Raw genomic sequence first — 56,956 nt, forward strand, 5'->3', positions numbered from 1 at the left:
CAGAAAGAGCAGAAGCGCTCGGCGTGGAAATCTATCCAGGCTTCGCAGCAGCTGAAGTGCTTTATGACGATTCCGGCAAGGTGATCGGCGTTGCAACGGGTGATATGGGCGTTGCGCGTGATGGATCTCACAAAGACGGCTACATGCGCGGCATGGCGCTGCTCGGCAAGTACACGTTGATCGCCGAAGGTGTCCGTGGCTCGCTTGCAAAGACGCTGGTAGACAAGTTTGACCTTGACCGCGACAGTGATCATCCGAAATTCGGTATTGGTATCAAAGAGCTGTGGGAAGTGGACCCATCCAAGCATAAACCGGGTCTGGTTCAGCACTCCATGGGTTGGCCGCTGGACGGTAAAACCCAGGGCGGGTCTTTCCTCTACCATCTGGAAGACAATCAGGTTGCTGTTGGGTTCGTAGTAAACCTCAATTACCAGAACCCGTATATCTCTCCGTTTGATGAGTTCCAGCGTTTCAAAACCCATGCGGGTGTGAAGGACGTGTTTGAAGGCGGTAAGCGCATTTCGTACGGTGCTCGTGCTATCTCCGAAGGGGGATATCAGTCCGTACCGAAGCTGTCTTTCCCAGGTGGTCTTCTCATCGGGTGTTCCGCTGGCTTCGTTAACGTGCCGCGTATCAAAGGCTCTCACAACGCTGTTCTCTCCGGTATTCTGGCTGCGGATATGGTCGTTGAATCGCTGGGTCGTGGTGAAGCACACGAAGAGTTGGACCAGTTCGACGGCGCATGGCGCAATTCCGAAATCGGCAAGGATCTCTGGAAGGTACGCAATGTAAAACCATTGCAGACCAAGTTCGGCAGCTTGCTGGGCATGGTCTTCGGTGGCCTCGACATGTGGACCAATGAGCTGATGGGCTTCTCTTTCTTCGGCACCATGAAGCACGGCAAAACCGATGCTGCGAGCCTGAAGCCAGCGAAGGATTGCAAGAAGATCAATTACCCGAAACCAGACGGGAAGATCTCTTTCGACAAACTGTCCTCTGTCTTCCTCTCCAACACCAACCACGAGGAAGACCAGCCGATCCATCTGAAGCTGCGCGACGAGACTTTGCAGAAGCTTTCCGAGCACGATGTCTACGCTGGTCCGTCGAACCGTTATTGTCCCGCTGGTGTGTATGAGTGGGTGGAAGAAAACGGCGAACCACCACGCTTTCAGATCAACGCTCAAAACTGCGTTCACTGTAAGACCTGTGACATCAAAGACCCGAACGGCAACATCACCTGGACCGTTCCGGAAGGCACAGGCGGACCGAACTATCCAAACATGTAAGGTGTTGGATAAAATCAGAACAAGAAAAAGGCCCGGTCATCAGATCGGGCCATTTTTAATGGTGAATAGGTAGAAGAAAATCCTATCTTGATGATTAGCATTAAGCTCGTAAGAGAGACTAAGATGGATATTTCTTGATAAGAAGTGCCTTTTCTTTTGTCGCTGATGTGAGAATGCCTAGAGCAAAGCAGAGAAATTATGAATTACATTGTTCTCTATGTAGTGAGCATTTTAATGGTTATATTCTTTTATTTTATGTGCTCATTTGGTGCGAATATTCAGAATATTTCTAAAAAGAAAGAAGAAGATAATAAGTTATATAATTTTCTTCAGTTTTTTACGGATAAGATTTGCTGCCATTTGAATATTAAGAATACTGCCACCAATAAAGCTGCAGTTAATCTCGCAATATGCGCAGCAATAATCTTGTTTGGTCGGTTTTTTATCGCAAACGTTGGTCCTCTAGTGAGCAGCTGACTTAGTAGAGGCCAAACGCTCTAACGTCTAGTCGATCTCAATATCGAGCCCAAGATCCAAAATAGGAGCTGAGTGCGTGATCCAGCCGGACGAGATGATATCAACGCCAGCTTCCGCAATCGCCTGAATGGTCGAAAGTGTAATCGTACCAGACGCTTCCAGTACGGCTTGACCCTTGTTGATCTCAACCGCCTGTGCCAGAAGCTCAGGCCCCATATTGTCCAGCATTACCACATCAGGCTTGGCTGTGAGTGCTTCCTTCAGTTGGTCGAGTGTATCCACTTCAACCTCAATGCGCACAAGGTGGCCGGCAAACGCGCGGGCACTCTCAATGGCGGGGACAACCCCACCGGCAACGGCGATGTGGTTGTCCTTAATTAGGATCGCATCATCCAGACCAAACCGGTGGTTCATACCGCCGCCACAGCGCACCGCATACTTCTCGAAACTACGCAGTCCCGGAGTGGTTTTTCGGGTGCAAACCACTTTTGCGTTGGTATGTGAAATTTTGCGTTGAAATGCGTTCGTAGCGCTCGCAATGCCCGAAAGATGGCTCAAAAAGTTCAGGGCCACACGCTCCGCCTCCAGCAGTGCACGAGCGGGACCGTGAATGCGGGCGATAATGGTACCCGGCTCCAACTTATCCCCGTCCTGCGCCAGCACGGTAACATCGAGAGTAGGATCAACCTGACGAAATGCGGAAAGAGCCAGATCAATGCCAGCCAGCACGCCATCCTTACGAGCCGCAATCACACCCGTTGCAACAGCATCAGCCGGAATGGTCGCCTGCGAGGTGATGTCACCCGCGCGGCCAAAGTCCTCAAGCAAAGCAGCTTTGACGGCATCATCGACCATGATCAACGAAAGCTCGGGCAATGAAGACGGACGGCTCATAGCATGTCTTCCTCTTCAACAGCCTGCTGGCCAACATCGCTGGCAGCAGCCTCGCTCGCCAGCTTCTCAATTTGTGCAAGCTTCACAAAGGAGCGCTTGGCAACCTCCGCCTTCTGCGGGAAGTCAGAACGGAAATGACCGCCTCGGCTTTCTTCGCGAAGCAGAGCAGACCCTGTAATCAGCTTGGCTGCAATCACCATGTTGAGAATGGAGTCGCGGCGGCACAGCGTCTCAGCGTTCTGCAACCGTGCAAGGGTCCTTGTCAGCCCTTCTGCATCACGAACCACACCAACATGGCGGGACATGGCAGAACGAACCATGGAAACGACTGCACGTTCCTGCGGATTGCGTGTGGAGGCCTGATCATCAACATCATCGATTTCAGCCCAATGATGCACCCGGTGATGCGGCATGAGGGCCTGAATGTCTTCTGCAATGTGACCTGCAAACACAACAGCTTCAAGCAAAGAGTTGGATGCCAGACGGTTGGCACCATGGGCGCCCGTCGCCGCAACTTCACCAGCTGCCCAAAGGTTGTCGACAGAGGTACGACCAGAGGCATCGGTCAGCACACCACCCATGTGGTAATGTGCTGCCGGAGCAACAGGGATCAAACCATTGATCGGATCAATACCAGCCTTCTCGCAGGCTGCATAAACGCGGGTAAAGTGCTCAGGGAAGCTTGCACCAATGGCCTCTCGGCAATCAAGGAAAGCACCACGGCCAGCCGCAAGTTCTGTATGGATCGCGCGCGCAACAATATCACGAGGGGCCAGCTCAAGATCAGGATGGATGCCATCCATAAAGCGATGACCGTCATTATTGATGAGGATCGCACCATCACCGCGGATTGCTTCACTTGCAAGCGGGGCAGGGTCCTGCTCAACATTGAGAGCTGTTGGGTGGAACTGAACAAACTCGGCATCAGAAACCAGCGCACCTGCACGGGCAGCCATCGCAAGGCCATGTCCGTTTGCTTCACCTGGATTGGTGGTTGTTGAGTAAAGATGCCCAACACCACCGGAGGCCAACACAACAGCTTTTGCAGGAATGGTAATGCGCTGCGTCCCACCACGGCGACGCGCAGTAATGCCGGTGACATACCGGCCTTCTGCGATCAGTTGACAACCAATGTATCCTTCGATGATGCGGATAGACGGTGTCTTGTAGGCCGCATCAACAAGCGCCTGCATAATGGCTTCACCAGCCATGTCACCACGCACACGCACAACACGGTGGCTGGAGTGGGCAGCCTCGCGGGAAAGAGCCAGCTTGCCAGCAAGGTCTTTGTCAAAGGGCACGCCATAACCCAGTAGATCGTGAATGCGGTCAGACGCTTCACGGGTCATGCCTTCAACAATGGCTTCTTCGCAAATGCCGTCACCTGCTGTCAGCGTATCCTTCGTATGGGCAGAGTGGTGATCACCCTCGGCCACAGCAGCAGCAATGCCACCTTGTGCCCATGCAGAAGAGGTGCCACCGCCAATGGGCGCGTTGGTCACAATGGTCACTGGCCGCGGCGCAAGCTTGAGCGCGCAAAACAGGCCAGCAAGGCCACCACCTAAGATAACAACATCATCCACGCCGTTCAGAGCAACAGCAGGGGCGAGAGAAGAACCGAACTGAGACATTTCAGAGATTATTCCAGACTATGGGGACCTGATCTAAAAGGCCCGCTGCCGTTAAAGGCAGCAGGGTGCACTGAAGACTTTTCAATATGCCAGCTACACGAAAGCCTCTAGTTCTTCAAGTTGATCATGCGTTCTACGGAGGCACGAGCGCGATCCGCCACACTTTCATCAACAATCACTTCACCAGACATATCGAGCAAACAGTCTAGAATTTTGGTGAGGGTGATGCGCTTCATGTGTGGGCACAGGTTGCAGGGGCGAATGTAGTTGACGCCAGGTGTAGAGGAGGCAACATTGTCTGCCATGGAGCACTCGGTGATCATCATCACCTTCTCAGGGCTGTTGTCCTTCACCCAGTCAATCATATGAGATGTTGAACCAGCAAAGTCAGCTTCTGCAACAACTTCCGGCGGGCACTCAGGGTGCGCAATGATCTTCACATCAGGGTCAATGGCACGGTAGTCGCGCAGCTCTTCCGCCGTAAAGCGCTCATGCACTTCGCATGAGCCGGCATAGGTCAACACATCAACATCAGTCTGGTTGTTCACGTTGGCTGCAAGGTACTGATCAGGGATCAGCAGCACCTTGTCAGTGCCCATGGCTTCAACAACCTGAACCGCGTTGGAAGAGGTGCAGCAAATATCGCACTCAGCCTTCACATCAGCGGAGGTGTTTACATATGTGATGATCGGAACGCCCGGATTGGCTTCACGCAGCTTTCGTACATCTGCACCTGTGATGGATTCTGCAAGGGAGCAACCTGCATCCATATCCGGGATCAAAACGGTCTTTTCCGGAGACAGGATCTTGGAAGTCTCAGCCATGAAGTGCACACCGCACTGAACGATAACCTGAGATTCAGTCTTCGCAGCTTCTTTCGCCAGCTGCAGGCTGTCGCCAACAATATCAGCCACACCGTGGAAGATATCCGGGGTCATATAATTGTGCGCCAGAATAACGGCGTCGCGCTCTTTCTTCACCTTGTTGATCGCAAAAATCAACGGAGCAAGAGCAGCCCATTCAATCGCAGGAATGAAGTCCTTTACCTTCTCATAGGCCTCTGCTGTCGCTTCTGCGACCTCGGGCGTGTAGGCAAGGTCTGGACGCTCCAAAGGGGCATACTGTTTTTGTGCTGGTGCGCCAGCTTGAACAGCAGCACCCTCAATGCCGGCAGTAATGTCATTGACAGCAAGGCTGTCTGCTTCAGCGAATGTAGTCGTGGCGGACATGCGCTATCCCTTATTCTGCCGGCCTGAAACCGGATTATACTCAATGTGAGTATAAGGGGTCTATAAAAAAACACGGCCATAATGCCGATGCCAACCCTTATGCTCATTTTGAGTTTTTATAGACCTCTTCCCTCGCGTCGACAACCTATTCTTTTGCCGGATGCATATGATTGCTGCGTTTAAGCTCGATTTAGCCTTACTGAGTAATCACTTAATTTCCTAAATTTGCAGGGTACAAATGAGAAAAGCCCGACATTTCCGCTTAATCAGAGGAAACGTCGGGCTCACATTACTTGAGAGCAGAAAAGGGCTCTTACTTGGCTGGGACGTAGCTGGATGGGTTACCATTAGCGCCCTGATTGACCATGTAGTACTGGTTCTCACCGCTGTCGAACACGAGGAAACCATCCTGATCAGCAGGCTTGGTCTGTGTGCCCCATGGAGATTGAATGATCACTTCAGCAGCTGGGGCATAACCGATGGCAGACATGCGCACCATCTCAACCGGAACGGTCTTCAGCGCGCCAGTCAGGCCAGCGTCTTTTGCGTTAAACAGCGCAAGAACTTCCGGAGCCATATCCAAACGCTTTACAAGGCGGGTGTTTTTGGCAGCGACTTCTTCCAGACCAACCATCTCGTATTTGGAGGTGAACGTCTCTTTGCCAATCACGTAAAAATCAGGGCCGGTCTTGCTCATCTGCAACGCAACCACAGAACCAACGTTCTTGGCGATGTAAGCATCATCGTAGCTGGTGGAATCTACAGAACCCAACGGGTCACGGATCGCTTCTGGCAGGTCTGCCAGTGTGTCGCCAGTAATCTTCCAGCCGAGGATTGGGCGGTCCTTGATGTAAAGCTCTTTGGCAGGTGCATGCTTTTCAACGCGTGCAGTCAGCTCAGCTTGGCTCTGCACATCGTCCTGCGCAGAAGCTGCCAAAGGTGCGCTTACAGCAAAGGCAAGCAGGCCTGCAGCGAGTGTTTTTCCGAAAGAAAATGAGTAGGTCATGGTCGGCCCCTAAATGTTGACGGGGGAATTAGGTCAGGACCCAAATCAAAGTCAAGCGACTCCGCCAGTTTCGCTAGCATTTTGAAATATATTAGTATTCTCACATATGCCTGCATTTGATCAGAGAAAGTTTTCCAGCAAAATGCCTTAGGGATAAAGACTCATTCCAATTGCTGATGGATGACCTAAGTAATTTCAATTATTGCAGAACGGAAAATTAGATTAAACCTGATTATTCCCCGCTGCTCAGCGAAAAACGGACACCATTGGTCCAGCGTCTGGCCGAAACTCTCTGCCGGATGCAGGAAAGGAAATTGCATGTCTCAAGCGACCCAGGTCGAGAACCAATCCTCTGTCCGGCGCGGCCCCAACGTCCCGCTTATAATCATCAGCGGATGTATCATCGGCATTCTCTCGTTTGGACCACGGGCAACCCTTGGATTGTTCCTGACGCCTATGTCCTCAGAGTTTGGCTGGGGCAGGGATGTGTTTGCCTTTGCGCTGGCACTTCAAAACCTCGTTTGGGGTGCTGCACAACCTTTCGCTGGGATGATGGCAGATAAATTCGGCACAGGAAGAACTCTGGTGCTCGGCGCGATCATCTACGCCATCGGCCTCTATCTTATGAGCCTGTCAGACACGCCACTCTTACTACAGGTCTCCGCAGGTGTTTTGATCGGTCTGGGTGTTGCCTTCACATCCTTCTCGCTTGTTTTGGCTGCCTTCGCGCGGTCTGTTCAGCCCCAATACCACGGCATCGCCTTCGGCATGGGCACAGCTGCCAGCTCCTTCGGCCAGTTTCTCTTTGCACCGCTGGGCCTGGGCCTGATCGAAAACTATGGCTGGTCCAGCGCGCTGATCTATATGGCAGCTGTCGTCGCCATCGTACCCCTGTTCGCTTATATCCTGCGTGGCCGTTCCGCAGCTCCAGCTGCTGGCAGCTCTGCCAACCCGCAGGACAGCATGACCCTTTCTCAAACATTGGGTCTGGCTTTCAAAACCAGAGACTACATCCTGCTGGTCTTCGGCTTTTTCGTCTGTGGTTTCCACGTGGCGTTCATCACCGTGCACATGCCGACCTTTATCGTGGATCAGGGTTTTGACGTTTCCGTCGGTGCATGGGCGCTGGCTTTGATCGGCCTGTTCAACATTGTTGGCTCCATGTCCTCCGGTGTGTTGGGGTCACGCGTTCCGAAACAATACTTGCTGTCATTTATCTATATTGCCCGTGCCATCGCCATCACGCTCTACATCACACTGCCAATCTCAGAAATGTCGACACTGATCTTCGCAGCCACCATGGGCATTTTGTGGCTCTCCACCGTTCCGCCAACTTCAGGGCTCGTCGCTGTCATGTTCGGCCCACGTTACATGGGAACGCTGTTCGGCATCGTGTTCTTCTCTCACCAGATAGGATCTTTCCTGGGAGTATATCTGGGCGGTGTGCTTTATGAGCGAAGCGGCAACTACGATGCCATCTGGTGGCTCGGAATCGCGCTCGGCATTTTCGCAGCCATCGTGCACTGGCCAATCCGCGAACAGTCCGCCACCGCAGGGCGTCTGGTCGCCAAGCCTGCGTAAGACGCCTATTAGGTGAACTAGCTAGGTTTGTCAGTGTGTTACACCGGAATATTGCCTAGCGTTATTTTCTTGCCTTATGGCCCTCCTTCTGCCAGCTTTCATGCAACATGAATTGGCGAGAAGGATTGGCCATGAGCGAGTTTGATGCCCTCTGGATTGAAGCAGATGAAAGCGGCCGCAAGCCACTACCTGCCAAGTGGAACAAAGTCAGTGTTGATCAGCTCTCTGCAGGAGACGTGACAGTCAAAGTCACGCACACCACCATCAACTACAAGGATGGGATGGCCCTCGCAGGCGCACCGGGCATCACCCGCAAGTTCCCGATGGTGCCGGGTATCGATGTGGTTGGCGAAGTGCTTACCAGCGAAAGCAACCGCTTCAAACCGGGCGATCAAGTCCTCCTCAACGGCTATGGTGTTGGTGAAGTCCACACCGGTGCCTACGCGCAAGTCGCCCGCTTGAAGTCCGAATGCCTTCTACATCGCCCGGAAGAAATCTCTGCCGCCCGCGCAGCTGCCATTGGCACCGCAGGTTACACAGCCATGCTCTGCGTTATGGCGCTGGAAAAATACGGCCTGACACCGGACCACGGACCAATCGCAGTCTCTGGCGCATCTGGTGGTGTTGGGTCTGTTGCCATCAGCCTGCTGTCCAAACTCGGCTTCGAGACCATCGCCTTCACAGGGCGCACCGAGGAAGCTGACTTCCTCAAGAGCCTCGGTGCAACAGAAGTGCTTGATCGGGCTGAGCTGGTCGAAAAAGGCAAACCGTTCGGCAAGGAACGCTGGGCTGGGGCGGTTGATGTCGCGGGCAGTCATACACTTGCAAACCTGCTGGCACAGACCAACTACGGCGGTGCTGTTGCTGCGTGTGGTCTGGCGCAGGGCATGGACCTGCCAGCATCTGTCATGCCGTTCATTCTGCGCGGTGTAGCTCTGCTCGGCGTGGATTCCGTTATGGCGCCTATGGCCCTGCGTGAGCAGGCTTACCGCCGACTGGTGCAGGATCTCGATCTTGCCAAGCTGGACACTCTGTCTGAGACCATAAAGCTGGCAGATGTTGAAGAACGCGCTGCAAAGCTGCTCAAAGGGCAAGTACGCGGTCGTACCGTCGTGGAAGTCGAGTAACGCTACAACAAGCAGGTTTAGACAAAAAGAAACCCCGCATCAGCCAGTCGCCGGTGCGGGGTTTAAAATTGGAGCGGTCAGGCCACCAAATTCTTCTCACATATGAGGTCGTGGATTAGCTCCAGCCACCTCGGTAGGTCTTGTAGAAGATGTGCTTACCAATGCGCTTCTTACGCTGCATGGTCGGTGCCCAGTTCGGGCGAACATAAGTTGCATGGTAATGAGTGGAGGCATCAACAGCTGGAATGCTGACCTCACCCTTTACAATCTGCTGCGCGATCTTCTTCGCTTTGGCCCAGGGACCAGCCTCAGTCACGCGCTCTGGAATGCCATCACAAGCAAACGAGAACTGGCAGGCGTTCTTCATGCCTTTGTTCTGATAAACCACACCGCACACCGTGTTCGGATAAGCTGGGTTCTTCAGACGGTTGAGAACAACCTGCGCAACAGCAATCTGCCCGTCACGCGGTTCACTGCGTGCTTCAAAATAGATCGCCTCAGCCAGACAGCGCATTTCCTTCTTGGATTTTCTCACAGAGCTCGGCAACTGGCGCATGTACCACCAGTGCGGATTGGTCTCTGAAGTAGAGGCCAGCTCTTTGTCTGAAAGAGTTGGCTTGCCGGAAGGCGTAATCGAAACTTTAGGCTTGCTCAACAGCGCATCAAACGGTGCTTTGTTGGTTTGCGGTGTGGCTGGAGCATAAGCAGTTGCCAAAGCAATTTCGTTTTGCTTGGCGATGGAAAGGGTCGCTGGCTTAACTGTCTTCTGCGCAATTTGTTTGCGAGCTGCCAGTGCTGCACGGCGTGCCGCCTTGCCGAGTGGAGACGTGTCGGCCTGCCCATTGTTGTCGGCAAGACCGGCTAGTGCATCCCCACCATAATGGCCATTGAACGCCATTTGCGGCAGCTGGGAAACAAATCGGTCGGAACTCTTCGGTTTGCCTGCATTTTGAATGAAAGCCACAACACGGCTCGGCAGAGTAGTGACGAGCATGTCACTCTTACCGGTGCGGTTCACCGCATGGCGCTGCGGAGTTTTCTTCTCAGGAGCTACGAAGTACTTTGCAAATTTCTGGCTATCCCGTGCGGAGACAGATTGCATCCATCGCGGCGTTTCCTCGTCGAGGTTCCCGGTCAGTGCCGGAATATCCTGCAACGCTACTGGAGATGCAGCAAAGGTTCCAACTGCAAGCCCTGCAGCTAGAATAGGGTACTTAAAGTACATGAGGACAGCACGGCGTCCTGCATTCTTCTTCATCCCATGGCCCGACATACGCAATCTACTCCAAATCAACGCCCAAAAACTCAGCGTCTCTCACTCCCTGAAAAGGGAACCCCAAACTCTGAGATCGACAGGATGAAGAAGCCCGATAAAACACTCCCGCCCGTCACTTTTCCGGATGAGTGCATTTTTCGCTTTTAACCTTGATATAAAGTTAAGCCCGCCAAAACCCCAGTTATTCTGCCACAGTTCACGCCGCTGACAGCCAGCATATGGTTAATATGCAGGGACGGTACTCACCAAAAAACTAGGGCTATTTCATGTCTGGGTGGATTTTTCAGTTGGCCAAAAATCATAGGAAACAAAAGGCTTCATGCAGAAAATGACACCTGTGATATCTTGGTGTGGCTGTAGGATATCAACACAATCAAAATCTTAACAAGATTAACCATAAGGCTCCCTGCTAAATCCACAACTCCGTTTTTCCTATGAATTTTTGCCGAGAAAAAACTCAAAAAAATTGTAGATAACCTTACGTCACTTAAGGCTAAAATGTGAATCAGAGCAAGCTAACGCGCAATCCCGGGGCCGGGCGCTCTTTCAAAATGTCTCTTCTGAACCGATAAAGGGCTGCAGGACGCCCGCCCGTCGCGGTTGAAGTTCTGCCCGTCTGCTCAACCAGCTGTCCCGTTTCCACCAGACGGCGGAAGTTCTGTTTGTGAATATGCCGGCCAGAAATCGCCTCTACCGTCTGCTGCAGATCGGTCAGGGTAAACTCAGGTGGCATCAATTCGAAGACAACGGGTCGATACTTCAGTTTTGCCCGCAACCGGGAAAGTGCCGTTGCCAGAATACGGCGGTGATCATGGGCAAGGCCCTCGCCAAGGTCTGGCAAGGTGCTGCGTTCCAGTGCAGTTGGCTGTTTATCGCGCAAGGCCTCACGCATAAGACCGGAGCCATAAAGCAACTCGTAACGGTCCAAAACGCGTTCCTCATCCCATTTCAGAGAGCCCACACCAAAGGCGAGCTGATAACGATCTCTCCGGCTCAGCTCATGGTAGGTCTTGGCATCATCGTCCGGGGCCTTGCTGAAGGTCTCCATGCTGGGATGAATAATCTCTTCCAGCATCTTCGGCTGACCGCCACGCCAGTCTTCCCAGGGAAAAAAGTCATACCAGGGACGCCAGCGAGCACCTTGTCTGGCAAGCAGCCGCTCAGATTCTGGTGTCTGGCGTGTCAATGCCAGATAGCCGACAGAAACCATATGCGGTTCACCAACCCGCGCCAGAGAATACCTGTCGCGGTCACCAAAGGTGTAAAGCTGTTCCACATGGCCAATATGAAGGGCAGTCTGTTCTTCAACAAACGCACGCAAACCCAGCTCAAAGGTGCGGTGTACGCGTGGGTCAAACGGGCCGGAGGGCAGGCCAGACAACTCGTCAGGCACTTTTTGCGGCACAGTCAAAACAAAGGGCACTTTGTCTTTTACGGAAACAATGACAGCACTCAGACCAATGCCAAGCTGGACAGGCTCCATGTCAGCACCGCGTTGGGCTGCATTTCCTGTTTCCACTGCATTGCTCATCAATGTTTGCTCCGTATCCGTCATGCCAGTTCAACAAGTGCGGCAGGATCAAGCGAGAACAGGTTGCCCTCAAAAGTCTCTGCACCACGACCAAGCTCGATGATTGATTGTATCATGCGCCCATTTCGCTGCAAAAGAGTGTCTGCCAAAGAGATAAGCAGCGGATTGGGTGTGGCTACAGGAGAAACCTGGCGCAAATGTTGGGCCAGCGCACGTTCATCTGTATCCGGCATAATCGCACAGGCAATGATGTAGGCAGCAGCTGTAGACCGGCTGACACCGGCCCAGCAATGCACCAGTAAAGAGCCGTTCCATGCAGCATCACGGGAAAAATCCAGCAGTTGCTCTACATGCGTCGCATTGGGGGCAAGCAGACCTTCACGTGCTTCAGTAATGTCGTTGAACTCCAGCACCAGATGGTGAGCAGGCTTTGTCTCAGAAGGCAAGATCACCTCTGTTCCCGGAGAAACGAGAGAGAGCACATGGCTCGGCCTTGCTGAGGTCAACGTGTCTTCCAGCTTGGAAAGTGGACAGACATGCAGCATCAGCGGCCTCCAACTTTCTTGCGAGCGTCATCAAGCTCAGCAAACCGGGCCAGAAAGACCTCTTGCGCATCCTTGGTTGGCAGCGGCTCAATGCTTGCTGCCAAGGTGTCCAGTTGCTCCGCAGTAACCTTTGCAGGCTTTCCGAAAATCTTGTCAGCTTCTTCCTTGCTAAAGCCCGCCAGATGGATTGCTTCCAGATAGGCGCTGATAATGTCAGCCTTCTTGGCAAGCTTGGCAATGCTGACTGGCAAGTCGGGGGGCAGGTTGAACGCCCTGTGAATGGCATGGTGCAGCCGCTCTTCAACAGCCTTGTAGGTGCCACCCATCACGTTCTTGAAAGGGGAGATCATATCCCCGATCACATACTCAGGCGCGTCATGCAGCAAGACTGCCATACGCCATTGAATATCAAGATCAGGCTTGAGCATCAGCGCAATCTCTTCCACCACCACACAGTGCTGGGCAACAGAGAACGCATGATCGCCAATTGTCTGCCCATTCCACCGTGCAACACGCGCAAGGCCGTGCGCTATATCAGAGAGTTCCACATCCAACGGAGACGGATCAAGAAGATTAAGTCTTCTGCCAGAAAGCATCCGCTGCCAGGCACGGGGGGAAGATGAGGAAAGCTCTGCACACATTAGTCAATCAAGCCAGTCGTCAAGGTTAAGGTGGTGTCTACAGTGTATTTCCGAAAAGTGGAAACCGGTTTTCGGATAAAGATACGCAAAACAAAGGCTAAAGCAGTTCATATGTTCCAGCTTAAATGCGAACCGCTTTAGCTGTTTCTCTTAATCAGATGAAGGCCAGTTGAAACTTGCCCATTCTTGAATGGAAGGGGTGAGGGGAACACCATCACATGTCAGCGACACACCTGCATCCATCGCAGTTTTCACACGGTCCAGTCGCAGCAATGCCAATCCGTTGTCGCCTTGGGAGGATCCCAATGTACCAACGCTCTTCTCTCCAGCCAGAACATCACTACCGGCGGCAGGCAGTGCACTGTCTGCGGAAACTTTGATGATACGTTTGCGGGCTGTTCCACGGTGCTTCATGCGGGAAACAACCTCTTGCCCGATAAAGCAACCTTTGGAGAAAGCCACACCATTGAGACTGTCCATATCTGTATCATGCGGAAACACGTCTGCCAGCTGAAAGTCCAACCCACTCTGCGGAATGCCAAGTTTGATACGATGCGCATGATAGTCAGCTTCTGAGGCAGTCTCTGCAACTTCGCCGGAGGAAACATAACGAACGCCCATATCAACATGGCGAGGATCGCGCGGTTTATCCGCTGGCAAATCATCTCCCCAGTCTGCGATCACAAGCATGGTCTCATCAGCAGGCTCCACAGTCACCTTGGCGCGAAGCTTGTAAAAACCAAGACGCTTGGCAAACGCATCAAGTTCATCAGCGCTCACATCAATCAGGAAACCGCCTGTGCTCTCATCTGCAAACACAATGAAGTCCCAGAGGATTTTCCCCTGAGGCGTAAGAAGAGCACCAAATGCGCTGGATGTTGCATTAATCTCGCTGGTGTCACAGCTGACGAGATTTTGCAGAAACTCCTTGGCATCTTCGCCAAAAACCTTCACGAGCCGACGCGAAGTGAGAATGGTACGTTGTGATGCCATGGGTCCGTCCTTCCAATGAATAAAACAACAAGAGTGTTTCATAACCCATCAGCTATGCGCACACCACGGAAAAAGAATAGTTTCTGTGGGTGACGAGGGAGCTCCTCGCCTGCGCCCTGACACCTGCGTGTGGGAGGAAAAACGCAAAATATGAGGCAGGTAAATAGAAATGTAAGTGCACTGAGTTGTTTACCGGAACATTCCAGTATTGCCGCGTTTTCAAGATCTTTCTGCAGTTACAATCAATGTTTCGACGTCGCAAAACTGTCGTGTGCGTGAACTAACTCTTTATCTCGATTGATTTCAGTTCTTGATTCTGGAGATGCACGTGACATCAACTATCAGGCAGTCAAAAAAACGTTTGGATCGTGCAGTACATCGTTCAAAACTGATCTCCATGGAAGGCGCGTTGGAACGTCTGTTCACCTTCGCATTTAAGGGGCTGGTATATCCGCAAATCTGGGAGGATCCGGAGGTGGATATGCAGGCACTGCAACTCAAGCCCCATTCGAAAATGGTGACAATTGCTTCCGGCGGCTGCAATGTCATGTCCTACCTCACAGCAAACCCGCAGGAGATTACGGCAGTCGACCTCAACCGCGCGCATGTGGCTTTGAACCGCCTGAAGTTGACCGCGCTGGAAGAGTTCCCCGATTACGAGACGTTCTATCGGTTCTTTGGTGAGGCTGATGAAAAAGCCAATATTGCCGCCTATGAGAAGTATCTGAAGCCCGCCATTGATCCTGAAACCATGGCCTACTGGGAAGGGCGGGACATGACAGCGTGGGGCCGCAAGCGCATCACCCTGTTCTCACGAGACCTCTACCATCATGGCATGCTCGGCTACTTCATTGGTCTTGGTCACCTCATTGCAAAAATCTACGGCGTTGACCTGCGCAAATTGGCAGACGCACGTGATCTGAACGAACAGCGATCATATTTCGACAAGGTTCTGGCACCGCTCTTTGATAAACGCCTGATCCGCTGGGCAACCTCCAAAAAGATGTCGCTCTACGGCCTCGGCATCCCTCCTGCGCAATATGAGAGTCTTGCCGCAGAAGGCGGTGGCAATATGGCGGGCGTTCTCAAACAACGCTTGGAAAAGCTGGCCTGCGACTTTCCAATGGAAGACAACTACTTCGCCTGGCAAGCTTTCACTCGCGGATATGCGCCCTCTCATACACACAGCGGAACCGGTCTTTCCGGCCCTTTACCGCCCTATCTGAAGCCGCAACACTTCCCGGAAATTCGGAAAAGAGCCTCTCATGTGCGCGTTGTTAATCGGTCTTTCACAGAGCATCTGGATAATCAGGATGCAAACAGCCTTGATGCCTACGTCCTGCTGGATGCGCAGGACTGGATGACAGACAGGCAGCTGAACGATCTATGGGCAGGAATATCCCGAACGGCACGACAAGGAGCGCGCGTCATCTTCAGAACGGCTGGCGAGCCAAGTATTCTGCCGGGGCGGGTCAATAACGAAATACTGGGGCAGTGGACCTATGAGGCGGCTGAAAGTGCACGCCTCAACAAGTTGGACCGCTCCTCCATCTACGGTGGTTTCCACCTCTACATCTATAACTGAACAAGAATAAGTATGTGAGGGAAGTGAAATGGCGAATGTAAAGTCCTCAGCCTCACTGATGGATAAAATCTATAAGAACCAACGGCATTTTTATGATCTGACCAGAAAGCATTACCTTCTTGGCCGGGATCATTTGATCAAACATTTGGCAGCGCCGCGTGGCAGCACAGTGCTGGAGCTCGGCTGCGGCACTGGTCGCAATCTGATTGAGGCAGCAAGGGCTTACCCAACCTGCCAATTCTTTGGCGTCGATATCTCAGCAGAAATGCTGAAGACAGCAGAAGCCAACATTCACAAAGCGGACCTGTCTCACCGGATTCATCTGGCTCAGGGCGATGCAACGAGCTTTGATCCGTTTGAGAAGTTCGGCATCGACACCTTCGACCGTGTCTTCCTGTCCTACTGCGTCTCAATGATCCCGCCATGGGAAGACGCTCTGCGCAACGGCACAAAGCTTCTGGCAAAAGGCGGCCAGTTGTCTGTTGTTGATTTTGGTCAGCAGGAAAAACTGCCCGGCCTGTTCAAGCTGATGCTCAAAAAGTGGCTCGGCAGGTTCCATGTTTTACCGCGTGAGAACTTTCACGAAGTCATGAAAGGGCTGGCCGACGACAACAGAGCCAAACTGCGGTTCCTGCCTCTGTACCGCGGCTATGCCTATTACGCGGAACTCGACAGCAGCTTTTACACCCGCTTCATGGAAAAGCCTGAGCAGATGGACCTGCTGAAAGCGGAAAACGAAAGCCACCGCGAAATCCGCAAGGCGGGGTAACTGAGCAAAGAAAAGCCCACCAGAGCATCTGATGGGCTTTCATCAACCGGTCATCGAAGACGCTCTAATCTCCGGCAATAAAGCTCCGCACATCCCCATTCTTGGAAATGCCAAGGCGATAGAAGGTCCATGCGCCATAATCCAGCATCTCAAAGTAATCAGCTGCAGTGACGATCTGGTACATCTCAACCTTCTGCGAAGGCGTCAGATCATGCAAAGGGTAGCGGGCAAAATAAGGCCAGATGTAAGTCTCTTCTTCCGTTCCCTCATTGAGCCGCAAATATCCGGCTGTCACAATATCCAGTAGGATCGCAAGGATCTCGTGCCCTTCACCATCACCAGAGCTGTCTTTCAAAAAGCTGACCGGATCGCGCACAGGTGTGAACGAAAGTTCCGGCGGTTGCTCCTGCTTGGCAAACAAAGGCGCCAACGCAGCAACATTGCCGCTGCGAGCAATCTTGATCAGCGTCGCGCGGGTTGCTCTGACAGCTTCCGGCAATTCTGTATCGACATAAAAAACGTCCAGCTTTGGCAGCGGAGGTTCCTCTGCAAACTCACTGTCCAGCGCATCTTCACTGCTGGTATCTCTGTTGAAACCTTCATCAAGCAGAGGAAATTGTTCAGCCTTGGGGCGTTGGATGCGAATCGTTTCGGTCTTGATTGCCTGTGTTGCAGCCATAGCCGGAGCTGTAGTGCAAAGTAACCCTATGATGAGTAGGCGAAAATACATGAAGTGCTCCGAAACGGATAAGAGGCGCGTGCTTTGCCCTTAGTTTAAGGGCTTGTTGGGAATCAAGGAAGAAACAGACCCTAACCTATGCACAAGCTAGAGAGCCTTTAGAAAATTTATAGGAAGATCTGACAGGTCTTCTGCGCAGTTGGGAAGTATGGATTAAAGCGTTGAACATTGAACTCTTCATTACAGGCATGATTATCGGGCTCGTCACGTCTGCTCCGATTGGCCCTGTAAACGTGTTGGCGATTAGGAGGGCAGTGCACTACGGCTTCCTTCCAGGCCTTATTGCAGGCTTCGGGGCAGTTCTGGCCGATGGTGTATTTGCAACCGCTGCTGCCTTTGGTGTGACGGCAATATCGGAGTTCGTTGAACGCCACGAGTTCTATATCCAGACGATAGGCGGGTTTCTTCTGATCATCTTCGGCATCGTCGTGTTCCGGTCTCACCCACATTTAAAGGGTGGCAGCGATGGTGGTCCAACAATTTGGCGCGGGATGATTGTCTCCTTCGCCATGACCGTGACCAACCCAGGCGCAATTCTTGGCTTTATCGCTATTTTCGGCTCACTGGGAGAGCATGCGCCCGAGAAGGGGGACTATGTCGGCGCTCTGGCACTCGTGCTGGGCGTGTTGAGTGGCGCACTTTTATGGTGGGCTTGCCTGTCAGCGCTTGTGTCCAAGCTGCGAAATCGCATGAATGACAACTGGCTTTCTAACATTAACCACGGGGCAGGCATCATCCTACTGCTCTTTGCAGCGCTCATCCTTGCCAAGGTTGCAAGTGATTTGATTTTCTAGAGCGCGGTGCGTGAATGCAAATAAACGCTACGTGCTCTAACACACCGGACCGGAATCAAAAAAGCCCCGATCAATCGGGGCTCTTTGAAAAACAGCAGTGCTGAAATTAGTGCAGACGACGTTCCAAAGAGTAGTCACCGCGCTCAACGCGCTGTGGCAATTCCTGCGCAAATTTGGAAACAGCTTCTTCTCCATAAAGAGAAACCAGATCCATCATTGCTGAGAACAGCGCTGCATGCGCAAGAGCTGTACTGTCGATGCCGTGGGAAAGACCATCCTCCCAAGCTTCCTGAATGAAGCTTAGAGCCAGTCGGCGGATGTCTGCATCAGATGCATCGATCTCTTCTGTGAATTCGCCGGCGATAGCGTCGTCCTTGATCATGCTGGCTCTCATGTCCCTCTATGTGCTGCTTCTTGTTATTTGCCGTTACATGTAACGGGCAAACGAAAACAAATGAAGCGTCGCATGCCTTATCTGTTAAACGGAAGTTAACACGCAAAACGGCAGGAACAACCGACTCACTGATGTTTTGGTAAACTCGTCCAGAGCTTCTGTAAGTTATGGTTAATATTTGTGGCGAAGCCGAGTTATCCAAAAAACACGCAATAATTGTCTGTGGAAAACGGTTGCAACCGGCTTTTCTATCAATCGCGGCTGTACTTGCCCGTTACTTCTTGGGTGATAATTACACCTTCATCGGCGAATCTGCGAGAGGCTTCAATAGCCGCTGGAGTGCAGGTTTGATAGACCGATGCGAACCCCCGATAGCTCTGATTAAACCGCTCAACAAGACGCCGGCGTCTCAGCTCATTCTGCACTTCTGCACCCAGCAAGGAGTACATGCGCTGACGCCATTCGTCTGCTTCATCATGACCGCAAAGCGGGCGTAAATAATGGAGGGCACCAAGTATTTCTGAGAGGCGAATAAGCTGTTGCTCGTAGGGAGGTTCTTTCAACTCTGGCTGTACAGGTTGACCCGGAGATTGCGGGGAGCTCTGAGCAAATGCAGCAGGGGCCGCCGCAACACTCAAAAGCATCAGACCAAGGCAAATCCCCCGGCCTGTCGGCCAGGCAGGTTTCGCGAAGTTACGTGTCCAAGCTTTAAGTCTTGCAATGTCAGTCAAGCTACATCCCACAGCATGCTGGTTGCTTCAGATTCTGTAAGGATGGCCGTCTCCCGGCACTCTGTCCACTATGGAACCTTGGGGATTTCCGGTTTTCCCTTGTTGCACAGCAGGCTGCAGGACTGATGCTTGTGCGTATTCTAAAAAAGTAGTTCCGGTTTTCGGATAAGAACACGCGTAAAAATTAAGAAGTCAGAGCTTGAGGCGTCAATGTAAATGCACAGGTTTTGCTCTAACTACATCTTAGAAGATTTAGAATGTGCTGTTGCATGCCGGGCGCGAGAGGCAGGTTCATAGCCTCCTCCCAGGTGTACCAGCCCAGTTCAGCAGCATCAGAGCGTGCTTGTTCCTCACCCTTGACCTGCGTACAGCGAAAGACATGGATGCGATATTGCACCTTGCAGTCTTCCGCAGAAGGGTAGGACACCGTCCATTCCTTCAGGTCTGAGGCGCACAAAGATGTTTCTTCTTTAAACTCTCTTTGTGCGGCATCCTTAAGGTTTTCACTGGGAAGAACCTTACCGCCAGGAAAACTCCAGAGGCCTTTGGAGGGCGACTGGGCTCGTTTTACGAGCAGAACTTTTTCGTTCTGCACACAGGCAACACTGGTTGCCTCAATGTATTCCGGAATAACTTTTTTGCTCATGAGAACAGGGCGTCAACGTCCGCTTGCGTGCTTTCCTCAGTGCTGATTGTCTCATCCGGCAGATGTCCATGGATGATCGACCCGGCTTGCGAAAGTAGGGGCCTGATGACGGTAACGGCTTTATCCTGAACGATTTGCAGCAGTTCACCTGTTACTTCAGCGGAGCCTAGCATTTTTTGTAAGGAGATAACTTCCTGATCAACTTCGCCAATACACTTCTCCAGAGCATTCCGCAGCGGCAAATCAACAGCTCCGTATGCACGGATAGCCAATTCTTTTGCTGAGAATTTAGAGGCACTGAAATGTGTGATATAGTCAGCTGGTTCCCAGGCCAGAACATCTTCTGCACAATCGGGAATATCAGGAAGCATTTCAAGAAGCATAACAACCTCATTGAAATGATTAAGATAGTCAGTTGCAAGGCCCGTGGATGGATTGATGTTTGCATGCGTCAAAAGCTCAGGAGAAAGTTCTCCTACGCCGATTTTATCGCAGTACATATCCATTGCAGCCTCCCAGCTTCCTATCTGTCGCGCGGAACCTATCTCTCGATTGGTTGCAATTTTACTAAAATGCGAACAGAGTAATCTGCATGTGTGGTAGATATAGCCTGTCAGCGTCTCCGGAAGAAGTCAAAGCGTTGTTTGATTATATCGAACAGCCAAATTTTCCACCGAGATACAACATAGCACCGACTCAGCCAATTGCACTCGTAAAACACGAAAATGGTGGGCGCCACTTTGGGTTAGCACGATGGGGCCTGGTCCCGTCATGGGTCAAAGACCCAGCAAGTTTCACGCTTTTGCTCAATGCCAGAGCCGAAACTTTGGAGGAGAAACCCTCGTTTCGTGCAGCGGTGCGTCACCGTAGATGCTTGATACCTGCAAACGGTTTTTACGAGTGGCAACGCAAAGGTGCGGCAAAGCAGCCCTATTGGATTGCCCCAGCGGATGGACGCCTTCTGGCCTTCGCTGGCCTGTGGGAAACTTATTCCCATCCTGATGGCGGAGACATTGATACCGCTGCTGTAATCACCGTCGAGTCGAATATGACGGTGAAACCGGTTCACCACCGGATGCCCGCAATCATCGCGCCGGAGCATTTTGACGACTGGTTGAGCAACGGCACAATCATGGCTCGAGACGCTATAAAGCTCTTACAACCTGCAGATGAGGGACTGTTAATCACCACGCCTGTTTCAACGCGGGTGAACAGCGTCGCCAATGATGACCCGTCCTTGTGGGAACGGGAGGTCATTCCAGTTCCTCCTGAGCCAGTTAAAACACCTGCCAAGCCAAAACCTCAAAAGAAGGTTGCAGGCGGCTCTTCAAGAAACAACGGGCAGTTAGACTTGTTTTAGCCTCTGAGCAACATACTGGACACCAACATGATGAGACGATGAGGGATCAAGCATGCTGGCGTCGCTTAAAGGTAAATCTGTCATTGTGACGGGTGGTTCTCGAGGGATCGGCTTGGGCATCTCACTGGCTTTTGCTCGCGCCGGAGCCTTTGTCACCATTGCAGCGCGCGGAGAAGAAGCTGGCGCCAACGCTGTGGAGGAAATCGCACTGGCTGGCGGAGCAGGGCAATTCCTTCAGTGTGATGTCACCCAGTGGCAAGCGGTAAAGGCCATGGTCGATGAGACCACAGAAGAAAACGGGCTGGACATTATATGCGCCAACGCAGGCATCTTCCCCAAGCAGACGATTGAGGAGATGGAGCCCGAGCAGTGGGATCATGTGCTTGATACAAACTTGCGCTCCTCCTTCTACTGCGTAAAGGCAGCGCTCCCGCATATGAAACAAGCAGGGCACGGGCGGATTATCCTTACCTCGTCAATAACGGGCCCAATTACAGGGGATGCAGGCTGGTCTCATTATGCAGCCTCCAAAGCGGGGCAACTGGGCCTCATGCGAACAGCTGCCTTGGAGTTGGCCCCGCACAAGATCACAGTGAACTCGGTTCTGCCCGGCAATATCAGGACAGAAGCGCTGGATGATCTCGGTGATGAGTATCTGAAGAAGATGGGGCAGACTATTCCACTTGGCCGATTGGGGGCGCCACAAGACGTGGCAAGTGCTGTGCTCTTCCTCGCCAGCGAGGAGGCAGGCTACATCACCGGACAGCAGATTGTCGTTGATGGAGGACAGGTGCTCCCGGAAGGACTGGAAGCACCTGAACAATAATGTCTAGAGAACACGGCCCGGATTGAACATGTTCGTCGGGTCGAGAGCCTTTTTAACAGAGCGCATCATGTTCATCTCTGTGGCGCTCTTTACCTCCGCCAGCAAATCACGCTTCAAAATGCCGATGCCATGCTCTGCAGAGATTGAGCCGTTGTAACTGGCAACAATCCCATGCACGACACGGTTCACATCATCCCATTTCGCAAGATACTCGGCTTTATCGGCATCCTTCGGCTGGGTGATGTTAAAATGGATATTGCCGTCGCCCATATGGCCAAACGGAACCGGACGACATCCCGGCACAGCCTCTTTAACAGCGGCGATCGCTTCTTCCAGAAACTCGGGAACCTTTGCAACAGGCACAGAGACATCGTGCTTGATGGATCCGCCCTCAAATTTCTGTGCCTCAGAAAGCCCATGCCGCAACCGCCAGAAGTCAGCAGCCTGCGCTTTGCTCTGCGCCAGCAATCCGTCACGCAGCAGATCAGCCTCAAAAGCCTCAGTAAAGATGGTCTCTGTCAGGCTGACAATGTCGATGTCTTTTGTACCCGCCGAGATCTCGATGAGCACATACCATGGATGCTGCTCTTCGAACGGATAGCGCGACTGTTCCATATGCTCACAAACGAACTGCATGCCGGTCTGTGGCATCAACTCAAATCCGGTAAGCATGTTCCCGGCGTGACTTTTTGCCAATGAAAACAGTGAAAGTGCCTTAGCAGGCGAATCTAGCGCGACCAGAGCCACCTCTACCGACGCCGGAGCTGGGTATAATTTGAGGCTGGCACCCGTAATGATCCCCAAAGTGCCCTCTGAGCCGATAAATAATTGTTTCAAATCGTAACCGGTATTGTCTTTGCGCAGGGTCCGAAGCCCTTCCCAGACCTCACCATTTGCGAGCACAACTTCAAGCCCGAGAACAAGATCTCGCGTGTTCCCATAGGACAGGACGGCAGTGCCTCCGGCGTTGGTTGCAATGTTGCCACCAATCTCACAGGAACCTTGCGAAGCGAGCGTCAAAGGGAACAATCGATCATGCTTTTCAGCCGTATCATGAACAGCCTGCAACGTGACGCCCGCATCTGCTACCATCGTATAACCTTCAGGGTCGATGTGGCGAATTTTATTTAATCTAGAAAGGGATAGCACGATTTCGCTACCATCTGGATTAGGGATTTGCCCCCCAACCAAACCCGTGTTGCCACCCTGTGGAACCACAGTGAGACCGTGCTGAGCCGCAAGCTTCACGCACTCTGCAACCTCTGATGTGGAACCGGGCCGCAGCACCATGGGAGTGGCGCCTCGAAATTTGTCCCTCCACTCAACAAGAAATGGGGCCTTGTCCTGGCCGCTGACAAGCACATTTGCGTCCCCAATGATCTTTTGAAACGCGTTCACCAAATTTGGAATAGTCATGTTTCCGTCGCAGTGTTGGAAGTTGATCTGGCTCTAACTATCAGATAATGGGAGCGCAAGAACACGTCCATGTCTGATTGGACTTTTTTCGACGGCTTGAAGCCAAATGAACAGTGTGCCATAGCATTTTGGGGCTGTTCACTAGATTAAGTGATATTCACTCAGGAGAAAAACATGGCAGAAGCGCAAGGATTGATGGCCGGCAAACGTGGTCTCATCATGGGACTGGCCAACAATCGGTCCATCGCTTGGGGTATTGCAACAGCACTACACGATGCCGGAGCTGAAATCGCACTCACCTATCAGGGTGAAGCGCTGAAGAAGCGTGTTGAACCATTAGCAGAAAAGCTCGATGCACTTGTTGTAGGTGATTGTGACGTTACGAACGAAGCAAGCATTGATGCAGCATTTGAAGTTCTGGAGCAAAAATGGGGCAAGATCGACTTCGTCATTCATGCGATCGCTTTCTCTGACAAAGAAGAACTGACTGGCCGTTATCTGGATACCAGCGCAGACAACTTTGCAAAGACGATGCAGATTTCCTGCTACTCGCTGGCATCCGTTGCCCGCCGTGCAGAAAAGCTGATGACCGAAGGTGGTTCCATTGTAACTCTCACCTACTACGGTGCAGAGAAGGTCATGCCAAACTACAACGTCATGGGCGTTGCAAAGGCTGCATTGGAAGCAAGCGTCAAGTACCTCGCAGTTGATCTTGGTCCTAAGAAAATCCGCGTGAACGCGATTTCTGCAGGTCCGATCAAAACATTGGCAGCAGCTGGTATCGGCGATTTCCGTTACATCCTCAAATGGAACGAGTACAACGCACCACTGCGTGAAACCGTAACCATCAATGATGTTGGAAACTCCGCTCTCTACCTCACATCCAACCTGTCCCGTTCTGTCACCGGTGAAACTCACCACGTTGACAGCGGCTACCATGTGGTTGGCATGAAGGCAGTAGACGCGCCGGATATCTCCGTCGTCTAAATTGCTTCAGCAATCAGGTTTGAGAAAAGGCGCTTCTTGGGCGCCTTTTTTGCGCTTGAAAGGCTGGTAAAGGTACATATGACTTAAATCAAGAATGTGTGCATAACTGTTGTTTTCTAACGAGGAATGACACATGTACCTCGTAAGAAGCCGCTACAAAACGGTTGCCGACTAATCTTACGAAGAAGGCTCATGGAATGACTGGCTCGTTGATGCCCCTTGCGAAAACCACACCAACTCCGCTTCTGTATGTCCGTCATGGACAAACAGACTGGAACCTGGAAGGGCGTATGCAGGGCGGTCAGGATATTCCGCTCAACGACACCGGTCGCAAGCAGGCCCGGCGCAACGGTATGGTGATGAAGGATTTCCTTCCAGACCTTGGCAAGACCGCAGATGATTTCATCTTTGTCAGCTCACCCATGATCCGCGCGCGGGAAACCATGGAAATTCTGCGCAAGGAAATGGGGCTCGACCCATACGACTACAAAGTGGATGAGCGTCTTCGTGAAATCACATTTGGCAACGTAGAGGGAATGACCGTTCCTGAAATGATGGTCGAGCGTCCTGAAGTGGTTCGCATGCGGCGCGAAGATAAATGGGGCTATGTGCATCCCGAAGGGGAGAGCTACAAAATGGTCTCTGATCGCATCTTCGAATGGATGTCAGAGCAAAAGGATCCCATGATCATCGTCGCACATGGCGTGGTGATGCGTGTGTTGCGCGGCCTGCTCTGCGGGTATGCACCAGCTGAAATCCCGGATCTGGAGACGCCACAAGACCAGTTCCTTCTCTGGCGGGACGGTTCTGAGGCGTGGATCTAAAGCTCAATGTCTAAAAGAACTCGCAGACACGCAGGTCCATTCTGATTAATGGGCGCATCAATGCGTGCTCTCACGTCCAGCGCTGTACCAAGCCTTTAAGATTGGGGGCTTACAACGCATTTCCTGGTCGTTAAATTGATCAGGTTTTTGCGTCAGCGATAAACTGTGACACATAAAGTGAATACTACAGCAAAGGCAGTCCACGACATTTTGGAGCGCTTTGCTACAATCTGCATAAAGACAAGCTAAACAGGCTACCTAAATCAGTTGTAACTCGTTATTTTTAGGCAACAAGAGCAGAACGCTCACCTATGAAATCTCGACACTCTTAAACTTTTTGGAAGATCTTGATGAAGACGTCTCGACCACTCAAGGCAATCAGCAGCAATACCGTATTTGGAGAGGGCGATGTCTTCGTACTCTTCGGCGAACTTTTTGGTCGCGGATATGCGACTGGCTTGATCGATCAGGCAAAGGCAGCCGGGATGACTGTGATCGGCATTACCGTCGGTCGTCCCGATGAAAACAACAAGCCACGCGCACTCACACCAGAAGAGCTGGCAGAAGCCGAAGCCAATCTGGGCGGCAAAATCATCAACGTACCTCTGCGTGCGGGTTTTGAACTGGACGCACCGGAAGGCACAGCGACACCGACTGATCTGGTCAACGAAATGACCATTAAAGATTGGCAGGACCACAAGCTCGACTGGGACCATGTTGAGATCTGCCGCGGTCTTGGCTCAAACCGTTTCAAAGGCGCTCTTGCTCAGGTCATGGAACAGCTGGGTACCATGATCCCAGCGGGGAAGAACGTCTTCTTCGCCCACACAATGGCAGGCGGTATTCCGCGTGCGAAAGTGTTTATGGCAATCGCGAACCGCATCTACAAAGGCCGCGGTGCACGCTACATGCCGTCTCAGTCTCTTATCGAGAGTGATCTGGGCAAACTGATCCTGCAAAACTTCGAGGAAGTCACCGCAAACAGCTTTGGTTACCTGCTGGAAGCCAGTAAGACGCTCCGCGACCGCGTGGAAGCAGCTGGCGGCGAAGTGCGCTACACCGCATATGGCTATCACGGCACCCGCATTCTGATCGAAGATGAGTATCGCTGGCAGACTTACACAAACTACACGCAGGGCTACGCGAAAATGGCTCTGGAGAAGTTTGCTGAAAGCGCATGGAAAGACGGTGTGAAGGCAACAGTGTTCAACTGCCCTGAAATCCGCACCAACTCTTCAGACGTGTTTGCTGGCATCGAGCTGTCTCTCCTGCCACTGCTGCAAGCCTTCAAGAAAGAAGGTGGCGGCGCATGGGTGGATGCACTCTGGCAGAAGTGCGAAGGCATGCTCAAGCCAGAAGCATCTCTGGAAGAGGTCCTGCAAAAGGTATCCGACTACCAGACCAGTGAGGCAATGCAGCCGTTCTACAACTTCGAAGCTTGGCCAATGCCAAACTCAGCGGAGCAGGTAGACAAGACTGTTGGCACCTCGCAGGAAATTGTAGACCTGCATAAAGAGCGCAATGTTCTGGTCAGCGATGAACTCAGCCAGCATGTTGTTGCAGCAACTGGCATGCTCATGTTTGCTGAAGCCAGCCAGCCAGAAGGTCCGGCTTTGTGGCTCGACCATGATCTGGTTGCAAAACGACTTATTCAGGAACACGGCGCCTAAGGTCTATCCAGGGCCAAAGTTCTCTATGAAAAATTTGAATGAATGAGGAAAGCCCGGGGACGTGACCACCACGTTGCTCGGGCTTTTTGTATGAATTTGAGCTTACGCATTAAAATGGTGGTGCCTGAATGCCCTTTTCACGCCTTGAGATCTCTCATTTGCAGTCCTGAATCTGGGAACAAGCGTAAATCCAGTTTGTTCATTCGGGAAAATTACGCAAGTGCTGCAAGGCTCTCAATTGACCTCTCGCGTGAACCCACCTAAAACCACTAGAATTCTCAGAGCGCGTTCCGTTTGATTGAAGAGAGTCAGCCGGACAGGGCGTGCTCATGCTCTAAAAGTGAACTGCTAGAACATGTCCCACAACACCTTTGGTCATCTGTTTCGCGTAACAACATGGGGCGAAAGCCACGGACCAGCGCTTGGCTGCGTTGTCGATGGTTGTCCGCCTCTGCTTCCAATCACAGCAGAAGAGATTCAGGTGTATCTGGACCAGCGCAAGCCGGGGCAAAACAAGTTTACGACCCAGCGCCGCGAACCGGATCAGGTCAAAATTCTCTCTGGCGTGATGATGGATGAAGACGGCGTACAACGTACGACCGGCACGCCCATCTCTCTGATGATCGAGAACACTGATCAGCGCTCCAAGGATTACTCCGAAATCAAAGAACGCTACCGTCCGGGCCACGCAGATTACGCCTACGATGCCAAGTATGGCATTCGTGATTATCGCGGTGGTGGTCGCTCATCAGCACGCGAGACAGCATCCCGTGTAGCTGCTGGTGGTTTGGCGCGAAAAGTCATCCCGAACATCCTGATCCGCGGCGCTCTGGTCCAGATGGGCCCACATAAGATCAATCGCGACAACTGGGATTGGAACGAGGTGGGCAACAACCCGTTCTTCTGCCCGGATGCGGAAGCTGCCAAGTTCTTTGAAGAATACCTCGATGGCATCCGCAAGGATGGCTCTTCAATTGGTGCTGTGATTGAAGTGGTTGCTGAGCACGTGCCTGTGGGTCTTGGTGCCCCGCTTTATGGCAAGCTTGATCAGGACCTCGCATCAGCCATGATGTCCATCAACGCCGTGAAAGGTGTTGAGATCGGCAACGGTTTTGAAGCAGCATGTTTGACTGGTGAAGAAAACGCTGATGAGATGCGTATGGGCGATGGTGGCAAGCCTGACTTCCTGTCCAATCAGGCAGGCGGCGTGCTGGGCGGCATCTCTTCCGGTGCGCCGGTAGTCGTGCGCTTTGCTGTAAAGCCAACCTCTTCCATCCTGACACCACGCAAATCCATCACCCGCAGCGGGGAAGAGGTGGATGTAATGACCAAAGGTCGTCACGATCCTTGCGTTGGCATCCGCGCAGTTCCGGTTGGAGAAGCTATGATGGCATGTGTTCTGGCAGACCATGTCCTGCGTGACAGAGGCCAGTGCGGCGAACGATAGAGCGAATTCTTGTCGTTTGATTGGATTCAATCAAACGACAAGAATTCGCTCCAACAAGGTGTTAAAGCACGGTGCGTGAATGCAAATGAACGCGACGTGCTCTAAGAGACCGCTCAACCTCTGATTTCATTCTTATTGAAAAGGCGCTGGTAAAACCAGCGCCTTTTTTGTTGTTTGAAAGGGAAGCTGTGGGATGAAAATAAAGTATCACCTCCCCCAAAAAAGAGGGGGAGGCTTTTGCTGGTAATCGCGCAGACTAACACGAGCAAGGCCATGGTTGCCGGACGAAGTGTCCAAAACGCACTAGCGCTCAGAGTGGCTCATCCAACAGTTGAGATACGCTGCCCTCAGATTTTCCTGTTTGAAGACCTTCTTTATGCCGCCTAAACACAACGCTTTGACGAGCATCGAATACTCACTCATTGATTGTAGTAGTCACGCTGGCCGTAGTTTACTTCGCCAAAGCGTGCCTTCGTGACGTTCAAGCTCTGGAAGACATGGAGAGCGACGAAAACAAAATGGCCTGAGACATTCGATGGCGGCTTCCCCTGGCAATTGCACGGGGGTAGATTACTGCTCCACTGTGAAATGAAGTTCTAACCGAAAATGCCTAGATGACGAAGGAGCCGTGGATGTTTCCTATTCCGTTGGACGCTGTAATATTTGATATGGATGGGTTGTTGCTAGACACAGAAAGGCTTTATCGGTCGGCTATCTTTGGCGCATGCGAGGACCTTGGTCATAACATGCATGATATTCTTCATCTCAGCTTGATCGGCACTCCCAAAGAAGTAGGGGACGCGAAGCTGAAGGCACACTTCGGTGATGAATTTGCGATTGATACATACCATGAAAAATGTCGAGATCGGTTTCGCGCCTTGTGCGCGACGAGTATTCCATTGCGTCAGGGGGCGGGCGAAATACTTGATTGGTTGAAGGAGTTTAACATTCCGAGGGCCGTAGCCACCTCCACTCCTCGGGCGCTGGCTCTGGATCATCTGGAAAAAGCGGGCATCCTTGATCGAGTTGATGCTGTCGTAACCCGAACGGATGTCGAATTCGGCAAGCCGCATCCTGAGACTTTCTTAAAGGCTGCTGCCGCAGTGGGTGGCCGTCCTTCACAATGCCTTGCTTTAGAGGATTCCCATACCGGTATCCGCGCGGCTACCGCCGCAGGCATGGTCACGGTCATGGTGCCAGACCTATTGAAGCTAACGGAGGAAACCCGATGTCTGGGCGTTTCTGTCGTTCAGGACCTTGATTGCTTGCTTTCGCAATTGCGGTCCAGCGTCGAACACTCTGAGCGGCATTGCCATCTGTGAACCCGCCCCGGGTTTGCGGAATGAAAATAAAGTATCACCCCCCAAAAAAGGGGCTTTGCTGGTAATTGCACAAACTAATATGAGCAAGGTCATGTTTGCCGGAGGAAGTGTCCAAAACGCACCAGTCCTCAGAGTGATATTTTATTTTTATCCAACAGGAGCGCGCTTCTGTTGGATGAGGCGTTTTTTTACATTGGCCTGCCTTCAAGCTCTGGATGCATTCCAAAAAACTTATCCCCCTGGTTCAAAACCATGCCCATACTAAGCGCATGCCTACGTAACGGGCTGCTGGCGGAGCGACCGTCAGTTTGTCGTAGGCTGGGTTGGGCTGTTGGAAGACGTAACGCACCTTTCAGTGGTCCGGTGAACCGAACTTCAAACGTGACCGCATGGTTTGAGGGGAAGGGCCCAGGACTATAGGGTATCACGCGGTGATAGATACAAGAGCACCGGCAGTAAAACCTGCTTTTGCAACAGTATCTATCAAAGACGGAGGAACTGTTTGGGCATGGAAACGTGTCTGGATAAGCCATTGTCTTTCCGGGAAACCGGCTATCGTGCCTTATAGGCAAAAGAGGCGACGTTGTTCATTATAAAAAGCCCGGGCAAGGCGTGTAGCCAATGCCGAAGAAACTAACTTAACAAACAGCGCAGGTATTGCCTGCCGCCTTGCTCATCCCGACTTCCGGGAACCCTAGCTCACCACTGCATGAGAGGTCATGTGGTGCTGTTGGTGCTTCTTTGATCAGTTTGCGAACTCGGGGCAGGCCCAATGCATGCAATCGAGCGTGTTCGCACAAAGCCGCAAACCGTTTATTCACCTCAAGGTCACCCACAGATACGACCTAGGTAGAAAGCGGTAAGCTTTTTTCGATTTGCCCCTTGATTTCCGAGTTCAAAAGCGCGATTTCAGTATCACTGAAAATTGCAAGGCCAAGGGGCTAGGATTATGCGCTTGACTGAATGGTTAGAAGACGCTGGTGAAAGCAGGAGTGCCTTTGCACGCCGCGCTGGTTTGTCTCCTGCATCTGTAACGGCTCTGTGCAACGACCCAAGCGCATGGATTTCTCGAGAAATGGCCCAGAAAATCGCTGAAGCGACGGGCCATCAGGTGACCCCCAACGATTTTCTCGGACTAAAAGAAAACAAGGAGTACGTCGTGTCTCAAACAAGAGTAGCCGAAGCCCTGCGCGCTTTCGAAAACGGCGAGATGGTTGTTGTAACCGACGATGATGATCGCGAAAACGAAGGTGATCTCATTGTAGCAGCCAACATGATCACCCCTGAGCAGATGGCATTCATTATCCGCCACACCTCCGGGATCGTGTGTGCTCCAATGACGCTCAAAGAAGCAAAGCGCCTGCACCTTGAGCCGATGGTCGCCAACAACGACGCTCCACTGGCAACTGCATTCACCGTCTCCGTTGACTATGCGCCAGGCCTGACGACAGGCATTTCAGCTGAGCAGCGCTGTGCAACAGTTCGTGGCCTTGCCAATCCAAATGCTGGCGCAGCTGATTTCGTCCGTCCGGGCCACATCTTCCCATTGGTCGCAAAAGAGGGCGGCGTCCTCATGCGCTCCGGTCACACGGAAGCAGCAGTCGATCTGTGTAAACTGACTGGCCTGCCGGAAGTTGGCGTCATCAGTGAGTTGGTCAACGATGATGGCACTGTAAAGCGCGGTGAGCAGGTTGAAGACTTCGCCCGTGAGCATAACCTGAAAATGGTTTCTGTCGCGGATCTCATCGCATGGCGTCAGCGTCATGAAAACCTTGTGAGCCGTATCGACGAGTTCGATGTAGAGACCACTGCAGGCAAAGCACGTGCCATCGTGTATTCTACTCCGTTCGACAATGTTGGCCACTTGGCGCTGGTTTACGGCGACGTGCGTGATGGTCAGGATATTCCGGTCAGGCTCCATCTGGAAAACGTTCTGGATGATGTGTTTGGGCAAACCAAACCTCTGGAAGCAATCATGGAAGACTTTGCGGAACGAGGCCGAGGCATTATTGTTTACCTGCGTGAAGGTGCGGTAGGCGTCGCAAGCAAGTCCAACCGTCATCGTGATAATCTGGAAGCTGCTGAGCATGAGCAGCACGATTCCGCTCAAGGCCGGTCTGAGGACTGGCGCGAAGTTGGTCTCGGTGCGCAGATCCTGAAAGATCTGGGAGCCAACTCTATCCGGGTTATTGCATCGCGTGAGCGCCACTATGTTGGCCTTGAAGGCTTCGGCTTGAAAGTTGAAGCAACAGAAACTCCGGCGGACTAAAAAACAGGCCTCCGGCGCAATATGGAAAGTGGCGGGGGCATGTCTCAGTTTGATCTTGATCCATGGCAGGAAGAGCAAAGCTCGGCTGAACCATTCACACTGGGCTATCGAAAAGGGACGGGTGAGCCCGTTGTCTACGGTAGCCTGCTGCTCGGAGCAGCTCTTCTTGGTACGGGCATTGTAAGCGGTTCACTGATCCCTGCATTGGCATCACTACCCGTTTTTCTCAGCGTTCACTGGCACTACCCTTTCGTCGATAAACGCCCTCAAATTGCAGCCAATGAGACCGGGCTCTATCTGGAAAGGCTTGGCGTCCTGCGTTGGTCAGCAATTGCTGAGCTTTCCCTTTACAAAACAGCTGTCCGCACCATGGAATTCAACCAACTGCACATCAAACTCAAAGGTCCGATTGACGACTGCCTCGTAAAGCGAGAGCCCCAGTCTATGCCGCGACGGGCCATGAGAAAGAACTGGCGCTTGAAGCAAGCCAAGTCGAACGCACCAGTACTTGAAGTGGATTTACATCTCCTTGCGTGTGACCCTGAGATCCTCTTGCAAAGAACTAGACAGTTCTGGCGGGGGCAATGATGTTTCTCTGCAACACTGATCTATAAACAATCATTGGGCAGATTAAATACCTCAGAATTCTTTGTTTGGCCGCAAATCCGCTTATCCTGTTACAAGACGTTAACACTCTTAACCTAACTTTTATTAGGAAGGACAGCACCCGGAAGGCAATTATCATGCAGCTGAACCGCACGGAGACAAAGGGAAACACATGCAGCTTTACCAGTCTGGATAAAGATTGGGGGGCAGATGATGACTATCTTTTCAACTTCGCTTGCACGCCGGGTGGAAGCGTTTTGCAAATTGCATGCGGCACAGGTGCGCTGTCCAACGCGCTTTCCAGACAAGGTATAAACACTGTTGGTGTTGACCGAAATCCGAAGAAAATTGCGCAAGCTGTTAAACGCTCAGAGACAGTAACGTGGTTGGAGGCAGATGCCCGTACGGTGCATCTCAATCAGAAATTCGACCGCATCATCATCACTGGCAATGCTTTCCAGGCCTTCGCAACCAACACGGACCAGATCCTCGTCCTCCAAACCATCGCTGCTCACCTCAAACCAAATGGCAAATTCGCATTCGGCATGGAAAATCCGAAGGCACGGCCATGGGAAAAGTGGGGCCAAAAGGGCAAACCGCTTTTGGTGCGCTCGGTTGAAGGGCAAAGAGTATCGCTGTGGCAGGACACAGCAGGGCCAGATAAAAACGGTCTCGTGTCCATGCAGACCCACTACGACAGCGACGGGCAGCATTACTCCAGAAACAACATGCGCCGCTTCGTGCATCGCGATCATATCCGCGACCTGTTGGAAGCCGTCGGCCTGCGGGCAACAGCCTCCTATGGAGATTGGTCAGCACTCAATCTGAATGATGCCGCACCTTTCATTATCGTCAGTGGTGGCCTGAGCACCTAACGCTCCCAGAACTTACACCCCATCGATAATTGTCAGACTACACTTAGCAGCACCATGACGGATTTTGGCGACAGGTGCATATTCAGGACAGTTCAAAAACGCCTGTGCCTTTTCCATGCTTGGAAATTCCACGATGACGAGACGGTGTGGTGTCCATAAGTCACTCTCAACCACATCCATATCACCGCCACGCGCTCTGTAAACGCCGCCATAGCTCTCTGCAATAGGACGAGCCTGAGCCTTGTAATCTTCATAGGCGACAGGATCTTCAATTTTTGTATCAACAATGACGTAAGCCGGCATATACTTCTCCTGTAATTGGAAAAGATCCTATCTGATTTGCTTGCTCTGGGAAATTATGCAGCGGACTTAGTATTGTTATCTTTAGGCGAGGGCTGACCTTTACCCTGACGCTTCCTGAAATAGCGTGGGCGCGTTCGTCTGATGATCTTCTTAAACCGCCCGCTGGAACGCACCTCAATCCAATGCAGAGCCTGATTGAGCCAAACAAAGTTTTTCCGATGCCGCCGCACGAACTTGGCAAACCTGCGGCTTGTAGCGATCAGCAGAACCGTCCCCAGCGCCAGCAGCGGTACGCCGGTAGGGATAGGCGTCCAGACCGTCAGCAGGCCCAGCACAATGCAAATGATAGCTGCAAAAACCGAAAGGCCCTTGATCAATAGCTCGACCACCTGTTCGCGTTAACAACAGGTGAGAGTATATTCAGTACTCGTGAAACTTACGTAACACGGGCTTCCAAACTTAGGGCAAATATTGAAAATTCAGGGAAGACGGCAAATTACTCGCAACTTGCCGCCTGCATAATTACCGCTTATGCGCCGCGCTCCAGCAGGGCAACCACTTCAACGTGAGGGGAGTAGAGGAACTGATCAATCGGTACAACGCGCTTGATCTGATAGCCACCGTCCAACAGCTCTCGAATGTCACGAGCAAAACTGGCAGGGCTACACGAAACAGCAACAATCTTTTTGACTGGAGACTTCGCAAGTTCCTGTGCCTGGGCAAGCGCACCAGCACGCGGCGGATCGAACACCACGCCATCAAACCCCTTGCCGAAGTTATCGAGCTCTTTAGCAACAATTGGTCGGCGGAACAGATCCCGGCGTTCAGTCGTAACCTTCTTAAGGCCCTTGGCACGGCGCAGTCCAAGATCAAGCGCTTTCAGCGAAGTTGCTTCGCCTTCCACCGCATGCACATTGGCAAACTGCCCGATCTTGAATGTCAGAGTACCCGCACCGCAGAACAAGTCAGCCACGCGTTTGCAACCACTCAGACCCTCTGAAAGAAGATCGCCCATGGTTTTTTCGGCGCTCAAAGCTGCCTGAATAAACCCGCCGGACGGAATTGGAACAGCCACACCACTCATATCCAGCAGAGGAGGGCGGATTTCGATAATTGTTTCACCATCGACAGTCAGGCGCGCAAAGTTATTTTCAACAGCAGCCTGTGAGAGTTCGAGGTAATGTTTGTCTTTGTTTTTACCCAACCCACCAATGGCAACATCAAGGCCGCTCTGTGTTGTCGTCACGGTGAACTTCAGTTCGCCCTTACGCGGCAGAATTTCACCAGCAAGCTTGCGAAGTCCTGGTACAGCCTTCATGAGCTCAGGCGCAATCACTGGGCATTCTTCAATGTCGACAAGGCGGTTGGATTTGGCTGTGTGATAGCCAAACAGCACTTTATGGCTTGCCTTCACAGCTGCAAAGACTGCACGGCGGCGACTGCCCTTGCCGCAAACCACGACATCTTCCACTGGCGTTTCGATGCCACGGGAGGCCAGAGCGTCAAACACTTGTTGGCGCTTGAAGTCCTTGTAGGAAGCCTCATCCATATGCTGCAAAGAGCAGCCACCACATGTGCTGAAATGCTTGCACACGGACCCGACGCGATGCGGGCTCGGCTCAATAATCTCGTTAAGTTCCGCACGAGCACCTTGCACCAGGGCGCTGACAAGCTCGCTCTCAAGTGTATAGGGAACAAAGATCTGTCCGGCATCGGTCTCAGCAACACCGTCACCCTTATGGGCAAGGCGTGCAATACGGAGGGTTTCTACAGTGGCTTCAGGCTTCTTAGACATGGCACTGCGTTTACAGCGCTGCTCCGATACATGCAATGCTTGATGTCGCGAAGTTTGGCATTCCGTTGGAGCGTGATTGAGCAGCGATGTTTAGTCTTCGATTTGATCTAGGGGAAGCCATCGTTTGTGACGCAAAGGTAATGTGGAAAATTACTGTATAGGTGTGCTGTGCGACACTTTATACTGAGTTTCTGAATAGATTTTGCCGATCTATTTAAAATGTTCTCTGAAATAAACTTTTTGTTTGTCTATTTGATCGATTTCCCAACGGAATATGCGGGTTGCATGCGTATGGTGATACATTCTATGGCTGCAACTTTCCCAAAAAAATCGGCGATGTTCTGTAGGAGTTTTCAATGCCGTCTTTAAAATTAAAAGGGAAATTGACATTTTGGGTTGTCGTGATTGCACTGGTGTCGATGGTTGCCTCATCGGGGTCTGTCTTGTTCATTGGGGCAGGAGTTATCGAAGAACAAGCAATCAGGCTCTCAAACGAAATTGCCAAGGAAAGTGCAGCCGTCGTTAAAGCTGAACTGGATCAATCTTTTGCTGTTGCGCGCAACACAGCCAATGCATTGGACGCACTCAGAAAAAGCGGGGACGCCAATCGTGCAGCTTCAGCTGAGATCCTCAAAGGTGTCCTCCAGAGCAATGAGCAGCTGATTGGCAGCTGGGCCGCTTGGGAGCCTGATGCGTTTGATGGCAAGGATCAGGACTGGGCCAACAAGCCGTTTCATGACCAGACCGGACGATTTATCCCATATTGGTTCCGCTCAGGTGGACAGATAGGCCGGGAAGCACTTGTCGATTATGAAAAGGATGGGGCAGGTGACTACTACTTGCTTGCACAAAGAAGTGGCGATGAGATCATCCTCGAGCCGTACATCTATTCTGTTGGCGGCGTGGATACCCTAATCACGTCTCTTGTTGTGCCGGTGGATGGCTTTGGAGCCAGAGACGGTGTTGCGGGCGTGGACATTGCTCTTTCTGACATTCAGGAGAGACTGAATGGAATGCATCCTTATGAGGAAGGCTACCTCACACTGATCAGCTCTTCCGGAACAATTGTTTCCAATCCAGACAGTCTGCTTGTGTCCAAAGCTGCTGGTACAGCTGGCTTTTCAAAAGCAATTCTTGAGCCGTTAACCTCTGGAAAAACGCGCATTCTACCCAACACGCAAGTCGGCAATGTTGAAATGTTGCAGGTGGGCGTTCCAATTAGCATCGCAAAAACCGAAGAGCCATGGCTGCTGGTCATCACCATCCCACGCAGTAAAATCCTTGAGGCATCCAATCAGATGTTCTCACTTGTCTCTGTCTTGGGCGTTGTACTCGCGCTCCTTGCTGCTCTGGGTGCATGGATATTCGCCAGTTCGTTGAGCAAGCCAATTTCTTCACTGACCCGGGTTATGGGTGAGTTGGCATCAGGAAATCTGCAAGTTGATATCTCGGAGCGCCGCCAGAAGGATGAGATCTCTGACATGATCACAGCGGTGCGTGTGTTCAAAGACAACGCCATCAAAGTCAAGGAGATGGAGGCAGACAAAAGAGAGCAGGAAAACAAGCGCATAGCCGCTGAGAAGGCAACGCGGACCAAGATTGTCTCTGATTTTGAAAAGAGCGTAGGCAGTGTTGTTCAAACTGTTTCATCTGCAGCCACAGGCATGAAGTCACATGCAGAGGTGCTGGAACCAGCTGCCTCAAGAGCACAATCGCGTGCCCAAGCAGGGGCAAATGCGGCTGAGGCAACCTCTGTTAACGTACAAACCGTGAGTTCTGCTGCGGAAGAGCTGACAGCATCCATACGCGAAATTGGAATGCAGGTTGAGCTGGCCTCAAGAACGGTTGCTGTGGCAGTCTCTAAGTCCGAGCAAACCAACATCACCGTGCGTGGTCTTTCCGAGGCCGTGCTGAAAATTGGCGAAGTGATTGACATCATCAATGCGATTGCGGATCAGACTAACCTTCTCGCCTTGAATGCAACCATCGAAGCGGCCCGAGCAGGGGAATCTGGCAAAGGCTTTGCCGTTGTTGCCAATGAAGTGAAAGATCTGGCCAATCAAACAGGGCGGGCAACCCAAAGCATCGCCGAACAGATCAGCGGCGTTCAGGAAGCAACGCAAGGCGCTGTTGATGAGATCGCAGGGATCTCCAAAACCATCAGCGAGCTTGATGAAGTGGCATCCAATATTGCTGCTGCAGTTGAAGAACAAGGCGTGGCAACCAGTGAAATTGCCCGCAGCGCTGAACTTGCATCCAATGGGACCAAGGAAGTCTTTGCCAGCGTGAATGACATTGGCAAAGCGGCTGAAGACACCAGCAACTCGGCTTTGAGTGTGAAAAAGGCGTCTGTGGATCTCACGGATCTAGCAGATGAGCTCAAAGACCGCGTGGAAGGCTTCGTGTCTCAGCTGCGTGCATAAAATTTAAAAGCACACAGGAACATCTTCTCCCGAGCACCTCTGTGCCTCGGGAGAAGGGCTTCAAGAAAACTATAATGGCTTCTTTTGGCAAGCCATCAGGTACTCGGCATTTCCATCACCACCCTTGATCGGGGAGGAAGTGATGCCAAGCACGGACCAGCCCGGCTGTGCATTCATCCACTCTTGCAGCTCAACAGAGATCTGTTCCGCAATCTCTGGTGCAACAAGACCACCTTTCCCAATCCGCTCACGGCCAGCTTCAAACTGTGGCTTGACGAGGAAGACCCCTAAGGCCCCATCTGCAGCAAGTTCAAGAGCTGGTGGGAGGGCAAGTTTCAGGGAGATAAAGCTGACGTCGGAAACCAAAAATGCCGGATGCTGGCCTTCAAGATGCGCGAGAGTCAGCTCACGAGCATTAAGGCCGTCTTTACGGACAACGCGTGGGTTGTTGGAGATCTTATCTGCCAGCTGATCATGCCCAACATCAATAGCATGAACTATCTGAGCATCATGCTCCAGCAGAACCTGCGTGAAGCCTCCAGTCGAGGCGCCAATATCGAGACAAACCTTACCAGCAGGGTCGAACTCAAAATGCTCCAGGCCTTTGATGAGCTTCAATGCGGCGCGGGATACATAGTCAGAGGCCGGATCATCGATAGAGACGTCGGGCTTGCCTGAGATCTTCTGCGAAGGCTTCTTTGCAGGCGTACCATCTATCACGACCGTGTTGCGCAAAATTGCATCACGAGCACGGGCTCGCGTTTCAAAATAGCCATGTTCGACGAGGAATTGATCAAGCCGCATATGTCACCTGACTGGGATGATTAAAAGCTTAGCCTAAAGGCCGAAGCAACCAGCCAGTGCATTTAACAGTTTGTCTGAGAAAAGCAAATTGCCATAACGCATCCAAAGGAATGCGGTGGCTGCGATCAGCAGAAGTCCAACGGCAGCTGTGCCGGCATAGAGAGCTGCATGATCTTTCATATCTTCATCCAAAAAAGGGTGCCTGAATTCCCAGACACCCTAAACTTTTATGAGCTACCAAGCAACTTTCTGATTTTTGGAAGCGCTGTTTCTTCAGGTTCCTGATAGCTGATGGTTCCCACGAAATCCAAGTCACCATTCAGCATATAAACCGCTGCGGTGTGGTCCATGGTGTAATCACCGTCTTCCAATGGTACTTTTCTCGCATAAACGCGGTAGTCTTTAACGACCTTTTTAACCTGGTCGACGGAGCCAGTCAGTGGAACGACGTGAGACCCAAACGCAGCAACATAATCTGCAATAACGTCTGGTGTATCGCGTTCAGGATCAACGCTGACGAAAACGAAGTTCAGGTCATCTGCCTTCGGACCCAGATTATCAATCCATCCCTGCATATCAGAGAGGGTTGTTGGGCACACATCAGGACAGTATGTGAAGCCGAAGAACATCAGAGTTGGTTTGCCATCAAGGTTCTTGTCTGTAAAGACTTGTCCCTTGCCATCAACCAGCTCAAACGGGCCACCGATCTGCACAGTAGCAGCCTGCGGGACATCCTCTTTCACAAACTTCATTACTGTTACAGCAGAAACTGCGGCAACGAGCAATGCGACTGCAGCCCACGCTCCATATCGAATTGTTTTCGCAACGTTCATCTTAATCCACCCGTGCACAGTTCAATTGGTTAGTGGTGCATTTTGCCGGATTTTGCACCCATTTTCATAACTGGGAATGTTACTTCAACTGGACCGGCTTTTTCGAATTCCAGAGTAACTTTGAGCTCTTCACCCATTTTGAATGCTTGGTTCAGGCCCATGAACATGACGTGGTAGCTGCCAGGCTTCAACTCAAGTGTTTCGCCGGCAGGAATAACTACGCCATCGTCCAGCTTACGCATTTTCATGATGCCATCATTCACAGCCATTTCGTGAATTTCAGTGCGCTTGGCATAGCCGGAAACTGCACCTGTCAGGCGCGCATCTTCGCTGCCATTGTTGGTGATAGAAACGAAAGCCCCGCCACCTTTTGCTTTTGGTGGAGTAGCGCGTGTCCAGGCATCTTTAATGGTCAGATCACCGTGTTGAATGCTGTCCGCAAGAGCAGCAGAACCGGTGAATGCAACAAGAGCTGCTGCAACAAGAAGAGCACGTGTTTTCATAATAGTCATCCAAGGAATAGCTCCCTACCTGTAAACTCAGGCAGAAGAGATCAGTCAAATCAGGTTTTGTTGATCAAGGGAAAACCTAGGCGACTGGAGGAGCCCGGATGAGGAAATTATGACCACGGAGGCTTCTGTCAATTACGAGAGCACTATCAAGGGAGAGAGAACCAGCAACCACGAAGGTAGGACTCTGCCAGTTCTCGGGCTCTATCGAAAAATAAGTCGCCTGTTTGGACGTATGCGGGCACATGAACGTGCAATCGCAGCCTATTCCCAGCGGATTTTCGGTATGCGTGGAGCCTTCAATCTTTGCAATTTGTGAGCCTCCCGAAGGGGCGCACAATTGCATGAGCGCAGCAACCGAAGGATCAGCAGCTGCGCCGGAAAAACTCAGGACAAGCAACAGCACTCGGGCCAGCATCGCAACGCCAGCAAGCAAAACGAGCGGATGCCGCTCGCTTCTGAGTACATGTAATGTATTACTCGGCTTGACCATGGGTCTTTCTTAGTTGCTTCCGCTGAGTGTGTCTACACTCAGCCAGAAGGGAATCTGGAATTATCCTGAGTCTCATCAGTTGTAGGCGGATTCTCATCCTCATCATTGCGATTTGGCAAATCACCCACTTCTTCTGATGCCATGCCCTCATCCTGCTCGTAGGCAGGGAACTCTTCAGGCGGAATAACGTAAGGATCTTCGATATCTAGCGGATCAGGCGTAAGCACAGCACCCATGTTGGATGTTGCACCGTATTCGAAGTCTGTCTTCTCCAGATCCTCGTCCGCAGGGCGAATAACCAGGCGGCTGACAACGAAGAGCGCAAGAGCGACTTCAACAAGTGCCACCCATATGAATAGGCCTTCAGGGCCGATGCTGAACATCAGGCCTGCTGCAACGGTCGGTCCAATCATCGACCCGATTCCGTTTGACATCAGAACACCAGAAGATGTCTCGACGTAGTCTTCTGCTTCCACATAGTCGAAGGCGTGGGCAGCAACAATCGCGTATGTCGGCTGACTGGCCATGCCAAGGATCAAGAATACGGTGAATGTGGTCCAGAAGTTTCCGCTCTCAAGCGTAAAGAGCACCAGAGCTGCCGCCGCCGCGGCAAAGCCCAGGAGCAAAATAATGATACGACGGTCTACACGGTCTGACAGACGACCAATCGGCCACTGCGTAATCGCACCACCCAAAACGATGGCTGCTGCAAAATACGCCGCCTCGTTGGTGCTGTAGCCGATCTGCTTGGCATAAAGCGGAGCTAGTGCCCACATGGAGCTGTTGGCAAGACCAATCAGCAGACAACCAATCAGGGCCACAGCGGAGGTCTGATAAAGGTTGATCGGGCGGAAGCGCACCAGCGTAATAGGAGCTGGCTGTACTGCTTTGGTGAGCACAACGGGAACCACAGCAACGCTGACAAAAATGGATGCAATTGCAAATGGCACAAAGGTACTAACGTCAAAGCCAACAATCATCAGCTGGCCACCCATGGTCGCACCCAGGTAGCAGATGATGTAAAGCGACATGACTGTGCCACGGTTCTCATTAGTTGCCCGGTCATTCAACCAGCTTTCGACAACCAAAACGATGCCGGCAAAACACACACCAGTAATGATGCGGAAAAGCGCCCACGCCAAAGGATCCACCAGGATAGGGTGGAGCAGTGCGGCGCCAGACATCAAAGACACCAGTGCAGCAAATGCACGGATATGACCGGCCCGTAGAATGAGAAACGGACCAAACAAACACCCAATCACAAAGCCAATGTAAAAACTGGACGAGATCAGACCAATCTGGAGGTCTCCAAATCCGGCCAAATCAGCTTTGAGGGGGATAAGCGTCGAAGAAAGTCCATGCCCTGCAAGAATCAGGGCGGTGGACAGCATCAAGGACGCAAAGGTTGCAAGCAGCAGTATCATGCGCGCACCAGCCAACGATGTAAAACTGAGTTCACACTACATATCATATGCAAAAAGAAAATAAGGAGAGCAGCGAAAGCTGCCCCTCATTTAATTTTTTGATGAGTTATGAACACAAATACAATGTTCTACACCAGCCTTAACGGCAAATCCTCTGCTTTACCAAGGGTTTCAAAGACACGGCGCACAATCCCTGATGCATCTAGTCCCGCATCTTTGTACATCGTCTCCGGCTTTGCGTGGTCCTGGAAAACGTCCGGCAGGATCATGCTGCGAACTTTAAGAGACCCATCAAGCAAACCGTTGTCAGAGAGGAACTGAAGCACCTGGCTTCCGAAGCCGCCAATGGAACCTTCTTCGATGGTGATCAGTACATCGTGCTCTTTGGCAAGGCGCCCGATCATCTCAGTATCAAGCGGTTTGGCAAAGCGTGCATCGGCAACCGTTGTTGAAAGACCTGCCGCATCAAGCGTATCAGCAGCCCTCAAGGCTTCCTGCAGGCGGCCACCCAGTGAAACCAGAGCAACGCGGGAACCTTCTTTAACAATGCGGCCTTTACCGATCTCCAAAGGCATGCCGACTTCCGGTAGGTCAATGCCAATGCCTTCACCGCGCGGGTAACGGAAGGCAATAGGGCCTTCATCATAAGCTGCAGCGGTGGAAACCATATGGACCAGCTCTGCTTCATCACCCGGTGACATAACAACCATGCCCGGCAAGCAGGAGAGGAACGCGGTATCAAATGAACCTGCGTGTGTCGCACCATCCGCACCAACAAGGCCAGCGCGATCAATCGGGAAGCGTACAGGCAGTTTCTGGATCGCAACATCGTGGACAAGCTGATCGTAGCCACGCTGGAGGAAGGTCGAGTAAATCGCACAGAACGGTTTGAAGCCCTCAGAGGCAAGGCCGGCGGCGAATGTCACAGCATGCTGTTCAGCAATACCCACATCGAACATGCGGGTTGGGTGAACCTTTTCAAACACATCCAGACCAGTTCCGTCCGGCATCGCGGCTGTGATGCCAACGATCTTCTCGTCTTTGTTTGCTTCTTCAATCAATGCATTGGCAAAAACGCGAGTGTAGGCAGGTGCGTTCGGCTTCGGCTTGGACTGTTCACCCGTCACAACATCAAACTTGGCAACAGCGTGATACTTGTTGCTGGCGTTCTCAGCAGGCAGATAGCCTTTGCCCTTTTGGGTCACCACATGAACGAGGATTGGACCTTCTTTAGCGTCCCGAACGTTTTTCAGGACAGGCAAAAGGTGATCCAGATTGTGTCCATCAACGGGGCCAACATAGTAGAAGCCAAGTTCTTCAAACAAAGTGCCGCCGGTAAAGAAGCTGCGGGCAAACTCTTCTGCCTGCGCTGCTTTTTCCTGCAGAGGTTTTGGCAATGCGCTTGCGACCTGCTTAGCTGCCTCGCGGAAGCCCTTATAAGTCTTGCCAGAAACAAGACGCGCGAGGCTCGCGGAAAGGGCACCAACAGGTGGAGCGATCGACATGTCATTGTCGTTCAAAATAACGATCAGGCGGGAGTTCAGTGCGCCCGCATTGTTCATGGCTTCATAAGCCATGCCAGCGGACATCGCGCCATCACCAATCACAGCGATCACATTGTTATCGCCGCCAGCAAGGTCGCGGGCCACAGCCATGCCAAGGCCAGCTGAAATAGAAGTGGAAGAGTGTCCGGCACCAAATGGGTCGTAACCACTCTCGGAGCGCTTGGTGAAGCCACTCAGGCCGCCATCCTGACGCAGTGTGCGAATACGCTCTTTGCGGTCAGTCAGAATTTTGTGCGGGTAACACTGGTGTCCTACATCCCAGATCAACCGATCTTTGGGCGTGTCGAAGACATGGTGGAGCGCAACGGTGAGTTCAACAACACCTAATCCAGCTCCTAAATGCCCTCCTGTAACAGAAACAGCATCAACCATCTCCTCTCGAAGCTCTTCAGCAACTTGTTGAAGGCGGTCCTCGGGGACCTTTTTGAGATCAGATGGGTTTTGAATTTGATCTAGCAGGGACATCAGGGTCTTCTTAAGTCTTTTGACTATTTGGCAGCTTAACACAGAACGACCCGACCATGGCATATGTTCTAAATTATGGCCGAAACGACTGTCTTCCGTAATTGACCACGATTATAGCAAGCCTGCCCTCTGTGCAATTGCCTGTCATGAATAATTGATCGTTTATGCTAGGTCCTTTTGTAGGGATGCCTCTTCAAAACCTGTGTCAATAGGGGATGAGAACGTATTTTTTTTCATTTGCTAGTATTAATTGCGCTTTTGTCACCCCATGGGGTGATGCAATCTGCGACGAAACGTCCTATGTCGAATGTGTGGTCGATGGGGCCACGTGCACAGTGATCGACTTGGGGCTACGGTTTTCGTAGCCCCCTTTTTTTTGCCTATACCAATATCCGGCGATAAATGAAGAATACTTGTCGATTTAAACTAGATCGCCCGGTCGGTTATACGATCTATCCAGTGCTTTGTATTCTCTGTCTTGAAATAATATTCTGTGAAATATCTCCTATTAAGTATTGTTCCAATTAAAACTTATCGGCTCAATAGAATAACGGGTGTGTTATGTGCTCAATAGTTTTTGTCCAATTTTATTTAGTAGGCTAAATAATAAATTATCACGAAATTTTTATCATTTAAGTAAAACGACGTTCCTGATGAATCAGGTGCAAACAAAAACCCCGCTCAAGGCGGGGTCTGTTGAAAAAATGAACGCGTGTACTGGAGTGAAAATTCTAGTTATTGTGTTTGGAACTAGAATTTCAATTCCATATTAGCTGAATTTATTGTTCATCCAGCGCTTCTGTGCCAACTGCGTTTCCAGATGTGTTCATCTGGATTTTCTCTACCTTCTCTTCAGCAGCTTTGAGCAAGCCATCGCACTTTTCACGCAAGGCTTCTCCCCGAGCATAAAGCTCAATGCTCTTTTCCAGAGGCACGTTGCCTTGCTCCAGATTGCGAACAATGGTTTCCAGCTCAGCTAATGCTTGCTCAAAGGAAAGGTTTTCAATGGAACCGGCTGCTTCTTCTGTCACCAAACTGTCCTCGCTCAGTCGGGAGTAGGTGCACTCCCAATTAGTAATCCATCAATGTCATTACATGAGCGGCGGCAGATCGCGCAAGACCTTCCAGATCATACCCACCTTCTAAAAGGGAAACGACACGTCCCTGACAGCAATCATCCGCAATTTCGATGAGTTTGCGGGTCGCCCACGCAAAATCCAGCTCTGTGAGGCGCAGGCCACCAAGTGGATCGCGTTCATGAGCATCAAAGCCCGCGGAGATAATAATCAGATCCGGTGAGAATTCACGGATACGCGGCAAAATCGCGTAATCAAGGGCCTCGCGGAACTGAGTTCCATCATCGCCTGCCGTGAGTGGGGCGTTGACAATGTTGTTGTGCTCACCCGTTTCATTCACGGCACCGGTGCCCGGAAACAGCGGCATTTGGTGAGTGGAGGTGTACATCACGGTTGGATCGTTCCAGAAGATTTCCTGAGTGCCGTTTCCGTGGTGAACGTCAAAATCCATGATCGCCACACGCTCAAGCCCATAAACGTCCTGTGCATAGCGGGCTGCAATTGCCGCATTGTTAAACAGGCAAAAACCAGAGGTAAGAGCTGACTCCGCATGGTGTCCTGGAGGCCGGCATGCCGCAAAAGCGTTGGAAACGCGTTTACTCATCACCTCATCCACACAACGTGTAGAGCCGCCAACAGCCCGCATCGCCGCCTCCCAGCTGCCCGGAGACAGATTGGTGTCTGGCGCAAAGTCGATAAGGCCCTCTTCAGGGTTCATATTGTGGATGGAGTTGATGTAGTCAGAGCTGTGAACCCGGGCAATATCCTGAAACGTTCCGAATGGCGCGATATCGCGATCCAGCATGAAGAACCTTTCGTTCTCCAGCATACGATCAATAGCCCGCAAACGGTCGGGACGTTCTGGATGACCAAGCGGAGTAAGATGATTTAAAAAAGCCTGATGGTGCAGCAGCAAAGTACTCAAGATATTGAACCCGTTAAAAATGAAGTCAGGTACACAGCCAATTTTAGAGCTCGTTCCAGTAGCGAAGTTGGAGCGTGAAGTGAGCACACTTACTCTAGTGTGATGGCACCTAAATCCAATCCTGTGAAAAATTGGGCGAATTACATATACAAGTCCACATTGCCGAGCAGTCTGTCAATTGTACACCCCTCCAGTTTATCTCGGTAATTGGGATGAGGTGCCGATAAATCTCAGTGGTTATGCCTGCGTGGAATGCCCAGCTGTCCCGTGAGTAAGACAAGAAAAATCCGGAGTGCGTGTATAACACGCAACCCCGGATTAAAGGTGCGAGCAATCTGTGTTGCTCGTGGGGGAGGTCCGCTGCATCTCTAAGAAATACATGACTGTAATATTGGGCCAATTCTTTAAATTTGCACGCTGATTCTTCCCCCACTCCTTGAATTCATACTGAGCGGAAAGAGAAAAGGTTAACACCTATTCTTTAGGTGTTGCATAAATACAAGGAAATCTACAATAAGCCCAAAGTATTCAGGGGTAGTTATCCTGTGCTCTCAACGGGTTGCGCCAGAGAGATCTTGGGAAAATACAAAGAAGAAGGCAAAGCGCTGTCTGTTTTCAGTGTTCTGAACAGCGTTTAATCGCGGGGAGCAGCAGCGCGGGCAAGGCGATCATTAATAGCTTCCCCCAGTCCATGATGAGGGATTGGCATGACCGCAATTTTTCCGTTTTCTCCAAGGTCGGCCTGACGCAATGCAGTAAACAAGCGTGCAGCAGCCTCGGTCAGATCTTCTGAGTCGCTGAGAGGAACCAGCTTGGCAGCTTTATCGGAGCCTTTGGGCAGATTAGCGCCAAAGGTAATCAACGCTTCCCCTTCCGCCACATCCTCTGCATTCAGGCGAATGTGGGAGTTGGGAGCGTAGTGGGATGTCAGCATCCCGGGCGCCATTGGGGCGCTGTCGTCTGTTCCTGCACGCACCAATGTTTCACCAAGCACAGCTTCAATGTCTTCACGGGCCAGACCACCCGGCCGCAGAAGTGTTGGGCGGTCCCCCACAAGCGAGACGATTGTTGATTCAACACCTACAGAGGTCGCCCCGGAATCGATGAGGTAACACAAGTGATCTTTAAGATCGTTGATAACATCTTCTGCGGTCGTGCCGCTGATCCGCCCGGAAAGGTTGGCCGAAGGTGCCGCCAATGGGCGCCCGGTATGCTTGCACAATGCCCGCATCACCTCGGAGCGAGGCACTCGGAGTGCGATTGTCTCAAGGCCTGCTACAGCAAGATCAGAGACCGGGCTGGTCGGCCGCTTCGGCAACACAAGAGTCAACGGCCCCGGCCAGAAGGCTTCGGCCAGTTTGAGAGCACGGTCATCAAAAAAAGCGTGGGTTTGTGCTGCTTCCAGACTGTCTATATGAGAAATTAAGGGGTTGAAACTTGGACGCCCTTTCGCCTCATATATACTCGCACAGGCTTTGCCATTGGTTGCATCTGCAGCCAATCCATATACCGTCTCAGTAGGTATCGCGACGAGTTTCCCATCGCTCAGCGCATCGCAAATATCCTGAAAAATTTGCGTGTCTTCCAACTGGGTGTCAGATGGGTGTAAGCGCCAGAGTTTCATACCTTTTCTTTCTTACTAAGACGAATGTAGGGGGCAACCTGCCTCTAAGGGACGCTTGACGTATAGGTTAATCACACTACTGTCCCAAACAGGAAAAATTCTGTAGCGGCTTTTTGATGGGCAAAAGCCAATTCGTCAAGTCGCTATAGCGTATTCCCGAGACGTGAGCGTCGGTTTTCGGATGAGAGTATGCGCAAATATACGCGTATTTCCGAGGAGTGGCCGCCAGCTGTCGGCAAGGACTACGCGTAAATACATCTCTAAGGCGGTTTGCTGGCCCTATATGGAAGGCAGGTGGCCTTAGAAGGGGAGGAAAACAAAATGTATCGTGCACCACTGAGTGAAATTGTATTCACGCTGAAAGAAGTAGCAGGTTTAGGACAGCTTCAGGCGCAGCCGGGACAGGAAGAGCTTTCAGACGATTTGATCGAAGCTATTCTGGGCGAGGCAGCAAAGTTTGCAGAGGAAGAGATCGCGCCTCTCAATAGGGTTGGAGATGAAAATCCGGCACAATTGATCGATGGAAGCGTCAAAACCTCTCCGGGCTGGAAAGAGGCTTACACCAGTTGGCGTCAGGGCGGCTGGAGTGCGCTGACAGGTGATCCGGAGTACGGAGGGCAGGGCCTTCCAAACATGCTCCACGTCGCTGTGTTTGAAATGTGGAATGCGGGCAGCATGGCTTTTACCTTGTGCCCAACACTCACCACAGGCGCTGTAGAGGCTATTGAGAAGCACGGCTCCCCGGAACTCAAAGCAAAGTACCTTGAAAAGCTCACTAGCGGCGAGTGGACAGGCACAATGAACCTGACTGAGCCACAGGCTGGCTCAGACCTGAACGCTCTGCGTGCCAAAGCAGAGCCTGTGGGAGACGGGTCCTACAAAATCTCTGGTCAGAAGATCTTCATCACTTATGGCGATCACGATATGACAGACAACGTGGTCCATCTGGTGCTGGCTCGCTTGCCGGACGCACCTGCTGGAACACGTGGCATCTCACTGTTTGCAGTGCCAAAGTATTTCGTCAATGACGATGGCAGCCTTGGCGAGAAGAACGACGTGACCGTAGCTGGTGTGGAACACAAGCTCGGTATCCATGGCTCTCCAACCTGCACCATGTCTTTTGGCGATAGGGGCGGTGCAATCGGTTGGCTCATTGGCGAAGAAAATAGAGGCCTCGCCTGCATGTTCACCATGATGAACAACGCCCGCCTTGCAGTGGGTGTGCAGGGTCTCGGCATCGCAGAGCGAGCTTTCCAGGAGTCTCTGGCGTTCTCACTGGATCGCAAGCAGGGCCGCGGTGTCGGGTCAAAGACCGACGGTATGGATCCGATCGCAGTTCACCCGGATATTAAGCGTACACTTCTCTCCATGAAGTCGCAGACGCAGGTTGCCCGTGCAATCTGTTACGCCTGCGCACATGCGCTGGATATGGCGAAAGTCGCGCCGGATGCGGATCAGAAGAAGTTCTGGGCAGAGCGTGCTGGCTTACTCACACCAATCGCAAAAGCCCTCTCCACTGATTTTGGTGTTGATGTGGCCTCTCTTGGTATCCAGATCCATGGCGGTATGGGCTTCATTGAAGAAACCGGCGCAGCCCAGCATCTGCGTGATGCGCGCATCGCTCCGATCTATGAAGGCACCAACGGCATTCAGTCCATCGATCTGGTGATGCGCAAGCTGCCAATGTCTGGTGGTGATCAGGTCCGCAGCCTCATCGCTGAGATCAAAGAGATCGCTGCAAGTGTAAACGCAGACAATACCGGCGAGCTGGGTGATCTTGGCACCAAGCTTGATGCAGCGGTTGCTGACTTGGAAACCGCCACCGAATGGATGTTGAGCGCACAGGCTGACGGGAAAATCCCGGAAGCGCTTGCAGGTGCGACACCATATCTGCGTTTGGCAGGCATCACTCTGGGCGCTGGCTTACTGGCAAAAGGTGCTCTGGCATCCAGGGATGCACCGGAGACGTTGAAGAAGCCACGCTACCTGATGGCGCGCAGCTTTGCAGAAACTGTTTTGGGTGAGAGCGCACCGCTGAAAGACGACGTAACACGTGCAGCTGAAGCAATCCTTGCATTCGACGCTGCTGAGCTTGCCTGATCCAAGAGGCAGTCAACCGTATTTAAAAGGTGAGGCTGAACAGGCCTCACCAATCAGTTTGGGAGGGACACATGATCAGTATTGAACGGGACGGCGCAGTCCAGATCATCCGCATGGACCGCGTAGAAAAGAAAAATGCACTGACACAGGCCATGTACATGGATATGGCAGATGCGTTGAAGACAGAAGACGAAAGCATCCGCTGCCATGTCATGCTTGGCCGCCCAGGCGTATTCACCGCAGGCAACGACATCGCAGATTTCCTCAAGGCAGCAATGTCAGGCGAAGGCCTGGAAGCTGGCGGTGTTGGCAAATTCCTCGGCGCACTTCATGAACCATCCAGACCTGTAATCGCAGGCATCGACGGTCCTGCTATCGGTGTGGGCACCACCATGTTGTTCCACTTCGACATGGTGTTTGCGACAGAAAACGCGCTCTTCAAAACGCCGTTCACCGACCTTGGCATCATTCCTGAAGCGGGCTCAACGCTGATCGGCCCAGAGACAATGGGCTACCACAAGGCGTTCGAACTGCTGGCACTGGGTGAGAGCTTCACGGCTGAGATGGCAAAGGAAGCAGGCTTCGTCAATCACGTGGTCTCTCCTGATGAGCTGGAAGACCGTGTGCTTGCGATCGCGCAGAAGGTTGCATCCAAGCCTCAAAACGCCCTGCGCATTTCCAGAGAACTACTGCGTGGCAAGCGTGAGCCGCTTGAAAAGCGCATTTTTGAAGAAATCGGCCTCTTTGCTGAACTGCTCAAGTCTGATGAGGCCCGCGAAGCCTTCATGAAGTTTATGAGCAAAGCTTAACTCGTTCAGATGCGGTGTTCAGCACCGCATCTCAATTCAGGAATTTGGGGGAAACATGGGAAGTCTGAAGGGTAAAACACTGTTCATTACCGGTGCATCTCGTGGAATTGGCCTCGCGATTGGCAAGCGGGCAGCACAAGATGGCGCGAACATTGTGATCGCTGCAAAAACGGCAGAACCGCATCCTAAGCTGGAAGGAACGATCTACACAGCAGCCAAAGAGATTGAGGATGCCGGAGGTCAGGCGCTCCCGCTCGTGGTTGATGTGCGAAGCGAAGAGAGCGTTGAGAATGCAATGAAGGCGGCGGCTGAAAAGTTCGGTGGCATCGATATTGTGGTCAACAATGCCAGTGCGATCAACCTGACACCAGTTCAGAAAATCGACATGAAGCGCTTTGACCTCATGCACCAGATCAACACGCGTGGCACCTTACTCTGCTCTAAGCTGGCAATCCCGTATCTGAAAGAAGCAGAAAACCCGCATATCATGATGCTTTCTCCGCCGCTGGATATGCAGGAGAAGTGGTTTAAGAACCATACACCGTACTCCATTGCCAAGTACGGCATGAGCCTTGTTGTACTGGGACTTGCCGGAGAACTGCGCTCTAAGAAGATTGCTGTAAACGCTCTTTGGCCGCGCACGACCATTGCCACGGCTGCTGTTCAGAATCTGCTTGGCGGCGATATGATGGTTCAGGCAAGCCGGACACCAGACATTCTGGCAGATGCCGCGCATCTGATCTTCACAAAACTGGCAGCAGACACCACCGGCAACTTCTTCATTGATGATACATTGCTGGCGGAAAACGGTATGACCGATTTTGACAAGTACCGCGTGAATCCGAAAGTGAATCTGCAGCCAGATTTCTTTGTTCCAGATGACAGCGTAGCGCCAGTCAGCTTAGCTGCAATCGAAGCTTAGCTTTGCTCGTTGAAGCACATAGCTTTTGAGAAATTCAAAGCGTGGTAAAATAAAAGGCGGGGTGACCCGCCTTTCTCATTGGTAATGATCAGTCGAACTCTGGACCGCGTGCCGAATATGGCTTCACTTCTTTCCAGACGCGCATCAGATTTTCAAGTTCTTCATCTGTCTGTTCTGGCAAGACAATCTCAAGCCCAACAAGAAGATCGCCATGGCCACCTTCTTTCTTCGGCAGACCCTTGTCTTTAAGGCGCATGGTCTTTCCGCTGCTGGTGTTGGCAGGGATTGTCAGGTTAACCGCACCGCTGAGAGTTGGAATGCGTACTTTGCCACCAAGAACGGCTTCATAAAGGGTGAGGGGGACATCTACACGAACATCCTCTCCATCCACTTTGAAGAGCTTATGTGTGGAAATGCGGACTTCTACCAGCGCATCTCCAGCCTGACCACTCTTGGCAGAGGCAAAACCTTGCCCTTTCAGGCGGATCTTGTCGCCGCTCTGCGTGCCAGCCGGAATTTTTACATTCACCGTCTTGCCGCTTGGCAGCTTCACCTGAACCTTGCCATGGTGGGCAAGATCTTCAAGTGTCACCCGTGCAATCAGGTTGGCATCAGCTCCCTTGGTAGGGCCAGCATGGAAATGAGATTCTCCACCGCCTGCGCTGCGGCGTTTGCCGCCGCCAAAGCCACCAAGAATATCATTGAGGATATCGTCAAAACCGCCAGCATCCTGAGGGCCGCCGGCACCGCCGTGGCCTTCGCCAAAGCCCTGCTCAAACCGGAAACCACCACGACGCCCTGAATTACGGAAACCTTCAAAGCCACCGCCGCCACCCGGGCCGCCATAAAACTTGGGTTTGCCATCCGCGTCTATCTCACCGCGATCAAACTGTCCGCGCTTATCTTTGTCGCCCAAAATTTCATAGGCTTGGTTCGCTTCAGAGAAGCGCTCCTTAGCCTTTGGATTGTCTGCATTCTGGTCTGGGTGGAACTGTTTGGCCAGTTTGCGAAACGCTTTCTTGATCTCTGCCTCACTGGCATTTTTGCTAACACCAAGAACAGAATAGGGATCTCTCATCGTCATCCATCAAATTGAAATAAGGGCAGTTTATAACTCACCCATTACATAACCTTGAGTTCGATGGGGCGCAAGCAGCCGTAGCCGAACTTAGCTAATCAGACGTGAGTATTTCAGTGGTTTTAATCTAGTAGGCCACGTCGCATTTGCGAAACTGAAGCGAGGAAGAGTTATTCAGTGACAGTTGCATCGGTTTGGAACGGAGCAAGCTGGACAATCTTCATTTTACGATTGGTATCCGGGCAGCTGCGCCCCTGATAGGCTCTGACGCCGCCAACAGTGTTTGCGCTGGTCACAAAATCAGTACAACCCGCAATGCTTTCTGTTTTATCAACAGACATGAGAGAGGTGATTGTGCCGCTATTGCCGCTGACAGGATTGGTCCAGGCCATAGGTGCAAACCGGTGCTTGGTTTGCCCGCTCTCGTTCAGAGCTTCCTCAATGGTATTCGTAATAACCGTACGGTCGGTGCGATGAATCTCGCTATCCGCGACCTTTTGCTTGGTATCAACTGCCTCTGTCAGGTTCAGAGGTTCTTGATACTCACTGTTGTTCACAGATATGGACATTTGAGTGCAGGCAGGAAGTGTCAGCAAGAGCGAAGCCGAGACAAAACACGACTGGCGTAAACGGGTTTTCTTGCTATACAAAACTGCCATATTACTACTAGAGCCTCAGGTTGAATCCGTTGTTTTAACGAATTCCGGTTCATCCACAGTGTGAGGATCCTAAAGGGACTATTAACTATGAATGGTGACATCCAAAATCTGGAAGAAAAGTTTACAAATAGTTACTCTGAAAGCGTAGAGGTTCCTTTTCAACTATTTGGTGAATGGCTTGCGCTTGCAGAGAAGAGCGAGCCCAATGATCCTAATGCCATGTCAGTTGCGACTGTAGACGAGAATGGCATGCCCAATGTACGGATGTTACTCCTTAAAGGTTACAGTCCACAGGGTTTTGTGTTTTATACAAACTTTGAAAGCACAAAAGGCCGCGAAATTCTTGCTCACCCTAAGGTTGCTTTGTGTTTTCACTGGAAAAGCTTGCGCAGGCAAGTTCGGGTACGTGGCAATGTTATCCACGTAACTGAAGACCAGGCTGACGAATACTACAACTCACGGCCACGAAAAAGCCGCATTGGTGCGTGGGCGTCCAAACAATCCCGCCCATTGGAAAGCCGCTTCGCGCTTGAAAAAGAAGTTGCCAAATACGCTGCTAAATATGCTGTTGGTGATATTCCGCGTCCTGGGTATTGGAGCGGTTGCATTTTGCAACCATTGGAAATCGAATTCTGGCACGATCGTGCCTTCCGCCTGCATGACAGGTTTGTCTTCAAAAGAGACAATGCAGAAGACCAGTGGGATAAGGTACGTCTGTATCCATAATGCATTTCAGATGAAGGCAGAGCGCATCACAAACATGGTGCGCTTGGTCATTTATCAGCGCTAGAACATGAGCCGCTATTGAAAGCAAAATTAGATATGGGGCAGGGCTGCGGGATCGTCACGCAGAAGACATAACGGTTGATGCTTTTACAGGCTCGGCAAGAAATAAGGCGGCTCGCAATCCTGCGGGTCGCCTTCTTTGTTCAGATAACCAGACGCCCGTTCAGCCATCAAGTCTCTGTAAAGCCATGCCCTAATAAGGCGTGGCTTATGCATTGAAGCAGTCATCAATGTGATTGGAATACATAATCAAGCAATTCAGTTCTTGAAAAACAAGCTGGAATCTCTGATTTGTAGCCCTGACGCATCAGTCCGTCGGAAGAGGATATTCTTCCTGAACCTTAGGCTGATATGCCTCTTTCTGCTTGCCGTTACAGCAGTTCGCAGCATTGACAGCCTGAATGCCCACTGGACGATAAAGTTTGTCCAGATCAGGTTTAGCGTTTTTCTTTTGTTGCTCAGTCGTTCCGAAGGCCATTTTAGTCCGTCCCCTTGGGACAAGTTGTGTTGCAGAAATCGCGATGCTTATCCGGAATGAGTAGCCGGATAACCCGATATAAGCGTCAGCTCATATGCAGGAGTGATACTCAAATCGGGCATGAATATGTTAGCGCCAAAAAAACTAAAAAAGCCAATCTAATTTCGAGGGGGGAATTTCCCAATAAACTCAGCAATTTGAATGCATGAAACATGACGTTAACTAATTGCTCAGCAGGCTTTCCGGAAATTATTATTATTATACAAAAGGATAGGATCTCAGGTTGTGAGCTAGTTAAAATTATCGCGACTAAACCATTAATGTATCAGGCTATTTTGAGTGACATTTGGCCGCGATTTCCCAGACTGCGAAACTGACAAAAAACTGTGTATTTAGTGTGCCAGGAAGCTTGTGGCCGATTGATTAGCATCGCTCATAGTGATTGGTGCTCGTAATACTCTGTGTAAGTGCGTAGATTGAGCCGCTTGCATAAGAACTATTCTGCTCGGGTAATCGCCCGAAGACGGTCTCCCATATAAGCCGTCAAATGCGCTGAAGGAAAATGACAATGAACGTGCGCGCCGTACTGTTTGATCGCGATGGAACTCTCATTGATTTCAATAGGACATGGGGCACGGTGCTCCAACATGTTCTGATGGATCTGGCAGATGGAAATTTGAAACTGGCTACCGAGCTTGGCCATCTCGTGAAGTTTGATTACGCCAGCTGTGCCTGCCAACCGGGTAGCCCAATTCTGACTAATCCACCAAGCGGTTACAGCGAGCCGTGGGCCAATCATCTTGGTGTTGAGTTCAACCGCGCGTTCCTGGACCGTATTGAAGACCTTATTCTGGACCATGCTGCAGACTGTGTTGCAGCATTTGATGATACAGCATCATCAATCAAGGCTTTGGCTGCGGCTGGTTTGCCGATCGGTCTGGCGACAAATGGCACAGAAGCAAGCGCCGTTGCGCAGCTGAAGCGCCTTGGCATTTTCGACTACTTCACCTTCGTTGTGGGCTACGACAGCGGACATGGTGAAAAACCAGAACCGGGCCAGCTTTTTGGATTTGCAGAGCACACAGGTATCGAGCCTCGGCACATCGCCATGGTGGGTGACAGCCTTCACGACATGCATGCAGCCCAAAACGCAGGCATGGTGCGGGTCGCCGTAACAACCGGCGCTTTGACCGCTGAAGAGCTGAAGGACCACTGTGATCACCTGCTCGACAGCCTGACCGATCTTATCGATCTGGTTGGTCTGAAGACAGCAGCTGAGGGCGCTGCTGCTTAATATTGCCTCCCGAATGCGGCGGTTCATCCGCCGCAACTCCCTCTCTCAAAATCTGCGCGAAAATAATAGCAGTATTCAACCCTCGGTAATTCTGAACTGCTAGTATCTGGTATCGTAAAGTAAAGAGCTGTAACCTTCATGCCGAATGGTTACGTTGAACTCTGAGCTGCAGATTGAAGAGAGTGGGATAGAATGACCCTGCAATTGCCCTCAAGACATTCCCGCACTGCCTTGCGCAGTCGTCGTATCGGCGCAATTGCGATTCCGTTTCTTATTCTCTCCGTTGCTGGCCATTACTTCGAGTTGTTCAACACAGAGGTGCTGCTCGTTCTCTTCGTGATCGGCTTTTTCATGGGGGCTGCTGCCATTGTGCTGGCCGCCATGGCCGTGGTTGATCTGTGGAACAACGGCGGCAAAGGGTTTGGCAACAGCTTTCTGGGCACGTTTTATGGTGCCATCGTCCTCGCCCCGCTTTTCATCGCCACACTGGGACTCTACCTGTTCCCGCCACTCAATGATGTCTCAACAGATATGGATGAGCCGCCTGCGCTGATTGCCGGAGATCGTATTGATGATGAAATCGAGCAGGACAAGCAGCTCATGCAAAAGGCCAGCTATCCAGACATCGTCCCGCGCCGGTTCCGCCTGCCTCCTCCTGAGCTGCACAACGCTGTTTCCAGCGTCGCCTCCAGTATGGGGTGGAAAGTGATTTATGAGTTGCCCGCGGGTTTCCCGGATGAGCCCACCTACCTGCTCATGGAAGCGCGCATGCCATACTTCTCTTTGAAGGATGATGTCGCCATTCGCATACAGCCCGATAGAGTAGGTACACTTTTGGATATCCGCTCTGCCTCCCGCTTTGGCAGTCATGATTTTGGCACCAATGCCCGCCGTATAAGAGGGTTTCTGGCAAGTCTGGATAAAGTGCTCTTGCAAAACTATGGCATCACAGCCCGGGTTGAAGAGCCTGAGCTGGTCCTGCAGGACGAGGCCGAAGAGCCGCCTCGGATAAAAATCTCAGAGAGGGTGCCACTGCTGGAAGCTCCGCTAGAACTGCCACCTTCAATTGCATCCATGTTGAAAGAGCGTGGGACCGCGCCAATCCCCTCACAAA

The 56,956-nt window shown here is 51.8% G+C and carries 54 protein-coding genes (2 of these 54 running past the window's edge); 23 read left to right on the plus strand and 31 right to left on the minus strand.

Annotated features, from left to right (window positions below):
• Positions 1-1,286, plus strand: partial view of an electron transfer flavoprotein-ubiquinone oxidoreductase gene (locus tag PsAD5_RS22705; RefSeq protein ID WP_063293769.1) — the 3' portion only. 394 nt of this gene lie to the left of the window's left edge; only the last 1,286 of its 1,680 coding nucleotides appear in the window; its start codon lies off the left edge, out of view; its stop codon occupies positions 1,284-1,286.
• A gap of 504 nt (positions 1,287-1,790) precedes the next feature.
• On the opposite strand, the gene nadC is transcribed toward PsAD5_RS22705, so the two are convergent.
• The 4 genes from nadC to PsAD5_RS22730 form a co-directional block, all read right to left on the minus strand.
• Positions 1,791-2,657, minus strand: coding sequence for a carboxylating nicotinate-nucleotide diphosphorylase (gene nadC / locus PsAD5_RS22715; RefSeq protein ID WP_063287252.1), 867 nt, complete (start codon positions 2,655-2,657; stop codon positions 1,791-1,793).
• Positions 2,654-4,288, minus strand: coding sequence for an L-aspartate oxidase (locus PsAD5_RS22720; RefSeq protein ID WP_063293771.1), 1,635 nt, complete (start codon positions 4,286-4,288; stop codon positions 2,654-2,656). The genes nadC and PsAD5_RS22720 overlap by 4 nt, the downstream gene beginning before the upstream one ends.
• Positions 4,289-4,395: 107 nt before the next feature.
• Positions 4,396-5,517 (minus strand): quinolinate synthase NadA, encoded by a 1,122-nt coding sequence (gene nadA, locus PsAD5_RS22725; protein WP_063293772.1) that lies wholly within the window; start codon positions 5,515-5,517, stop codon positions 4,396-4,398.
• A gap of 313 nt (positions 5,518-5,830) precedes the next feature.
• Positions 5,831-6,523, minus strand: a complete 693-nt coding sequence (locus tag PsAD5_RS22730; RefSeq protein WP_063293773.1) for a hypothetical protein — start codon at positions 6,521-6,523, stop codon at positions 5,831-5,833.
• A 318-nt stretch (positions 6,524-6,841) separates the two neighbouring features.
• On the opposite strand from PsAD5_RS22730, the gene PsAD5_RS22735 reads away from it, so the two are divergent.
• Both PsAD5_RS22735 and acuI read left to right on the plus strand, forming a co-directional pair.
• Positions 6,842-8,104, plus strand: coding sequence for an MFS transporter (locus PsAD5_RS22735; RefSeq protein ID WP_063293774.1), 1,263 nt, complete (start codon positions 6,842-6,844; stop codon positions 8,102-8,104).
• 107 nt (positions 8,105-8,211) lie between these two features.
• A complete protein-coding gene (acuI, locus tag PsAD5_RS22740) occupies positions 8,212-9,231 on the plus strand; it encodes an acrylyl-CoA reductase (NADPH) (RefSeq protein WP_063293775.1) in 1,020 nt (339 codons plus the stop codon).
• Between the two features lie 115 nt (positions 9,232-9,346).
• Here acuI and PsAD5_RS22745 read toward each other — a convergent pair whose 3' ends face one another.
• From PsAD5_RS22745 to ygfZ, 5 genes are all read right to left on the minus strand, one after another.
• Entirely contained in the window at positions 9,347-10,504 is a 1,158-nt protein-coding gene (locus tag PsAD5_RS22745) for a cell wall hydrolase (RefSeq protein ID WP_063293776.1), read from the minus strand.
• 508 nt (positions 10,505-11,012) lie between these two features.
• A complete protein-coding gene (locus tag PsAD5_RS22750) occupies positions 11,013-12,038 on the minus strand; it encodes an NUDIX hydrolase (RefSeq protein ID WP_084406030.1) in 1,026 nt (341 codons plus the stop codon).
• 20 nt (positions 12,039-12,058) lie between these two features.
• Positions 12,059-12,583 (minus strand): tyrosine phosphatase family protein, encoded by a 525-nt coding sequence (locus PsAD5_RS22755; RefSeq protein WP_063293777.1) that lies wholly within the window; start codon positions 12,581-12,583, stop codon positions 12,059-12,061.
• Complete coding sequence (locus tag PsAD5_RS22760) at positions 12,583-13,224, minus strand: YfbR-like 5'-deoxynucleotidase (protein WP_063293778.1); 642 nt, start codon at positions 13,222-13,224, stop codon at positions 12,583-12,585. Before PsAD5_RS22760 ends, PsAD5_RS22755 begins: the two co-directional genes overlap by 1 nt.
• Positions 13,225-13,374: 150 nt before the next feature.
• Positions 13,375-14,217: a CAF17-like 4Fe-4S cluster assembly/insertion protein YgfZ gene (gene ygfZ / locus PsAD5_RS22765; protein WP_063293779.1), complete on the minus strand. Its 843-nt coding sequence runs from the start codon at positions 14,215-14,217 to the stop codon at positions 13,375-13,377.
• 322 nt (positions 14,218-14,539) lie between these two features.
• On the opposite strand from ygfZ, the gene PsAD5_RS22770 reads away from it, so the two are divergent.
• Both PsAD5_RS22770 and PsAD5_RS22775 read left to right on the plus strand, forming a co-directional pair.
• Entirely contained in the window at positions 14,540-15,802 is a 1,263-nt protein-coding gene (locus PsAD5_RS22770) for a DUF3419 family protein (RefSeq protein WP_063293780.1), read from the plus strand.
• A gap of 28 nt (positions 15,803-15,830) precedes the next feature.
• Positions 15,831-16,571, plus strand: a complete 741-nt coding sequence (locus tag PsAD5_RS22775; protein ID WP_057464874.1) for a class I SAM-dependent methyltransferase — start codon at positions 15,831-15,833, stop codon at positions 16,569-16,571.
• A 64-nt stretch (positions 16,572-16,635) separates the two neighbouring features.
• Here the strand turns inward: PsAD5_RS22775 and PsAD5_RS22780 are convergent, their stop codons facing one another.
• Positions 16,636-17,301 carry a hypothetical protein gene (locus tag PsAD5_RS22780; RefSeq protein WP_208988767.1) on the minus strand — a complete coding sequence of 222 codons (666 nt, stop codon included), beginning with the start codon at positions 17,299-17,301 and terminating at the stop codon, positions 16,636-16,638.
• 170 nt (positions 17,302-17,471) lie between these two features.
• Here PsAD5_RS22780 and PsAD5_RS22785 point away from each other — a divergent pair, with 170 nt between their 5' ends.
• On the plus strand, positions 17,472-18,104 hold the full coding sequence (locus PsAD5_RS22785) for a LysE family translocator (RefSeq protein ID WP_208981732.1): 633 nt from the start codon (positions 17,472-17,474) through the stop codon (positions 18,102-18,104).
• A gap of 106 nt (positions 18,105-18,210) precedes the next feature.
• Here PsAD5_RS22785 and PsAD5_RS22790 read toward each other — a convergent pair whose 3' ends face one another.
• The 4 genes from PsAD5_RS22790 to PsAD5_RS22805 all read right to left on the minus strand — a co-directional run bounded on the left by PsAD5_RS22790 (position 18,211) and on the right by PsAD5_RS22805 (position 20,381).
• Positions 18,211-18,486 (minus strand): hypothetical protein, encoded by a 276-nt coding sequence (locus PsAD5_RS22790; RefSeq protein WP_014284380.1) that lies wholly within the window; start codon positions 18,484-18,486, stop codon positions 18,211-18,213.
• A 263-nt stretch (positions 18,487-18,749) separates the two neighbouring features.
• A complete protein-coding gene (locus tag PsAD5_RS22795; RefSeq protein ID WP_063293782.1) occupies positions 18,750-19,229 on the minus strand; it encodes a TIGR02301 family protein in 480 nt (159 codons plus the stop codon).
• 232 nt (positions 19,230-19,461) lie between these two features.
• A complete protein-coding gene (locus PsAD5_RS22800) occupies positions 19,462-19,875 on the minus strand; it encodes an NUDIX hydrolase (RefSeq protein ID WP_063293783.1) in 414 nt (137 codons plus the stop codon).
• On the minus strand, positions 19,872-20,381 hold the full coding sequence (locus tag PsAD5_RS22805; RefSeq protein WP_057464878.1) for a hypothetical protein: 510 nt from the start codon (positions 20,379-20,381) through the stop codon (positions 19,872-19,874). Before PsAD5_RS22805 ends, PsAD5_RS22800 begins: the two co-directional genes overlap by 4 nt.
• 86 nt (positions 20,382-20,467) lie before the next feature.
• Here PsAD5_RS22805 and PsAD5_RS22810 point away from each other — a divergent pair, with 86 nt between their 5' ends.
• Together PsAD5_RS22810 and fabG are read left to right on the plus strand one after the other, a co-directional pair.
• On the plus strand, positions 20,468-21,235 hold the full coding sequence (locus PsAD5_RS22810; RefSeq protein ID WP_063293784.1) for an SOS response-associated peptidase: 768 nt from the start codon (positions 20,468-20,470) through the stop codon (positions 21,233-21,235).
• Between the two features lie 52 nt (positions 21,236-21,287).
• Positions 21,288-22,061, plus strand: coding sequence for a 3-oxoacyl-ACP reductase FabG (fabG, locus tag PsAD5_RS22815; protein ID WP_063293785.1), 774 nt, complete (start codon positions 21,288-21,290; stop codon positions 22,059-22,061).
• 3 nt (positions 22,062-22,064) lie between these two features.
• Here fabG and PsAD5_RS22820 read toward each other — a convergent pair whose 3' ends face one another.
• Entirely contained in the window at positions 22,065-23,477 is a 1,413-nt protein-coding gene (locus PsAD5_RS22820; RefSeq protein ID WP_063293786.1) for an FAD-binding oxidoreductase, read from the minus strand.
• A 174-nt stretch (positions 23,478-23,651) separates the two neighbouring features.
• On the opposite strand from PsAD5_RS22820, the gene fabI reads away from it, so the two are divergent.
• The 8 genes from fabI to PsAD5_RS22865 all read left to right on the plus strand — a co-directional run bounded on the left by fabI (position 23,652) and on the right by PsAD5_RS22865 (position 33,477).
• A complete protein-coding gene (fabI, locus tag PsAD5_RS22825; protein ID WP_063293787.1) occupies positions 23,652-24,464 on the plus strand; it encodes an enoyl-ACP reductase FabI in 813 nt (270 codons plus the stop codon).
• A 197-nt stretch (positions 24,465-24,661) separates the two neighbouring features.
• Entirely contained in the window at positions 24,662-25,288 is a 627-nt protein-coding gene (locus tag PsAD5_RS22830) for a histidine phosphatase family protein (RefSeq protein WP_063293788.1), read from the plus strand.
• A gap of 350 nt (positions 25,289-25,638) precedes the next feature.
• Positions 25,639-26,958 carry an enoyl ACP reductase FabMG family protein gene (locus PsAD5_RS22835; RefSeq protein ID WP_063293789.1) on the plus strand — a complete coding sequence of 440 codons (1,320 nt, stop codon included), beginning with the start codon at positions 25,639-25,641 and terminating at the stop codon, positions 26,956-26,958.
• 355 nt (positions 26,959-27,313) lie between these two features.
• Positions 27,314-28,405 carry a chorismate synthase gene (aroC, locus tag PsAD5_RS22840; RefSeq protein WP_063293790.1) on the plus strand — a complete coding sequence of 364 codons (1,092 nt, stop codon included), beginning with the start codon at positions 27,314-27,316 and terminating at the stop codon, positions 28,403-28,405.
• A 632-nt stretch (positions 28,406-29,037) separates the two neighbouring features.
• Positions 29,038-29,727: an HAD family hydrolase gene (locus PsAD5_RS22850; protein ID WP_063293853.1), complete on the plus strand. Its 690-nt coding sequence runs from the start codon at positions 29,038-29,040 to the stop codon at positions 29,725-29,727.
• A gap of 949 nt (positions 29,728-30,676) precedes the next feature.
• Entirely contained in the window at positions 30,677-31,996 is a 1,320-nt protein-coding gene (gene ribB / locus PsAD5_RS22855) for a 3,4-dihydroxy-2-butanone-4-phosphate synthase (protein WP_057464887.1), read from the plus strand.
• 39 nt (positions 31,997-32,035) lie between these two features.
• Positions 32,036-32,584 carry a hypothetical protein gene (locus PsAD5_RS22860; RefSeq protein WP_208980484.1) on the plus strand — a complete coding sequence of 183 codons (549 nt, stop codon included), beginning with the start codon at positions 32,036-32,038 and terminating at the stop codon, positions 32,582-32,584.
• A gap of 155 nt (positions 32,585-32,739) precedes the next feature.
• On the plus strand, positions 32,740-33,477 hold the full coding sequence (locus tag PsAD5_RS22865; RefSeq protein WP_057464889.1) for a class I SAM-dependent methyltransferase: 738 nt from the start codon (positions 32,740-32,742) through the stop codon (positions 33,475-33,477).
• A 12-nt stretch (positions 33,478-33,489) separates the two neighbouring features.
• On the opposite strand, the gene PsAD5_RS22870 is transcribed toward PsAD5_RS22865, so the two are convergent.
• The 3 genes from PsAD5_RS22870 to PsAD5_RS22880 form a co-directional block, all read right to left on the minus strand.
• Complete coding sequence (locus PsAD5_RS22870; protein WP_063293792.1) at positions 33,490-33,780, minus strand: DUF1330 domain-containing protein; 291 nt, start codon at positions 33,778-33,780, stop codon at positions 33,490-33,492.
• 53 nt (positions 33,781-33,833) lie between these two features.
• Positions 33,834-34,157: a hypothetical protein gene (locus PsAD5_RS22875; protein ID WP_063287442.1), complete on the minus strand. Its 324-nt coding sequence runs from the start codon at positions 34,155-34,157 to the stop codon at positions 33,834-33,836.
• Between the two features lie 152 nt (positions 34,158-34,309).
• Positions 34,310-35,575 (minus strand): class I SAM-dependent RNA methyltransferase, encoded by a 1,266-nt coding sequence (locus PsAD5_RS22880; protein ID WP_063293793.1) that lies wholly within the window; start codon positions 35,573-35,575, stop codon positions 34,310-34,312.
• A gap of 356 nt (positions 35,576-35,931) precedes the next feature.
• Between PsAD5_RS22880 and PsAD5_RS22885 the strand changes: the two genes are divergently transcribed.
• Positions 35,932-37,998: a methyl-accepting chemotaxis protein gene (locus PsAD5_RS22885; RefSeq protein WP_063293794.1), complete on the plus strand. Its 2,067-nt coding sequence runs from the start codon at positions 35,932-35,934 to the stop codon at positions 37,996-37,998.
• A gap of 69 nt (positions 37,999-38,067) precedes the next feature.
• On the opposite strand, the gene PsAD5_RS22890 is transcribed toward PsAD5_RS22885, so the two are convergent.
• From PsAD5_RS22890 to PsAD5_RS22930, 10 genes are all read right to left on the minus strand, one after another.
• A complete protein-coding gene (locus PsAD5_RS22890; RefSeq protein ID WP_063293795.1) occupies positions 38,068-38,802 on the minus strand; it encodes a TlyA family RNA methyltransferase in 735 nt (244 codons plus the stop codon).
• A 33-nt stretch (positions 38,803-38,835) separates the two neighbouring features.
• Positions 38,836-38,982, minus strand: coding sequence for a hypothetical protein (locus tag PsAD5_RS28105; protein WP_164845264.1), 147 nt, complete (start codon positions 38,980-38,982; stop codon positions 38,836-38,838).
• Positions 38,983-39,029: 47 nt separating this feature from the next.
• Positions 39,030-39,635, minus strand: coding sequence for an SCO family protein (locus tag PsAD5_RS22895; RefSeq protein WP_063293796.1), 606 nt, complete (start codon positions 39,633-39,635; stop codon positions 39,030-39,032).
• A 29-nt stretch (positions 39,636-39,664) separates the two neighbouring features.
• Positions 39,665-40,138, minus strand: a complete 474-nt coding sequence (locus tag PsAD5_RS22900) for a copper chaperone PCu(A)C (RefSeq protein WP_208988769.1) — start codon at positions 40,136-40,138, stop codon at positions 39,665-39,667.
• Positions 40,139-40,223: 85 nt separating this feature from the next.
• Entirely contained in the window at positions 40,224-40,637 is a 414-nt protein-coding gene (locus PsAD5_RS22905; RefSeq protein WP_063293798.1) for a hypothetical protein, read from the minus strand.
• Positions 40,638-40,675: 38 nt separating this feature from the next.
• On the minus strand, positions 40,676-42,061 hold the full coding sequence (locus tag PsAD5_RS22910) for an MFS transporter (protein WP_057465021.1): 1,386 nt from the start codon (positions 42,059-42,061) through the stop codon (positions 40,676-40,678).
• Positions 42,062-42,189: 128 nt separating this feature from the next.
• Positions 42,190-44,091, minus strand: coding sequence for a 1-deoxy-D-xylulose-5-phosphate synthase (dxs, locus tag PsAD5_RS22915; RefSeq protein WP_063293799.1), 1,902 nt, complete (start codon positions 44,089-44,091; stop codon positions 42,190-42,192).
• A gap of 779 nt (positions 44,092-44,870) precedes the next feature.
• Positions 44,871-45,125: an exodeoxyribonuclease VII small subunit gene (locus PsAD5_RS22920; RefSeq protein WP_208985567.1), complete on the minus strand. Its 255-nt coding sequence runs from the start codon at positions 45,123-45,125 to the stop codon at positions 44,871-44,873.
• Positions 45,126-45,162: 37 nt separating this feature from the next.
• Positions 45,163-46,083, minus strand: coding sequence for a histone deacetylase family protein (locus PsAD5_RS22925; RefSeq protein ID WP_057465023.1), 921 nt, complete (start codon positions 46,081-46,083; stop codon positions 45,163-45,165).
• A gap of 643 nt (positions 46,084-46,726) precedes the next feature.
• Positions 46,727-47,716, minus strand: coding sequence for an L-threonylcarbamoyladenylate synthase (locus tag PsAD5_RS22930; RefSeq protein WP_063287279.1), 990 nt, complete (start codon positions 47,714-47,716; stop codon positions 46,727-46,729).
• Positions 47,717-48,037: 321 nt separating this feature from the next.
• Between PsAD5_RS22930 and PsAD5_RS22935 the strand changes: the two genes are divergently transcribed.
• The 3 genes from PsAD5_RS22935 (at position 48,038) to PsAD5_RS22945 (ending at position 51,547) form a co-directional block, all read left to right on the plus strand.
• Positions 48,038-49,816 carry an acyl-CoA dehydrogenase gene (locus PsAD5_RS22935; RefSeq protein WP_063287280.1) on the plus strand — a complete coding sequence of 593 codons (1,779 nt, stop codon included), beginning with the start codon at positions 48,038-48,040 and terminating at the stop codon, positions 49,814-49,816.
• 71 nt (positions 49,817-49,887) lie between these two features.
• Positions 49,888-50,625: a crotonase/enoyl-CoA hydratase family protein gene (locus PsAD5_RS22940; protein ID WP_057464896.1), complete on the plus strand. Its 738-nt coding sequence runs from the start codon at positions 49,888-49,890 to the stop codon at positions 50,623-50,625.
• 55 nt (positions 50,626-50,680) lie between these two features.
• Positions 50,681-51,547: an SDR family oxidoreductase gene (locus PsAD5_RS22945; RefSeq protein ID WP_063287281.1), complete on the plus strand. Its 867-nt coding sequence runs from the start codon at positions 50,681-50,683 to the stop codon at positions 51,545-51,547.
• 88 nt (positions 51,548-51,635) lie between these two features.
• On the opposite strand, the gene PsAD5_RS22950 is transcribed toward PsAD5_RS22945, so the two are convergent.
• Positions 51,636-52,625, minus strand: coding sequence for a DnaJ C-terminal domain-containing protein (locus PsAD5_RS22950; protein ID WP_063287443.1), 990 nt, complete (start codon positions 52,623-52,625; stop codon positions 51,636-51,638).
• Positions 52,626-52,795: 170 nt separating this feature from the next.
• Positions 52,796-53,284, minus strand: a complete 489-nt coding sequence (locus tag PsAD5_RS22955) for an RT0821/Lpp0805 family surface protein (protein WP_063287282.1) — start codon at positions 53,282-53,284, stop codon at positions 52,796-52,798.
• 99 nt (positions 53,285-53,383) lie between these two features.
• Between PsAD5_RS22955 and pdxH the strand changes: the two genes are divergently transcribed.
• Positions 53,384-54,010: a pyridoxamine 5'-phosphate oxidase gene (gene pdxH / locus PsAD5_RS22960; protein WP_446737488.1), complete on the plus strand. Its 627-nt coding sequence runs from the start codon at positions 53,384-53,386 to the stop codon at positions 54,008-54,010.
• A 367-nt stretch (positions 54,011-54,377) separates the two neighbouring features.
• Here the strand turns inward: pdxH and PsAD5_RS28110 are convergent, their stop codons facing one another.
• Positions 54,378-54,548 (minus strand): hypothetical protein, encoded by a 171-nt coding sequence (locus PsAD5_RS28110; RefSeq protein ID WP_167550269.1) that lies wholly within the window; start codon positions 54,546-54,548, stop codon positions 54,378-54,380.
• A gap of 568 nt (positions 54,549-55,116) precedes the next feature.
• Between PsAD5_RS28110 and PsAD5_RS22965 the strand changes: the two genes are divergently transcribed.
• Positions 55,117-55,842, plus strand: a complete 726-nt coding sequence (locus PsAD5_RS22965; protein ID WP_208981735.1) for an HAD family hydrolase — start codon at positions 55,117-55,119, stop codon at positions 55,840-55,842.
• A 192-nt stretch (positions 55,843-56,034) separates the two neighbouring features.
• Positions 56,035-56,956: the 5' portion of a DUF1499 domain-containing protein gene (locus PsAD5_RS22970; protein ID WP_063293802.1), read on the plus strand. It continues 14 nt past the right edge of the window; the window shows 922 of its 936 coding nt (coding positions 1-922); it begins with the start codon at positions 56,035-56,037; its stop codon lies off the right edge, out of view.

The organism is Pseudovibrio sp. Ad5, from assembly GCF_001623095.1.
Classification (GTDB): Bacteria; Pseudomonadota; Alphaproteobacteria; order Rhizobiales; family Stappiaceae; genus Pseudovibrio.

What these genes read in the sequence shown, in the direction of transcription:
- PsAD5_RS22940 (WP_057464896.1), top strand. Translation starts at nt 49,888, where the DNA reads ATGATCAGTATTGAACGGGACGGCGCAGTCCAGATCATCCGCATGGAC.
- aroC (WP_063293790.1), top strand. Translation starts at nt 27,314, where the DNA reads ATGTCCCACAACACCTTTGGTCATCTGTTTCGCGTAACAACATGGGGC.
- PsAD5_RS22835 (WP_063293789.1), top strand. Translation starts at nt 25,639, where the DNA reads ATGAAGACGTCTCGACCACTCAAGGCAATCAGCAGCAATACCGTATTT.
- PsAD5_RS22930 (WP_063287279.1), bottom strand. Translation starts at nt 47,716, where the DNA reads ATGAAACTCTGGCGCTTACACCCATCTGACACCCAGTTGGAAGACACG.
- PsAD5_RS22720 (WP_063293771.1), bottom strand. Translation starts at nt 4,288, where the DNA reads ATGTCTCAGTTCGGTTCTTCTCTCGCCCCTGCTGTTGCTCTGAACGGC.
- PsAD5_RS22850 (WP_063293853.1), top strand. Translation starts at nt 29,038, where the DNA reads ATGTTTCCTATTCCGTTGGACGCTGTAATATTTGATATGGATGGGTTG.
- PsAD5_RS28105 (WP_164845264.1), bottom strand. Translation starts at nt 38,982, where the DNA reads ATGAAAGATCATGCAGCTCTCTATGCCGGCACAGCTGCCGTTGGACTT.
- PsAD5_RS22895 (WP_063293796.1), bottom strand. Translation starts at nt 39,635, where the DNA reads ATGAACGTTGCGAAAACAATTCGATATGGAGCGTGGGCTGCAGTCGCA.
- PsAD5_RS22770 (WP_063293780.1), top strand. Translation starts at nt 14,540, where the DNA reads ATGCACGTGACATCAACTATCAGGCAGTCAAAAAAACGTTTGGATCGT.
- fabG (WP_063293785.1), top strand. Translation starts at nt 21,288, where the DNA reads ATGCTGGCGTCGCTTAAAGGTAAATCTGTCATTGTGACGGGTGGTTCT.
- PsAD5_RS22965 (WP_208981735.1), top strand. Translation starts at nt 55,117, where the DNA reads ATGAACGTGCGCGCCGTACTGTTTGATCGCGATGGAACTCTCATTGAT.
- PsAD5_RS22950 (WP_063287443.1), bottom strand. Translation starts at nt 52,625, where the DNA reads ATGAGAGATCCCTATTCTGTTCTTGGTGTTAGCAAAAATGCCAGTGAG.
- PsAD5_RS22905 (WP_063293798.1), bottom strand. Translation starts at nt 40,637, where the DNA reads ATGGTCAAGCCGAGTAATACATTACATGTACTCAGAAGCGAGCGGCAT.
- PsAD5_RS22775 (WP_057464874.1), top strand. Translation starts at nt 15,831, where the DNA reads ATGGCGAATGTAAAGTCCTCAGCCTCACTGATGGATAAAATCTATAAG.
- PsAD5_RS22885 (WP_063293794.1), top strand. Translation starts at nt 35,932, where the DNA reads ATGCCGTCTTTAAAATTAAAAGGGAAATTGACATTTTGGGTTGTCGTG.
- PsAD5_RS22730 (WP_063293773.1), bottom strand. Translation starts at nt 6,523, where the DNA reads ATGACCTACTCATTTTCTTTCGGAAAAACACTCGCTGCAGGCCTGCTT.
- PsAD5_RS22805 (WP_057464878.1), bottom strand. Translation starts at nt 20,381, where the DNA reads ATGGATATGTACTGCGATAAAATCGGCGTAGGAGAACTTTCTCCTGAG.
- PsAD5_RS22750 (WP_084406030.1), bottom strand. Translation starts at nt 12,038, where the DNA reads ATGAGCAATGCAGTGGAAACAGGAAATGCAGCCCAACGCGGTGCTGAC.
- PsAD5_RS22955 (WP_063287282.1), bottom strand. Translation starts at nt 53,284, where the DNA reads ATGGCAGTTTTGTATAGCAAGAAAACCCGTTTACGCCAGTCGTGTTTT.
- PsAD5_RS22820 (WP_063293786.1), bottom strand. Translation starts at nt 23,477, where the DNA reads ATGACTATTCCAAATTTGGTGAACGCGTTTCAAAAGATCATTGGGGAC.
- PsAD5_RS22735 (WP_063293774.1), top strand. Translation starts at nt 6,842, where the DNA reads ATGTCTCAAGCGACCCAGGTCGAGAACCAATCCTCTGTCCGGCGCGGC.
- PsAD5_RS22830 (WP_063293788.1), top strand. Translation starts at nt 24,662, where the DNA reads ATGACTGGCTCGTTGATGCCCCTTGCGAAAACCACACCAACTCCGCTT.
- PsAD5_RS22870 (WP_063293792.1), bottom strand. Translation starts at nt 33,780, where the DNA reads ATGCCGGCTTACGTCATTGTTGATACAAAAATTGAAGATCCTGTCGCC.
- dxs (WP_063293799.1), bottom strand. Translation starts at nt 44,091, where the DNA reads ATGTCCCTGCTAGATCAAATTCAAAACCCATCTGATCTCAAAAAGGTC.
- ygfZ (WP_063293779.1), bottom strand. Translation starts at nt 14,217, where the DNA reads ATGGCATCACAACGTACCATTCTCACTTCGCGTCGGCTCGTGAAGGTT.
- PsAD5_RS22865 (WP_057464889.1), top strand. Translation starts at nt 32,740, where the DNA reads ATGCAGCTGAACCGCACGGAGACAAAGGGAAACACATGCAGCTTTACC.
- PsAD5_RS22910 (WP_057465021.1), bottom strand. Translation starts at nt 42,061, where the DNA reads ATGATACTGCTGCTTGCAACCTTTGCGTCCTTGATGCTGTCCACCGCC.
- PsAD5_RS22880 (WP_063293793.1), bottom strand. Translation starts at nt 35,575, where the DNA reads ATGTCTAAGAAGCCTGAAGCCACTGTAGAAACCCTCCGTATTGCACGC.
- nadA (WP_063293772.1), bottom strand. Translation starts at nt 5,517, where the DNA reads ATGTCCGCCACGACTACATTCGCTGAAGCAGACAGCCTTGCTGTCAAT.
- PsAD5_RS22860 (WP_208980484.1), top strand. Translation starts at nt 32,036, where the DNA reads ATGTCTCAGTTTGATCTTGATCCATGGCAGGAAGAGCAAAGCTCGGCT.
- PsAD5_RS22935 (WP_063287280.1), top strand. Translation starts at nt 48,038, where the DNA reads ATGTATCGTGCACCACTGAGTGAAATTGTATTCACGCTGAAAGAAGTA.
- acuI (WP_063293775.1), top strand. Translation starts at nt 8,212, where the DNA reads ATGAATTGGCGAGAAGGATTGGCCATGAGCGAGTTTGATGCCCTCTGG.
- PsAD5_RS22760 (WP_063293778.1), bottom strand. Translation starts at nt 13,224, where the DNA reads ATGTGTGCAGAGCTTTCCTCATCTTCCCCCCGTGCCTGGCAGCGGATG.
- nadC (WP_063287252.1), bottom strand. Translation starts at nt 2,657, where the DNA reads ATGAGCCGTCCGTCTTCATTGCCCGAGCTTTCGTTGATCATGGTCGAT.
- PsAD5_RS22945 (WP_063287281.1), top strand. Translation starts at nt 50,681, where the DNA reads ATGGGAAGTCTGAAGGGTAAAACACTGTTCATTACCGGTGCATCTCGT.
- PsAD5_RS22800 (WP_063293783.1), bottom strand. Translation starts at nt 19,875, where the DNA reads ATGAGCAAAAAAGTTATTCCGGAATACATTGAGGCAACCAGTGTTGCC.
- PsAD5_RS28110 (WP_167550269.1), bottom strand. Translation starts at nt 54,548, where the DNA reads ATGGCCTTCGGAACGACTGAGCAACAAAAGAAAAACGCTAAACCTGAT.
- PsAD5_RS22790 (WP_014284380.1), bottom strand. Translation starts at nt 18,486, where the DNA reads ATGATCAAGGACGACGCTATCGCCGGCGAATTCACAGAAGAGATCGAT.
- PsAD5_RS22780 (WP_208988767.1), bottom strand. Translation starts at nt 17,301, where the DNA reads ATGTATTTTCGCCTACTCATCATAGGGTTACTTTGCACTACAGCTCCG.
- PsAD5_RS22890 (WP_063293795.1), bottom strand. Translation starts at nt 38,802, where the DNA reads ATGCGGCTTGATCAATTCCTCGTCGAACATGGCTATTTTGAAACGCGA.
- ribB (WP_057464887.1), top strand. Translation starts at nt 30,677, where the DNA reads ATGCGCTTGACTGAATGGTTAGAAGACGCTGGTGAAAGCAGGAGTGCC.
- PsAD5_RS22755 (WP_063293777.1), bottom strand. Translation starts at nt 12,583, where the DNA reads ATGCTGCATGTCTGTCCACTTTCCAAGCTGGAAGACACGTTGACCTCA.
- PsAD5_RS22810 (WP_063293784.1), top strand. Translation starts at nt 20,468, where the DNA reads ATGTGTGGTAGATATAGCCTGTCAGCGTCTCCGGAAGAAGTCAAAGCG.
- PsAD5_RS22745 (WP_063293776.1), bottom strand. Translation starts at nt 10,504, where the DNA reads ATGTCGGGCCATGGGATGAAGAAGAATGCAGGACGCCGTGCTGTCCTC.
- fabI (WP_063293787.1), top strand. Translation starts at nt 23,652, where the DNA reads ATGGCAGAAGCGCAAGGATTGATGGCCGGCAAACGTGGTCTCATCATG.
- PsAD5_RS22900 (WP_208988769.1), bottom strand. Translation starts at nt 40,138, where the DNA reads ATGAAAACACGTGCTCTTCTTGTTGCAGCAGCTCTTGTTGCATTCACC.